The sequence below is a fragment of the Saccharopolyspora hirsuta genome (assembly GCF_008630535.1).
GTDB classification, from domain to species: Bacteria; Actinomycetota; Actinomycetes; order Mycobacteriales; family Pseudonocardiaceae; genus Saccharopolyspora; species Saccharopolyspora hirsuta.
Genome location: NZ_VWPH01000021.1, coordinates 55,614 through 102,558 on the forward strand (window position 1 = coordinate 55,614; position 46,945 = coordinate 102,558).

A 46,945-nucleotide genomic window follows, 5' to 3' on the forward strand; every position below is an offset into this window, starting at 1 on the left:
TCCACCGGTCGATCTCGCCGTGCCGCAGGTCGAGCTGTTCGACGAGCTGGTGGTGCCGCTCGGCGGGCAGCTCGTGCAGGACCTGCGCGGCGGTGCGGCACAGCCAGGCCGTCATGACGTTGGTGTAGGCGTTGTTGTCGATGCCGGGGTCCTCCCGCCCCGGGTAGGCGGTGTGGTATTCGTCCGGGCCGACGACGCCGCGGATGACGTAGCGGTCCCGGCTGCGGTCGTAGTGCGCGAGTGCGGCGAAGAACCGGGTGATCTCCAGCAGCATCTCGGCGCCGAACTCGTCGCGGAACTCGTCGTCGCCGGTGGCCCGGTGGTAGTGGTGGATGTTGTGGGCGATGGCGATGCCGACGTGGCGCTGCAGGTGGGTGTGGTCGGGCAGCCAGCGTCCGGAGCGCGGGTTGAGGTGCAGCTGCTGGCTCTCCTCCCGGCCGTTGCTGCCGCTCTGCCACGGGAACATCGCGCCGGGCAGGCCTGCTTCGGCGGCCGCGCGGCGTGCTCGGTCGAGCCTGCGGTAGCGGTACATCAGCAGTGCTCGGGCCAGCCGGGGGCGGCGCAGGGTGAGGGTGGGCAGCACGAACAGCTCGTCCCAGAACACGTGCCCGCGGTAGGCCTCGCCGTGCAGCCCGCGGGCGGGCACCCCGACGTCGAGATCGCTGCTGTTGGGCGAGACCGTCTGCAACAGGTGGAACAGGTGCAGCCGCACCGATCGTTGAGCTTCCTCGCTCATCGAAAGTCCGCAGTGGAACTCGCGATGCAGTCTGGCCCACGCCAGGGCGTGGGAGCGGCACAGCTCGTCGAAGCCGGGAGCGCAGCGGGCCTCGTCCACGACTTCGACCACCGGTTCGGACGTGGCCGGGTCGCGCGAGGTGCGCAGTGCGATGATCTTCTCGATCCGGGCTTCGGATCGTTGGTCGAGGTGGACGGTGATGTCGTGGGCGATTAGGTCGTTCTGCTGGATCAACGTGTGCGCGACGTCGACCGGCTCACCGTCCACGAACACCCTTGCGCGCGCGGCTTCGGCGATGCGAACGCGTGACTGGGACGTCCGCGTGTGCAACACCACGGTGTCCGGTGCGGGCTGGAAGGTGTGGTGGTCGGTGAGGTGCTGGGAGTCGAGGGCGTGGTAGCGGGCGACGCCGCTGTTGGTCACGCGCCCGTCGATGCCGCAGCGGAACGTGATCCGCCCGGACCAGTCCTCGGCGACCAGCGCGGTGTCCAGCCCGGCGAGGTGCGGTGCGGACATGTGCACGAACCTGCGCTGCACGACTCGGGTGGTGCGCCCCCCGTCGTCCCGGAAGCGCAGGCGGCGCACCAGGATTCCGCGTTCGAGGTCGAGCTCCTGCTCGTGGTCGAGCACCTCGACCCGCCGGAGGTCGAACCACGGGCCGTCGTCCACCCGGAAGGTCAGCAGCAGCCAGTTCGGCGCGTTGACCAGCGACTCGTCCTCCACCGCCCGCCCCGCTACCTGCGTGGTCAGCCGGTTGTAGCAGCCCGCGAGGTAGGTGCCGGGGTAGTGCACGTCGTCGGCCGTGGACTCCGGGGCCGCGCCGCGGGTGGCGAAGTAGCCGTTGCCCAGCGTGCACAGGGCTTCGCGGCGTCCCTCGTCGGCCGGGTCGAAGCCCTGGAAGCCGAACTGCCAGACGCTCATGGCACGGGTCGTCTCCTGGCCGGGGGCGCGATGCGGGTTAGCAGATCGATCAACGCGCGCGTGCCGTCGACGCTGCAGTGAGCCCAGGTCAGGCGGTCGCCGTGCTCGGCGCTGAGCACCACGATTCCGAGGCCGTCCTCGTGGACCTCGCGCAGCGCGTCCTCGTCGGTGTAGTCGTCGCCGGCGAACACCGGGACGAGCTCGGGGCCGGTGAGTCCAGCGCGCTCCAGCAGCCAGCGCACCGCCCGGCCCTTGTTCCAGTCGATGTCGGGCAGCAATTCGACCACCTTGCGGCCGTGCGCCATCCGCAGGCCGGGGAGCTCTGCATCGACCTGTCGGGCGGCGGAGACCACTCGACCGACCTCCTCCAGCCGGACGTTGCGGTAGTGCACGGCGAGCGCGAAGCGCTTGCGGTCGACCAGCGCCCCGGCCACCGGTTCCAGCTCGGCGGACAAGCGCTGCTCCGCGATGTCGAGAACGGGCAGAGCGGCCTTGCCCGTTTCCTGCGCGATCGGCTCGCCACCGGGACCGGCCATCTCGAACCCGTGGCTGCCCGCGCACCACACGCCCTCGACCCGCACCCGGCCGCGCACATCGCTGAGATCGCGGCCGCTGATCACGGCCACCGGACACCAGCGGGCGAGGTTCTGCAACGCCGTCCGGGTCCGCACCGACAGCGAGACCTTCGCCGGGTCCTTGCGGATCGGTGCGAGGGTGCCGTCGAAGTCCAGCAGCAGCACCGGACGACGACCCCGCAACCGCGAGCTGATCGCGTTCCAGTGCACGAGCCCGTCGGGGATCTCGGAGAGCCGCCGCTGCCCGGATGCCGCGATCGTCACCTCGTCCAAGCTGGACACCACCACGTCCGCCCCGGCGTCGGCCAGCCGACTCGGCAGGCCTGCCCGGTCGATGCCGAGAACCAGCGCGAACCCACCAGCGCGGGCCGCCGCCACACCCGCTTCGGCATCCTCCACCACCGCGGTCTGGGACGGTGGGATGCCCAGCCGCCGGGCGGCTTCGAGGAAGAGCGCGGGATCGGGTTTGCCGGGCAGCTCCAGCTCCGCCGCAACCACGCCGTCGACGCGGACGTCGAACAGCTGCTCGATGCCCGCGCGTTCGAGCACGCGGGCGCAGTTTCGGCTCGCGGAGATCACGGCCGTCTCGACGTGGTGCCGACGCAGCGACTCGACGAGTGAGACGGCATCGGCGAACACCTCCGCGCCGTGCTCGTCGAGAGCGCGCAGGAAGTGCTCGTCCTTGAGCTTGCCCAGTCCGTGGGCGGTCTCCCCACCGGCTTCGTCACCCACGTCGCCGCGGGGCAGCCCGATTCCGCGGGAGTGCAGGAAGTCCAGGACGCCGTCGACGCGAGACTTGCCGTCCACGTGGTGCCGGTAGTCGTCATCGGTGAACGGGCGGTGGTCCTCCGACGGGGTCGGGGAGCGCTCGGCCAGGTACTGGTCGAACAAGACCTTCCACGCCGCGGAGTGCAGACGTGCGGTGTTGGTCAGCACTCCGTCCATGTCGAACAGCACAGCGCGGTGGACGTGGGGATCGATGCTGGTTGCGACCATGGCGGCTCCACACGGGAATCGGCGTGCTCGCGGAGTACCCACATCGGCTCCCGAGTACTGCAGTGCGCCCCTCACCGGTAACCCCGGCCGCCGTGCTGGAAGAGCGGACGGGCCCTATCGTCGCTACAGAGGTGGAGCGCGCTTCTCCCGAACGGACTCGGGTGAGAGGAGCCGGTCCGGTGTCAACGGCAGGAAGCGGGGCGAACGAGCAGGCCGTGCGCGCGGTCCTGGCTGATGGCAGTGTCGTCACTGTTCGGTCCTTGGAGCCTGGGGACCTCGTTGAGCTCGAACACCTGCACGGCGCGCTGTCCGCCGAGGACCGCTACCTCCGGTTCTTCGGCGCCCCTTCGGACACCAGCATCAACAAGTTCCTGCGGGGACTGGTGGAGCCCAGCGGTGCGCACGTGGTGGCGCTGGGCGCGTTCGAGGGGACGCATCTGATCGGTGTCGGCCACTACGAACTCGTGCTCCCGGAGGTGGCCGAGGTGGCCTTCGTGGTCGAGCACGCCCGGCATGCGCGCGGGGTGGCCACGCTGTTGCTGGAGCATTTGGTCGCTGCGGCTCGCCAGCGCGGCGTCCGGACGTTCGTCGCTGAGGTCCTGGCGGAGAACTCGGCCATGCTCCAGGTGCTGCGGGACAGCGGCCTGCCGCACGAGGCGCACCTGGACGGCTCCAGCTACCAGGTGAAGGCCGCGCTGGACGCCGGTGAGCCGTATCAGGCGAAGGTCGGTGACCGCGAGCGGATCGCGGATGTCGCCAGCTTGCGGCGAGTGCTCAGCCCGGCCTCAGTGGCGGTCATCGGCGCCGCGCACCGGCCCTCATCGGTCGGGAACGCCGTGCTGCACAACATCGTTCACGGCGGGTACGGCGGAACAGTGCACGCTGTGAACCGCAGCGGAAGCGTGGTCCACGGTGTCTCCGCTGTGCGGTCGGTGGCCGATATCCCGGAACCTCCGGATCTCGCGGTGCTGTGCGTGCCAGCGGAGAGCGTTCCCGCCGTCGCCGAGGAATGCGGCCGCTGCGGTGTGCGCGCGCTGGTCGTGGTGACATCGGGGATCACCGGGCTGCCGGATGTCGCAAACGGACTGCTTGCCGCAGTGCGCCGCTGGGGAATGCGGCTGGTGGGGCCGAACTGCCTCGGGCTGGTCAACTCAGATCCGCAGGTCCGGTTGGACGCGACGTTCACCGCAGCCGGGATCCCGGCGGGTTCGGTGGGCGTGGTCACGCAGTCCGGCGGCGTGGGGATCGCCCTGCTGGAGCGCTTGGGCTCCGCCGGGCTGGGCGTGTCCACCCTGGTGTCCGCAGGGGACAAGTACGATGTGAGCGGCAATGACATGCTGCTGTGGTGGGAGCGCGACGAGCGCACCCGGATCGGTGTCCTCTACCTGGAATCCTTCGGCAATCCCCGCAAGTTCTCGTGGCTCGCGCGGCGGTTCGGCCGGTCCAAGCCCTTGGTGGTCCTGCGCAGCGGCAGCAGTCCGATCGCTCAGCGGGCCGTTCTTTCGCACACCGCGGCGACCGCGACACCCAGCAGTACCCGGGATGCCCTGCTGCGGCAGACCGGTGCGATCGGCGTCGACGATCTGGAAGAACTCGTCGCGGTGGTCGGCCTGCTGAGCTGGCAACCGCTGCCCGCAGGGCCGCGGGTGGCGGTGGTCAGCAACGCGGGCGGGTTGGGCGTCCTTGCCGCGGACGCCTGCGCGCGGGCCGGACTGAAGTTCGCGGAATTCCCGCAGGTGCAACGAGAACTCGCGGATCTGCTGCCGGGGCAGGCCAGCGCGCGCAACCCGGTGGACACCACGGCGACCCTCGACGCGGCCACCTTCGGCGCTGCGCTCGAGATCGTTCTGCGGGATCCGGCTGTGCACGCACTCGTCGTGCCCGTCTTGCGCACCGCGATCAGCGACCCCGGTGACGCGGTCGCCGGAGCCGTGACCCGAGCCCGTGCCGCCGGGTGCGACAAGCCCGTGCTGGTCGTGCGGCCAGGTCAGCAGGAATCGGTCCGGCCGCTGCTCGCCGGGACGTCGCAGGTCCCGGTCTTCGCTGATTCCGCGCTCGCAGCCAGAACACTGGCCGACGTCGTCGGATACGCGACCTGGCTGGCTCGGCCGAGCGGTGCGGTACCGGACCTCGGTGGTATCGACGTCGCGGCCGCGCGCGCCGCGGTGGTCGCGGCGCTCGACCGGTCGCCCGGCGGTCGGTGGTTGGAAGCCGAGGAGGTGCAGGGTCTGCTCACCTCGTTCGGTCTGTCGGTGGTGCCCACCACGCTGTGCCGCACCGAAGCCGAAGCTCTCGCCGCGTTCCGCGAACTGGGCGGCAGCGTTGCGCTCAAGGTGAGAGCGGACGGGGTTCTGCACAAAGCCCGGGCAGGTGGCGTGCTGCTCGGTGTGTCCACGGTCGCTCAGCTGCGGGCGGGGTGGGAGCGCTTGCGCGAGGGGTTCGGGGCCAGGTTCGGCGGGGTGGTGCTGCAGCCGATGGTGGAACCGGGGCGGGAATTCCTCGTCGGCGTGCTCAGCGAACCTTCGTTCGGGCCAGTGATCGTCTTCGGCATGGGAGGAACAGACACCGATCTGATCGCCGACCGCAGTCGTCGTCTGGTCCCGCTCACAACTCGCGATGCGCGCGAGATGCTCGATGAGCTGCGGGCTGCGCCCGGACTGTTCGGACCTGACGCCGACCGAGCGCTGGACACCGGCGCGGTGGTCGACGTGCTGCTGCGAACGGCACGGCTGGCCGAGCTGGTGCCCGAGGTCGTCGAAGCCGACCTCAACCCGGTCATCGTCACCGGTAGCGGGGTGCGAATCCCGGACGCGCGGATTCGCTTGGAACCGCGCGTGCTGGGTGATCCCTTCCTCCGCGAACTAGGAGGTTGAGCTGGTGACCATCGCCCCTACCCGGCTGGGGACGGATGTCCGACCGTCAGGAGAGCCTCTGGAACCGAGGCGAGGAGCGAGCACATGGGTGACAGGACTGACGAGACGCGGACGCATGCCTCCGATGTCGATGCGGCGACGTGGGAGGTCACCGGGCACTCGGTGACGATCGACGACTTCGCGCCGCGCTGCGACGCCGGTGCGGTCGAGCACGTGGTGACCGATGCCCCGCCGGAGGAGATGTACCGGGCGCTGCGGAATCTGGATCTGCTCGACATCCATTCGCGGATCGCGGATTTCGCCTGGCGGATCCGGGGGTTGCCCGAGCGGATCGAACGGCACGTCCCGCCGCGGGAACCGACCAGGCTCACCTTCGACGACCTGTGCACCAGCGGCGAGTTGGTGCTGCTGGGCGAGCAGCCGGGACGGGAGGTTGTCTTCGGCGCGGTGGGGCGGTTCTGGACGCCGGTCGTGCGCATGGAGGAGGTCTCGGCCGAGGAATTCGCGCAGTACGGCAAACCCGGCCGGGGAAAGATCGTGACCGCGTTCTCGGTGCGGCCCTACGGCCGCGGCGGCAGCCTGGCGACCTACGACGTCCGCACGACGCTCAACGATCCGATCACCCGCCGGATCTTCACCCTGTACTGGCGCACGGTGCGGCCGTTCGTCCGGGTCATCATGCGTGCCACCCTCCGCACCGCGGCGAGACGAGCGGGTCGGCCAGAAGCCGAGAGCGGATGACGGATTCCCTCGCGCCGCTCGGCTTCGCACCGTGCGTCGCGGGTACCCGGGGCAGCGGAGGCGGTGAACCGAGGGGGAGTGGCGCGATGTCACGAAGAACGATCCCGTCGCAGGCGACGATGCGCACGGCGCTCGCCCTGGCGTGCCGGGCCCCGTCGGTGCACAACAGCCAGCCGTGGAAGTGGAAGCTGGCCGAGCACTCGGCGCACCTGTACCTGGATCCGTCGCGGCTCCTGCCGACGATCGACCCGACCGGGCGGGAGATGGTGATCAGCTGTGGCGCGGCGCTCAACCACGCCCGCATCGCGTTCGCGGCCGAGGGCTGGCTGGCCCGGGTACACCGGTTGCCGAACCCGGCGCAGCCGGAGCACCTGGCCTCCATCGAGTTCTCCGAACTGGCCGGGGTCGACCCGCACGTGGAGACGCTGGCGGCTGCGGCGTCGGAGCGGCGCAGCGACCGGCGCCCGTTTCTGACCGACCCGGTTCCGCAGGAGGTCCTGGCACCGCTGCGGGAGGTGGCCCGGCTGGAGTCCTGCACGCTCACCTTCGCGGTGGGGGACCGGGAGCGGCGGGAGCTGGAGCTGGCGATCGAGCACGCCGGTTCGGTCCAGCGTCGGCAGCCCGAGTACCAGCAGGAACTCGCTGCTTGGGCGGGGCGGCACGCCTCCGCGGAGGGGATTCCGGCGCGCAGTCTGCCCGCCGAACACCTGCGTGGCATGCCCGAACGCGACTTCGCGCTGGTGGCGGAGGGGGAACTGCCGGTGCCGGTCCTGGACGACGGTGCTGTGCTGGCGGTGCTGTCGACTAGCGGCGACACCTTCGACGACTGGCTGACCACCGGCGAGGCGTTGAGCGCGGTGCTGCTCAGCGCAACTGAACAGCGCCTGGCGACGTGCACCTTGAGCCAGGTCGGCGAGGTCGCCGCCTCCCGCAACGAGGTCCGGGAGGCGATCCTCGGTGGGATCGGCTGGCCGCAGCTGGCCGTCCGCATCGGCTGGCCGGTGACCTACGAGTTCCCCGGACCGCTCACCCCCCGCCGCCCGCTGTCGGAAGTGGTCGAGCCGCTGTTCCCGCGGGACTGACGGATCAGAGCCGGGTTCGGGCCGCCTCCAGCAGGATCTTTCGTTCGGCCAGGTCCACGGCCTGGCGCACGGCGGGCACCGCGTCGGCGTTGACCGAGATGGACGTGATGCCCAGCCGGACCAGGTGCTCGGCGAACGCCGGGTCGTTGGACGGCGCCTGCCCGCACAGCGATGAGTTGATGCCGGCCCGGCGAGCTGCGCCGATGATGGTGCCGATGGCGTCGAGCACCGCTGGGTCGGACTCGTCGAACAGCGGTGCGCACACCTCGGAGTCGCGGTCGACGCCGAGGACGAGCTGGGTGAGGTCGTTGCTGCCGATGGAGACCCCGTCGATGCCCATGCGCGCGTACTCGGGCAACCAGTGCTGCACGGAGGGCACTTCGGCCATGACCCACCGGTGCAGCCCGGTGGAGCTCCCGAGCGGGCTGCGGTCGATCTCCTCCAGGCACTTCTGCAGTTCCCAGCGGGTCCGCACGAACGGGATCATCAGGTGCAGGTTGGCGCTCTGCTCCCGCACCCGAGCCAGGGCGGCGAGTTCCACCTGGAACAACGATGGATCGCGCACGTAGCGGTAGCAGCCGCGGTAGCCGATCATCGGGTTGTCCTCGGCCGGTTCGAACTCGTCCCCGCCGGTGAGGTGGCGGAACTCGTTGCTGCGGAAGTCCGCGGCGCGGTAGACGACCGGCCGGGGGAAGAACGCCTTCGCGATGGTGGTCAGCGCTTCCGCGATCGCTGCGGTCACCTCGGCTTCCCGCCCTGCAGCGAGCATGCGGCTGGGGTGTTCACCGCTGAGCGCCTCGGTGAGCAGGAATTCCGCGCGCAGCAGCCCCACGCCGTCGACGGGCAGCGCAGCTGCTCGTTCGGCCTGGTCGGGCATCGCGAGGTTGAGGTAGATGCGGGTGACCGGGGCAGGCGTGGACACTGCGGGGAGCGAAGCCACCTTGGTGAGTTGGCGTGGCGTGCTGACGGCGCCTTCTGCCACGGTGCCCTTCGCGCCGTCAACGGTGACCTGCATGCCGTCGTGGAGCGTCGTGGTGGCCGTGCGGGTGCCCACCACGCACGGCAGTCCCAGCTCCCGGGCGACGATCGCCGCGTGGCAGGTCATCCCGCCGCTGTCGGTGACGAGCGCGGCCGCCTTGCGGATGGCCGGCAGCCAGTCCGGTGCGGTCATGGGCGCGACCAGCACCTCGCCGTGCAGCAGTGCTCCGGCCTCGGTGGGGGACTGCATCACCCGGACCGCGCCCGACGCGGTTCCGTAGGACGCGCCGAGCCCCGATACGAGGATCGAGCCCGCCTCGGCGGGCGGGCGGTGGCGGAGAGTGGTGATCGGGCGCGACTGCACCAGCCACCACGTGCCGTCGGCGATCGCCCACTCCACGTCCTGCGGGCTCTGGTAGTGGTGCTCCACCCGGGCCAGCAGGCGGGTGAGATCGGTGATCTCACCGTCGCTGAGCACGCGTTGATCGCTTTCCTCCGGCGTCACCGCGACCCGGGCCTGCCGACCATCGGTCTCGCGTACGATCTTGAATTCCTTGCGGCCGACGTTGACGTGCTGCAGCCGGGCGTCGATCTTGCGGACCGTGTAGGTGTCGGGCTCCACGGCACCGCTGACGACGGATTCGCCGAGCCCGAACCCGGCCTCCACCAGCACCTCGTCGTCCGCCCCGCTCGCCGGGTTGGCGGTGAACGCCACGCCGGACCGGTCCGCGTCCACCATCCGCTGCACGATGACCGCCATCGCCGGGGCTTCGCGCACGCCCTGCGCGGAGCGGTAGACGATCGCGCGCGGGCTGAACAGCGACGCCCAGCAGTCGATCACCCTGGCGGCCAGCTCGTCGGAGCCGGAAACGTTGGTGAAGCTCTCGTTGACACCGGCGAACGACACCTCCGGAGCGTCCTCCGCGGTGGCCGACGACCGCACCGCTACCCGGCAGTCGCCATCGAGCTCGGTGTACGCCTCCAGCACCGCCGCGCGCACCGGTCCCGCCAAACCGGCTTGGTGCACCGAACGCTGCAGCCGAGCGCAGCACTCCCCGAGCGCGTCGGGTTCGTCGACGACATCGCACGCCTCGGCCAGCAACCGGTCGAGTTCCGGCTGCGCGCCGGCCTCCGACATGCAGGCCCGGTAGGCGTCGGCGGTCACGACGAATCCCGGCGGCACCGGGAATCCCGCGGAGGTGAGCTCACCCAGGTTCGCCCCCTTGCCCCCCACCACGGGCACGTCCGCCAGACCGAGCTCGGCGAGCCAGCGAATCCACGACATGCCCACCTCACAACTAACAGGGCCCCGCGGCATCACGGGTTCGTTCTTCGAACAGCGTTCAACTTCGCGTGGTGGGGGAGATGGTGGCCCGGACGAACAAGCTCCCCTTGCCGTCATCGAGCCAGCGCACCCGGTTTCCGCACATGCCAAGTCCACTTGGCCAGCCTCGCACTCGCGCGCAAGCCCGAACGAGAGCCGAAGGACTCCTAAAACCATGGCCCGGTGCTGTCGAGCGGAGCCCTCGATCGGGCAACTCAGGAATCCTGCTGGCCGGAACCGGCTGGCGCACGTCCGGCGGAGGTACCACCTCCTGCCGTGGCCGTGGATTCAGCGCCGATCGTGGGGCCGATGGTGGTAGTGGAGTTCGGTGGCGATCACGGCTGCTCGCGTTCGCCGCTCGCCCCCAGCTTGCCCAGCATACGGGAAACGTAGTTCTTGACGGTCTGTTCCGCCAGGAGCATCCGCACTCGTTCTGGAAAGAAACCCAGCTCCGGAGAACTCTGCAACTTTTCCACGGTCCATGCGGCGGCGATGTGAGACTCCGCTCTGCGCCTCCACTTCCGACCAGTCCGGTTGCCGAGCTCGAGGTTCGCGGCAGCCCCCGATGATCACCACGTGAGTTTGATGTTCCAGTTCGGCGGTTCGCGGCCGTATGTCACTGCCCGCCCTTCTGGATGTAGGAGCGAACGAACTCGTCGGCGTTGTCTTCGAGAACGTCATCGATTTCCTCCAGGAGGGATTCGGCGGCGCCGTCGAGCTCGTGGCGGCGGTTCGCACCTCGTGGAGTGGGGGTGGGTGGGTCTTCGTCGTGGTCGATGTGCTTGCGGTTCTTCTCCTGTCGCATTACGCCACCTCCTGCGGGCGGTGCCCCGTCCTCTGATTCAAAACGTCGAGAGGAGTGCGTTCACAAGGATTTGATGAAGCTGGAGACCCGGTACAGGGGCGTTCGGCCCTTCTCCAGTGATCCGGTGGGACCTTGGATGGAAGGTGGCGGTTGACCGCGCTCGGAAGCGAGTGACCGCGTTCTTGGCGCGAGCGGAGTTGCAATCTTGGTGGTGAGAACTGTGCGGTCACGTGCTGCCTCGGACGACATCCTCTAGTCCGACGGGATCTGGGCGGACATCGTGAGCGAAGGCGAGGCAGCCGGACGCGCCGTCGCAGGGCTGTTCGAAGCAAGGGGCTAGCCAACCGATCTGGGGCGAGCTGTGCGGGTCGAGGTCGGTCCTTCCGGGAGTCCTTCCGAAACCTCGACAGCGGCCTCGGGCGACGAGCACTGAACCGCGCCTGTGACTGCACGCGTGTGAGCCGAGTGGTGATCGTGCTGGGAGCGCCGCAGCCAGGTGAAACAGTCGCTGGCATTGCGCCATCTCGGACGGCTGCGCAGGACTGCTCTACCTGGGTACACAGCAGGTGGCGACAACCCGGTCGCACTGGCCCAGGTGGCACTGCTTGGTGGAACGGATGGAGTGGTCGTGTCATGACGCCGGAACAGGGTTTGCCGGTGCTGGTGGGGATGGACGGTTCAGAGCAGTCTTCGGTGGCCGCGCTGTGGGCGAGCGAGGAGGCCGATCTCCGGAACGCACCGCTCCGGCTGGTGGCGGTGGCTCAGCAGGGAGCGGATGAGGAGGTGTGGGAATTCCTGTCCGAGGCGGCGGACCGGTGCCGCGGCGAGCGCCCGCGTGCGGAGATCTTCGAGGAGATCAGGCACGGTCGCCCCATCGAGGAACTCATCTGGGTCTCCGGTGGTGCGCAGCTACTCGTGATCGGCTCGCGCGGTCGCGGGCGCGTCGCTGAAGCTGTGCTTGGGTCGGTGAGCACTGCCGTGGCGATGCACGCCCGGTGCCCGGTCGTGGTCGTGCGCGAAGCCCGCAGCAGCTTCACCCCCGGACCTGTGGTGGTGGGGGTGGACGGTTCCGAGCCGAGCCGGGCAGCCCTGCGCTTCGCCTTCGAGTCCGCTGCCGCGCGGCGGAAGGAACTGGTGGCGGTGCGGGTGTGGCGACCGATCTTCGCCGAGTACTCCTGGATGGACAGCCCGTCGGGGGCGTCCTGGTTCAGCTTGGACGACGCGCAGCGCGAACTGGCCGAGGAACTCGGGGAGTGGCGTGAGAAGTACCCGGGCGTCGAGGTCCGCGGTGATGTCCGCTTCGGGCATCCGGTGGAGGAACTGGTCTCCGCCGCGCTGCACAGCCAGCTGCTCGTGGTCGGTCACCGCGGTATCGGCGGGTTCGAGCGCCTGCTGCTTGGCTCGGTGGCCAACGGCGTGCTGCACCACGTCGACAGCCCGGTAGCGATCGTCCGAGGGGCCCACGCCGTGTGAGCCGAGGACCTGCTGGAGGTGCGGCATGCCGTTCGCTGATCGCAGGGACGCGGGGTGGCGGCTGACCGAGAGGCTGAGGCACCTGATGAGGACGTCGTGGAGTCCGTGCCGGTACTGACTCGGCTACTCGCATGGGCGCAGGAGCGATAGCCCTTTCCGGCCACGGATGTCGAGAATGTGGCAGCGGCTTCGTCCCAGAGGCACGAGCGGCCACGGGGGCCGCGCGACATTGGAGAGACTTATGACGGTCCAGCGGATGGACAATATCGGCGTGGTTGTCGACGATCTTCCGGCTGCTATCGCGTTCTTCCGAGAGCTCGGCCTAGAGCTCGAGGGTGAGGCATCGGTCGGCGGCTCAGAGGTGGACTGCCTCGTCGGACTCGACGGCGTCCGGTGCGATCTGGCCGTGGTGCGGACCCCGGATGGCCACGGACGACTCGAGCTGATGAAGTTCCACACCCCAGCGGCCACCACCGCTGAGCCGAACGCGCCGGTCAATGCCCTCGGTATTCGTCGCATCATGTTCGCCGTCGAGGACATCGAGGACGTCCTCGCGCGGCTGCGGTCCCATGGCGCCGAACTCATGGGCGAGCTGGTGCGGTACGAGGACAGCCACCGGCTCTGCTACATCCGCGGACCTGAGGGCATCATCGTTGCGCTGGCCGAGAATCTCGACTGAAGCGACGCGATTCCCTTACGTCCCCCGTGGTAGATCCCCGGCCAAAACCCTCCGCGCCGGAAAGGCGCGGGGCCATGGCCACCTGAATCGCCGCTGCGGGCCAGCACAGGGGGTTCACCGAGGGGGGAAGCGCAGCGGCGGCTTGAAGTGCACGGACCCGATCGGCTTCTCATCCTGTCTAGCAGCTCATCCATTTCGTGCCGTCGGCTCAGCCCGTGCCTTCTGCATCGCGCACAACGGCCACCGGGCATGTGGCGTGGTGCAGCACGCCTGCCGCCACCGAGCCCAGGAACAGGCCGTCGAAACCCCCGCTGCCTCGGTGGCCCACGACGAGCAGCCGCGCATCACGCGCGGAGTCGGTCAGGACCGACACCGGGTGGCCTCGCTGCACCACCTCACGGGTTGCGACCTGCGGATACTGTTCGCGCAGCGGGGCGGTCTGCTTCACCAGCGCCTGCTCTATCTCATGCTGCACGCGGTCCCGGTCACCTGGTGCGAGCGGCACTGCGAGCAGCCCCTCCTCGTGCCACACCTGCAGGATGACCAGCTCGGCGTGCAGCCGGGCGGCTGCGGCGTAGGCGAATCGCAGGGCCTGCTGACTGCACGGTGATTCGTCCACTCCGACGACCACCGGTCCCACGGTGGTCGGGATGTTCTTGCGCACGACGATCACCGGGCAGGCCGCGTGGGTGGCCACGCCGGTGCTCACTCCGCCCAGCAGGGCGTCGGCGAAGCCGCCGTGCCCGCGCGCGCCGAGGACGACCAGCTGTGCTCGCGCGCTGCGGCGCACCAGTTCCTCGACAGGATGGCCCGTGGCGACCTCTGCGGTGACCACGACCTCAGGGGTGTGCACCCGGCATTTCGCCGCGATCTTGCGTACCGCCTGCTCCGCGTGGTCGGCCCGCGCTGGGTCGTCGTTGACGATCAGGAGTTGCAGCCCGGCATTGCGCCGACTGGCCTCCGCAGCCGCCCAGTACGCCGCCTTCACCGACCCTTCCGACCCGTCCACGCCCGCCAGGACGGGTTGTTCCGGCACCACCATGACGCCTCCTCATCTGCACTCGCCGCGTACGACGGCCACCGGGCACGATGCGTGCTGGATCACGCCGGCGGCAACCGAACCCAGGAGTCCGGGGAACTCGCCCCTCCCGCGGTGGCCGACGACCAGCAGTCGCGCGTCGACGGACGCCGCCGCCAGCTCGGCCACCGGGTGTCCGCACTGGACGACTTCGCGGACCGGCACCTCCGGGTACTGCTCGGTCCACCCGGCCAGTTGCCGGACGAGGACTCGTTGCGCTTCCTCCCGCACCTCGGTCATCTCCAGGCTCAGCGCGGGCACGCTCGGGACATAGCCGACGTCCCGCCACACGTGCACCGCCACGAGCCCGGCCGCATGGCGTGCCGCGGCGTCGAAGGCGAATGCCAGCGCGGCGCGGCTGTGCCGCGAATTGTCCAGCCCGACGGCGACCGGGCCGGAGTCGCGGTGATCCCGGACGACGACCGGGCAGTGCGCGTGCATGGCGACCTTGGTGCTGACCGATCCGATCAGGATCGCGCTCAGCGAGCTGTGCCCCCGTGCGCCGACGACGAGCAGCTGTGCCTCGTTCGATCGTCGCACCAGGACGTCGGCCGGGTACCCGTGCACCACTTCCGGCGAGATCTCCAGACGCGGATGGCTGCTCACCAACCGGTCCACCACGGCCGACACCGTCTCCCATACCTCGTCGTCCCGCAGCGGGTCGCTGCTGGCCATCACGAGACGCAGCTCAGGTGCACGGAGCAGGTCGGCCTCACGGGCGGCCCACATCGCGGCACCGACCGAATGCGCGGAGCCGTCCACCCCCACGAACACCGGCAAATCCGCAGCCATGCTCACACCCCCGTACCCGGGTACCCCGGATGTGCACCGCGAACAAGGCCGGTCGGCCCTGGTGGCGGGAGTTCAGCGCGACGGAGAGTGGTCCCGGATCCTCGGCCAGGAGGTCGCGATGGTTACGTTGAGCATCATCAAGGCCGACACAGGTGGTTTCGTCGGCCATTCCGCCGTGCACCCGGACATGGTGAGCGCGGCCAAGGAAGCCCTGAACACCGCCGTCGCCGATCGACTCCTGGTGGACGGGGCGAGCGCCTGCTGCGGTGACGACCTGTCGTTGATCATGACCCACGAACACGGCCCGGACTCGGAGGCGGTGCACTCCTTCGCCTGGGACGTCTTCCGGCAGACCACCCGGATCGCCCAGCGGCTCGGTCTGTACGGAGCTGGTCAGGATCTGCTGTCGGACGCCTTCAGCGGGAACCTGCGCGGCATGGGCCCGGGATACGCCGAGCTGGAGTTCACCGAACGCCCGAGCGAGCCGGTGGTGTGCTTCCTGGCGGACAAGACCGAACCGGGAGCGTGGAACCTCCCGCTGTACAAGGCCTTCGCGGACCCGTTCAACACGGCCGGGCTGGTCATCGACTCGAAGATGCACGCCGGGTTCCGGTTCGAGGTCTACGACCTCTACGAGGAGAAGCGGATCTGGTTCGACTGCCCGCGCGAGCTCTACGAGATGCTCATGTTCATCGGCGCGCCCGCGCGGTACGTGATCCACTCGGTGGAGTCCAAGACGCTGCACGAGCAGGCGGTGGCGACCTCCACCCAGCGGTTGTCGCTGATCGCGGGCAAGTACGTGGGCAAGGACGACCCGGTGATGATCGTGCGCTGCCAGTCCGGGCTGCCCGCGCTCGGCGAAGTGCTGGAGCCGTTCTCCTTCGCCTACACCGCCGGCGGGTGCATGCGCGGTTCGCACCACGCGCCGATGATGCCGGTCAGCGTCCGCGATGCGCACCCCGCTCGCTTCGACGGGCCGCCGCGGGTGGTCGCGCTGGGTTTCCAGGTCCACGACGGCATGCTGATCGGACCGCGGGACCTCTTCGACGACCCCTCGTTCGACCGCGCCAGGGCGCAGACCAACGAAGTGATGGACTACCTGCGCCGCCACGGTCCGTTCGAACCGCACCGGTTGCCGCTGGAAGACCTGGAGTACACCACGATGGCAGAGCTGGAAGAGCGCTTGGCCGAACGGTGGCAGCCGATGCCCCAGGCCGCTGTCCCATCCCCTCGCTGACTCGACCGAAGCAGGTTCCGCGCCCTCTCACCACCTCGAAGCCACGAGGTGGTGAGAGGGCTTGCTGAGCGCGTCGAGGGCTGACCACCGCGGAGGCGAGACCGTGGTGATGGTCTCCCGCCCGCATCACAGGCCCCTTCCCCCTGCCTGACCGGGCAAAGCCACGGGCGCCACAGCTGCTGGAGGCAACGGCACTCTGTCCGAGCCGACGGGAGTCCGGTCAGAGCCACGTCTCGATCGCCAGGAGGTCTCGCATGGAGATGACCCCCACGACCTCGGGGCCCCGTTTGACGGGAAGGTGGCGAACGCCGGCGTCGAGCATCCGCCGCGCGACGTCCCGGGTGTCCTCCCCGACGGCGGCTGTTTCGAGTTGATGGGAGGCGAACGCCGTGGCCGTGGTCTGCCAGGGGTCGGCTTGTTCCGCGATCGCCCGGACGAGGTCGCGTTCGGAGATGATGCCGATGATCTCGTCGTCGTCGAGTACGGCGAGCGCGCCGACGCGTTCAGCGATCATCTTCCGCGCGACGTCGGCGAGCGCATCCGTCGCGTCGCAGGTGAGCGTTCCGGGGTGGAAGGCTTCCTCGACTTGCATGGCTTCACCCTCTCCGTCTCAGGGACGTTCGGCAGTCAGGTGGGCGGCCGGGGTTTGGTCACGGTGACCTGGCGGGTGCCCTCGGTGGCCAGTGCCACCGCCCGGGCGACCTCGCGCGCGTGCGGGTCGTCGACCGGATCGGTGATCATGACCGCGCCATCGCGCACCGAAACCGGCCACTGCTCGAATCCGCCGCACCGGCCGAGGTTGCGGAGGATGTCGCTGCGGATCACTGCGTCGTCACGAGCGAGCCCCCGAATCAGGTCACGCCTGGTGACGATGCCGACGACGATCCCGTTCTGCACGACGGGGACGGTGCGCAGGTCGTGCTTGAGCATCGTTTCGGCGATGTCGGTGCAGTCGGTGTCCGGCGCTGCGGCGCGCACCTTCTTGGTCATGATCTGGCTGACGAGGGTGGGCGGTGTGCCCGTCCGGACGTCGCGGACGCGGCTGCGGGGGTCGTGGGTGATCGTTTCTCTGATCAGGTCGGCCTCGGTCACGATGCCGATGAGCACGCCGTCATCGTCGACGACTGGTGCGGCCGTGAAACCGTGTTCGGCCAGCACCCCGCTGGCTGTCCTGATCGAGTCGAAACCGCGGACGCTGACGACCGGCCGTGACATGACGTCTCCGGCTTGCATCGTGCCCTCCCCTAGGAATCCGCCGCGACGGAGTTGGCCACGGTCGCCACTCTGCCCGGTACAGCCGCCGTTCGGGAGGGTCGATCGGCCTCGATGCACCTCCCGTATGGGAAATGCGTGGTGGCGGGGGCGCCTTGGCAACCCCACGTCCTTTCGCGACTCCGGGGCTCCTGGTGGAACACGCCGGGTGATCGTGGGAATCCGGGACTCGGTGAGCGAACCGGCTGCTGGATCGCGCCCAGCATGCCGATCTCCGTCCAAGCGCCGCAGGACCGAAGGGCTCGCCCGGAGCTGAGCACGTTGATCAAGCGCCGGGCTCGCCCGCGTTCGGTGGCGCCTCCGCGAGTGTGAAGTAGTTCTCCTCCTCCTGGGCGAAGTGCAGTCGGAGCACCGCGTACAGGCCGTAGAGGGTGGCGAGCAGGTCCGCCACCTGGTCGCCTTCGATGTGCCCTCGTGATTCCGCCAGCCGCAGGTGGGTGGCCGTTCGTCGGCCCAGCCGCTCGATCTCAGCGTGCGCCCGGCTCATCGTCGCGATCGCCTCGGAACTGCCCAGCGGGCCGATGAGAGCCGGGTAGAGCTGGCTGTCCTCGGCCTTCTCGTGGGGGACGAGCTGCTGATCGAGGAACTGCTGCGCCTGGCGCAGCGCGGCGAGCGAGTCCTTGGAACCGGGATCCAGCGAGATGAGGTCAGCGGTGTCGCGGATCAGGTGCAGGGTTTCCCGGAGCGCGCCCTGCGCAGCTGCGAAGCGGTGCAGCAGCGCTCCCGTGCCTTGCGGCACCGTGATCTGGTCGCGGCGACCAGCGCGCAGCGCGCGCAGGGCATTGGCGATCACGGCGATGTCGATGCCCTCCTGCAGCAGCGCTCCCGCTGCCGGCGGGAGCCAGCCGAAAGCGGCGATCATCATGGCGATGACCGACAGGCCCATGCCCGCAGCGGCGCTCTGCACTGCGATCCGCCGCGCACCCCGGGCGATGAGCATGGCGTCGGCGAGGCGGTCCAGCCGATCGGTGGTGAGCACGATGTCGGCGGCCTCGGACGATGCGGTCGAGCCGCGCGCGCCCATCGCGACGCCGACGGTGGCCGCGGCCAGAGCGGGTGCGTCGTTGACCCCGTCGCCGACCATGATCGTGGTCGATGCGTCGCTCTCGGCGCGGACGCGGGCCACCTTCCCGGCCGGGGTCTGCTCCGCGTGCACGCCGTCCAGCCCCAGCACGGCGGCCACTTCGCTGGCAGGTTCGGAACGGTCCCCGGTGAGCATGATCAGACGCCGCAATCCGGCGCTGCGCAACCGGCGTAGTGTGCGCGGCGCGTCCCGGCGCAGCGGATCCCGCAGCAGCACGGCACCGCACAACTCACCTTCGCGCGCTACCCAGGCGATTGCGGCGGCGTCGAGCATGGCCCGGTTCAACGCGGAGTTGACCCAGCTCGGTCGGTGCTCGGGCACCGCGAGCTTGCCCACTTCCACGCGCTCGCCGCCGACGACGCCGCTCATGCCGCGACCCGGCTGCTCCCATGCGTCGCTCGGGGGCGTCAGCGCCAAGCCTCCTCGGCGAGCGCGGGTGACGATGGCTTCCGCGAGGACGTGCTGGGACATCTGGTCCAGCGATGCGGCGAGTCGGAGTACTTCCTCGGCGTCACCTCCAGGTGCGGGGACGACGTCGAGGACCGTCGGGCGCCCTGCGGTCAGCGTCCCGGTCTTGTCCAGCACTGCGGTTTCAGCCCGCCCCAGGTTCTCCAGGGCCGCACCATCCCGGATGATCACGCCGATGCGGGATGCTCGGGACATACCGGATGCCACGGCCACCGGCACTGCGAGCAGCAGCGGGCACGGCGTGGCCACCACCAGCACGGCGACCGCACCCACCGCGCTGCCGGTGATCAGCCAGCCCCCTCCTGCCAGGAGCAGCGCCAGCGGGAGGAACCACGCCGCGTAGCGGTCGGCGAGCCGCACCACCGGAGCCCGTTCGGCACCGGCCTCCGCGGCCAGCCGCACGATTCCGGCGTACGTGCTCTCCGCTGCGGTCGCGCTCGCCCGGAGCTCGAAAGCAGCCCCGGCGTTGACGACTCCGCTGCGCACCGGCTCGCCTGCCGCCCGCTCGACGTGGGCGGGTTCGCCGGTCAGCACGGACTCGTCGACGACCGCGACGCCGCTGCGGACCACCCCGTCGACCGGCACCGACTCGCCCGGGGCGACCACCAGCACGTCGTCAGCGCGCACGTCCTCCACGGCCACGGTTTCCAGAGATCCGCTGGCCTGCCGGTGGGCGAAGCGCGGTGCGTGCTCCAGCAACGCGCGCAGGTCGTGGGTCGCTCTGCGTTGAGCCGCGGAGTCCAGTGCTTGGCCGGAGGAGAGCATGACCGCGATCAGCGCTCCGGCGAGGTACTCGTGCACCGCGAGGGTCCCGCCCAGCGACAGCACCGCGATGAGGTCCACTCCGGTGCGCCCGCGCCACAGGGCGAGCAGCATCCAGGTGAACGCAGGAAGGATCGCGACCACCGTCCCGGTGATCCACGCGGCATCGGCGATGTTCGCGGCGCCGGCCGCCCACGCGATCGCGCCGACGAGCAGTGCGCAGGTGGTCAGCGCGAGCAGCGCGGGCTCGAATCGAGGCCGGAGGCGGCGCGCGGCGCTGCGGCGGGTGGGCTCGGTGGAGCGCAGTTCGGTCATGAGCCGGCCAGTTCGCAGTGTCCGGGCGAGCTCGCCGGAAGGCTCGGCGGGAAGTCCACCGCGGAGACCACCATCAGCAGGCTGGCGCAGTCGTCCTCCGCGGTGCGGGTGCCGACGGTGTTGCCGAGGACTTCGACGAAGTTGCGGAAGCCCGGCGAGCCCGGTTCGGTCGCTTCGAGGATGGTCTCGTGGTCGCCCAGCGCGTCCGGATCAGCTCCGGGAACGGCCCTGTGCAGCAGCTCGCGCGCCGCGACCCGATCGAGTTCGGCGCCGGCCCGCTCGCAGTAGTCGTCCAGATTCGAGCCGACGTGCGGCGCACGCTGCGTGGTGATGGGCGCCCACCGCATCAGGTCTCCTTTCCCGGCCCCTCCTGACCAGGAAACACCGGGGGAATCCCGCTCACCAGGGGCCAACGGCACTCCGGCCTGGAAGACGCGTTAGCCAGCCGAGCGGCCGTGATCTGACGGATGCCGGGGGTGCCGACGCGGCCTCGAAGTACACCTCCCGCGCCTGGGGCGGGAACACGCCGGGGAGAGGTGACCACGAGGCTGCGGCCGTAGGAAGGTGCCCGGCGTGATGAGGCTGTTCATGTCGCCAGTCGCGCGGGGGAGTCGCGGTGTGGCGTGCGCCGCCGAGCACCTGACGGAGCGGGGACGGGCACGGTGGTGACCATGGCCCCTAGCGGGGGTGTCGAAGGACGGGTGACGGTCTACCTCGGGGCCGCCGCACTGGGAGGGGGATCGGAGTTCGGCATGAGCAACGCGAACGAACTCGCCAGCACACCGGTTGTCGCGGTGCGCCCGGAGCTGGACGCGATGGAAGCCCTGCAGGAGATGCATCGCCGCGGCGTGCACCACCTCGCCGTGGTCGCCGCTGATGATGTGCTGGGTTTGGTGAGCGCATCGGACCTGTTGTTCGGCATCGCTGCTGAGCGTCCGGGGGAACCCGTGTCCGTGGTGTCGTTGTGCCGGGCGTCGGCGCCGCGCGTGGATGCCGAGGACGACCGTTCCGTGGCCGCGCGGCGCATGATCGAGGCAGGTACTGATGCACTCCTGGTGATGCGGGGCGGGCAGGTATGCGGGGTGCTCACCGCTGTGGATCTCGTGCGGGACATCGCGCAGCTGGGGCACGGCAATCCATCAAGCCGTGCGGAGGGCGGACGCTGGTTCCCCTGAACCTGCCGATGGGCGCGGAGATGACCACGGGCGGAGCCGGGCGTGGTGCGCGGCGCCGAGCAACGACCGCAACATCGGCTCCAGGACAGGGAGCGAGGCCGATGAACAACGACACCGGCAGGCGGATCCGGTCATCTGAGATCACCACCCCGGAGGTCGCCGCGCGGTCCGTCCCGGTCGACGATCTCGCCTTCGAACCGGACTTCGACGCCGGGGAGCAGGCGGGGGCCGACGTCGCTCCGGCGAGGACGTACGACGCCCTGCAGACCCGCGGCGCGCCGGAGTGGCCGTAGTGGCACATTCGCACCACGTCCGGCCCGGCGGTGCAGGCCTTGCGCCAGCGGCGGTGGATCCGCGCGAGTCGACGACGCGGTTGCTCCGGGACTTGCGGACCGCGGTGGAGGGCCTCACCGCGCGGGAGGCGCAGCGGCGGTTCGAGGTCCACGGGCCGAACGCGCTGCCCCATCATGCCGCGCGGCAATGGCCGGCGGCGTTGCTGCGGCAGTGCGCGCATCCGCTGGCGCTGTTGCTGTGGGTCGCAGCGGCGCTGGCCTGGATCGCCGGTACTCACGAACTGGCGTGGGCGATCGTGGCGGTCATCGTGCTCAACGCGGCGCTGGCGTTCTGGCAGGAGGAGCAGGCCGAGCAGGCGGTGGAGGCGCTCGGTGAGTACTTGCCGCAGCACAGCCGGGTGCGGCGGGACGGGCTGGTCCAATCGGTGCTGGCCGCCGAGCTGGTTCCGGGTGACGTGCTGCTGCTCGGTGAGGGTGACCGGGTGCCGGCTGATGCCAGACTGCTCAGCGGTGCGCTGGAGGTCGATGCCTCCGCGCTGACCGGTGAATCCAGCCCGGTGCAACGTGCGGCGGATTTTCCCGACGTGGCACGACGAGCGGTGGATTCGCCCGTGCTGGTCTTCAGCGGCACGGTGTGCACCGCGGGGGTGGCGGAGGCCGTCGTGTACGCGACCGGTCGGCACACGGAGCTCGGTCGCATCGCCGCGCTGTCGGCGCGCGTGCGGCTGGCGCAGAGCCCCCTGGAACGGCAGGTGCGGCGCGTCGCGTGGTTGATCGCGGCGGTGGCCACTGGGGTCGCCGCGGCGTTCCTGCCGCTGGGGGTGTTCGCCGGTTTGACGTGGGCTCAGGCGTTCCTGTTCGCCATCGGGCTGCTGGTGGCCAACGTCCCGGAGGGCCTGCTGCCGACGATCACGCTCGCGCTGGCGGCCGGTGTGCGGGGCATGGCACAGCGCGGAGCACTGGTCAAACGGCTGTCCGCAGTGGAAACGCTGGGCTCGACTGCGGTGATCTGCACCGACAAGACCGGAACCCTGACCCGCAACGTCATGCGCGTCGTGGAGGCGCGGGACGGTCGCGGTGCCGAAGCCGCTCCCCGCGAGGAGTTCGCCACCGCGCTGGCCCGGTGCACCACGGCTGACGAGCGCACCGGCGCGGGCGACCCGATGGAGCTGGCCCTGCTGGCGTTCGCCCGGTCCTGCGGCGTCGCGCTCCACACCGGGCAGCGGGATGCGCAGCGGGCCCGGTTGTTCCGGTTCGACCCGCACCTGAAGCGGATGACGACCGTGGACCGGGTGGGGTCCGGGCTGGTCGTGCACGTCAAAGGAGCCCCGGAGGAAGTGTTGGCCCGGTGCAGCACGATCTTGCCCGCCACCGGGGGTGCGCAGCCCGTGACGGCTCAGGCGCACGCCCGGGCCGTCGAAGTGGTGGGCGAGATGGCCGACCGCGGGCTGAGGGTGCTCGCCGTTGCCCGGCGCGACGTCGCCGAGGAACCTCCGGACCGCGGTGCGGCCGAATCCGGCCTGTGCTTGCTCGGGCTGGTCGGGCTGATCGACCCGCCTCGACCGGAGGTGGCCGCTGCGGTGGCAGCCTGCCACTCGGCCGGGGTCCGGGTGCACGTCGTCACCGGTGACAACGGCCGTACGGCGGCGGCGATCGCGCACCAGGTCGGCATCGGTGCGCACCGCGTGGTCGAGGGCCCGGAGCTGGACGCGCTGCCCGAAGCCGAGCTGGACGAACTGCTGACCAGCGGTCAGGAGATCGTGTTCAGCCGGGCAGCGCCGGAGAGCAAGCTGCGCATCGCCGATGCGCTGCACCACTGCGGCCGCGTGGTCGCCATGACCGGTGACGGCGTCAACGACGCCCCAGCGCTGCGCCGGGCCGACCTCGGTGTGGCGATGGGGGCCAGCGGGACGGACGTGGCCCGCGAGGCGGCCACCGTCGTGCTCACCGACGACAACTTCGCCACCATCGTCAGCGGGATCGAAGAAGGCCGCCGGGTCTACGACAACGTGCGCAAGTTCATCCTCTACATCTTCGCCCACGCCGTGCCCGAGGTCCTGCCGTTCCTGCTCTTCGCCCTGTCCGGCGGCGCGGTCCCGCTGCCCCTGACGGTGCTGCAGATCCTGGCGATCGACCTGGGCACCGAGACGCTGCCCGCCCTGGCGCTGGGGCGGGAACGCGCTGAGCCCGGTCTGATGAACCGCTCACCTCGGCGACGCGCCGAGAGCGTGGTCAGCAGGCGTCTGCTGCTGCGAGCGTGGGGGATCATGGGCGTGGTCTCCGGCGTGCTCGTGCTGCTCGGGTTCTTCGCGGTGCTGCTGGCCGCCGGGTGGCGACCGGGTGCGGACGTGGTCGGCGACCCGGTGCTGCACGAGGCGTACCGGCAGGCCACCACGGTGACCTTCCTCGGCATCGTCTTCTGCCAGATCGGCACCGCCATGGCGTCCCGAACCCAGCGCGCCGCACTCCGCGACGTCGGGGTGACCAGCAACAAGCTGCTGCTCGGGGGGTATGCGTTCGAGTTGGGCTTCGCGGCCGCGATCGTTTACGCACCCGCGTTGCAGGCGGTCTTCGGCACCGCGCCACCGCCTGCCTGGGCGCTCGCGCTGATGGTGCCCTTCCCCGTGCTGGTGTGGGCGGCCGACGAGCTCTACCGCGCTCGGGGTCGGAGGAGGTCCGCGCGAGCCGACCGCAGTCACCCTCTCGGCGGAACACGGGCCTTCGGTGACGAAATGCCCTGATTGCATCCCGTCGGATCACCGAGCCTGGAAGCGAACAGCCCTCGGGAGAACGTGATGTGCGTTGGTTGGCTGTCGGCCGAAGCTCGTTGGTTCGGCCAGGCGTTGGGGCGGAAGCCGAATCCGTTGCGGCGCTGCCGGGATCGTCTCACCGCCGTCCTGATCCTCGGTCTGGTGGTCGCGGCGGTGACCGCCGTGCCGCTGGGGGCGCTCGCGTGGGGCAGGGCTGCCTACGAATCGGACGTGCTGGCGGAGGCCGGCACCGCGAGGCACCCGGTGGAGGCCGTCGTGATCGCCGAGCCCCGCAGGGAGGTCGTGGGGGTCAATCCCGATTTCCTGGTGACCCGGTACCGGGCCGAAGCGAGGTGGACCGGTGCCGATGGGGCCCCACGGGTCCAGATGATCGATGTGGAAACAGGCGCCGCGGTAGGCAGCGCGATCGCGGTGTGGGTCGACGACGCCGAGCGCCTCGCAGCGGCACCGCGGAGCGAAGGACAGCTGCGGGCGTCGGCTGCCGGGGCCACCGCCGGGGCGTTGTTCACCGGTGAGGCGCTGTGCGCCGCGCTGATCGCCTGCGTTCGAGCTGCCGCTGGGGCGCGTGCTGGCAGAGCGTGGGGCCGGGAGTGGGAGGTCGTCGGGCCACAGTGGACTCAGCAGGAGCACTGAACTGCTGCGGCGCAGGCCACGACGGGAATGTGAGCGGACATCATGACCAGTCGACAACCGCTTGTGGTCGGGGTGGACGGCTCGGCTGCCAGCGCACGGGCGTTGCGCTGGGCGTTGGTGGAGGGACGTCGGCGCGGCGTTCCGGTGTTCGCGCTCGAGGTGTGGGAATCGCACGCGGTCACGGCCGGACCCGGACCGCTGCTGATGTATCCGAACCTGGCGCCGCACCACGTGCGCGAGCAGCACTGGCAGAACCTGACCCGCCTCGTGCACGAGTGCATGGGTGCGGCGTCGAGCCCGGAGGTCCACGCCGAGCTCGTCGAGGGCGACGCCGCTGCCGTCCTCGCGGACCGGTCGGCCCACGCCGCGATGCTGGTGCTGGGAGATCGCGGGCGTGGCCGGGTGGCGGATGCGGTGCTGGGCAGCACGGCATTGCGCTGCATCCACCGGGCGCGCTGCCCGGTGCTGGTCGTGCCTGCCGGTGTGGAACCCGAGGCCGAGTCCGGCGGTGCGCACGCCATCGATCCGGTGTTGGGCTGAGGGGCGACGATCCGCGGCTGGTCGGGAAGACATCGGATGACGGAGGAGGCGGTTGTCGTGGCGCGAGCGAGCCGCAAGGCGGTCGTCGTGGGGTTCGACCTGTCGGATTCGTCGCAGCGGGCGGTCCGGTGGGCGGCGCGGGAGGCCTCCAGCCGGCACCGGCCGTTGATGCTCGTGCACGTGCTCGCCTGGCCGTTCCAGGCGGGCACCCCGATCATGGTGCCGGGTGAAGGAGACCTGCGGGAGCCGATCCGGCAGGTCCTGGAGCAGGAGCTCGCCGTGCTGGTCGCCAGGTGCCGTGAGATCGATGCGGCGCTCGAAGTGCGCAGCGACATGCCGTTCGGGGATCCGGCCGAGGTGCTCGGGGAGCTGGCGGCCGACGCCGAGATGCTGGTCCTCGGCGGGCCACGACCGGAGACGGAGTTCGTGGTGCTGGGTGCGACCTCGGCGGAGTTGCTGACGCGGCGCACCGGCGCCCCGGTCGTCGTGGTCCGCGGTGGTCGGGAGGACCCGGGCACGGCGCCGGTCGTCGTCGGCGTCGACGGTTCCGCGTCCAGCACGCTCGCCCTCGGCTTCGCCTACGAGTTCGCCGCACGCCACGGCAGCGAGCTCGTGGCCGTGCACGCCTGGAGCGATCTGTCGCTGGACCCGTTCGCACGCGTGCAGCAGTGGGAGTTGCCCTGGCACGAGGTGCGCGGTGACGCCGAGGAGGTGCTCGCCGAGGCGCTGGCCGGGTGGGGCGAGCAGTACCCGGACGTGGCGGTGCGGCGTGCGGTGACCCCGGAGCGGCCGGTTCGAGCGCTGTTCCGCGAAGCGGAGCTGGCGGGTCTGCTGGTCGTGGGCAGTCATGGTCGGGGGCGAATCCGGCGGGCTCTGCTCGGTTCGGTCAGCCACGCCGTGGTGAACCGCGCCCCCTGCCCCGTCGCGGTCCTGCGGGCCTGACGCCGTGCTGCAGGGGCCGATCTGCTTTGTTGGCCGACTCGCGGTGCGGCAACCCTATCCGCAACGGGTCCGGACTCGCGGGCCGGTTGAGCTCGGAGGAGGAGCGATGCTTCGACGCCACGAACGGCGCCTTCTCGACGAGATCGAGCGGGAGCTTTGCGCATCGGACCCGGAGTTCGCGCAGAAGATGACGCAGGTGCGTCCGTTCACGAGGGTTCGGGCGTGGATGACACTTCGCAGAGCGCTGGGGATCGGAGCGGTGTTCCTCGCGGTCCTGTGCCTGATGTTCAACGAGGGAGCGGAGTTCTTCATCTCCAGCGCGCTCGCCGGAGCACTGTTCGCAAGCGAGGGTTGGAAGATCCAGACCGAATGACGACGTGCGGTGGTGCGCGGAACCCCTCGCGACGACCTGGCCTGGCCTCGATGGCCGCCTCCGTCCAGGTAGGACTCGTCGAGCATTCCTCGTTCCGCTTCGGCTGCTGCGCATCAGCGCGATCGATGTCGCCGTGAACCGGGCGCCGTCGGTGCAGCTTCGCGAACGTCCGCCGCGCAGGACGGGCGGCGAAGGCGATGAGCTGATCGCGGTCATGGCCCGGGACTGATGCGGACGGCGGTGACCTTGTACTCCGGGCAGCCGGTGGCGGCGTCGGTGTGGGGCGAGGTGAGGTCGTTGATGGCGGCGTCCGGGAAGTGGAAGGCCGCGAACACCTGGCCGGGCGCCACGTCCCGGGTGAGGCGTGCGGTCAGGGTGGCCCGCCCCCACCGGCTGGTGACCGTCACGTTCGCTCCGTCCACCACGCGCAGGTGCGCGGCATCGGCGGGGTGGAGTTCGAGCGTTTCGGCGGGCAGCAGCTCGGTGTTCGGCGTGCGGCGGGTCATGGACCCGGTGTTGTAGTGCACGAGTCGCCGACCGGTGATCAGGAGGTGCGGGAATTCGCCGTCGGGTTGTTCCCCGGGCGGCAGGTACGGGCGGGCGGCCAGCGCCGCGCGGCCGTCCGGGGTGGCGAAACCGTCGAGGTGGAGCACCGCCTCGCCCGGCCGATCGGGTGCCCGGCAGGGCCAGTGCAGGGGGCCTTCGGCGTCGAGCCGCTGGTGCGAGACACCGGCGAAGACCGGGGTCAGGGAGGCGCATTCGGCGAGCGCCGCGGAGGGGGTGCGGCAGCCGAGGTCGATGCCCATGGCGTTGGCGATGCGGTGCAGGATGTCGAAGTCGCTGGTCGCGCTCCCCGGTGGTGCGACGGCGGGGCGCACTCGTTGGAAGCGGCGGTCGAAGTTGACGAAGGTGCCGTCCTTCTCCAGGAACGAGGCGGCGGGGAGGACGACGTCGGCGTGCTCGGCGGTTCGGGACGGGAACACGTCGTGGCAGACCACCAGGTCGCAGGACCGCAGGGCGGCGCGGACGTGGGTGGCGTTGGGGTCGCTCTGCACGATGTCCTCGCCGATGACGTGGATCGCCCGCACCTCGCCTGCGATGGCCGCGTCGAACATCTGCGGTATCCGCAGACCCGGCCGCTCCGGCACCGCGCGGCCCCAGAGAGCCGCGAACCTGTTGCGGACCGCGGGGTCGGTGACGGGCTGGTACCCGGGCAGGACGTCCGGGAGCGCTCCCATGTCGGAGGCTCCTTGGACGTTGTTCTGCCCGCGCAGCGGCAAGATCCCGCAACAGCCCGGGGTTCCGACTGCGCCGCGGAGGATCGCCAGGTTGGCCAGGGTGCGCACGCCGTCGGTGCCGTGGGCGTGTTCGGTGATGCCCAGGCCGTAGACGATGACGGGATGGTGCGCTCTCCCGAACAGCCGCGCGGCGCTGATCAGGTCCGCAGCCCGCACTGCGGCGATCTCGGCGGCGACGTCCGGCGGGTAGTCCTGCACCAGTGCCGCGAGCTCGGCGAAACCCGTGGTGCGCTGGTCCAGGAAGTCGTGGTCGAGGAGGTCCTCGTCGATCAGCAGGTGGGCGAGTCCGTTGAAGACCGCGACGTTGGAGCCGGGGCTGGCTTGCAGGTGGACGTCGGCGAGTGCGGCGAGTTCGGTCCGCCGGGGATCCACGACGACCAGGCGCGCGCCGGATAGGACGCGTTGTTTGATGCGGGCTCCGACGACGGGGTGGGCTTCGGTGGGGTTGGCGCCGGCGAGCAGGATGCAGTCGGTGCGGTCGAGGTCGTCGAGCGGGTTGGTGCCGCCGGCCAGGCCGAAGGAGGCGGTGAGCCCGGCCGCCGACGGTGCGTGGCACAGGCGGGAGCAGTTGTCGATGTTGTTGGTGCCGATGGCGGTGCGGACGAACTTCTGCGCCAGGTAGTTCTCCTCGTTGGTCGCCCGCGCGGAGGAGATCACGGCGATGGCGTCCGGGCCGTGCTGCTGCCTGGTCGAGGACAACCGGTCGGCGATCGTGGCGATGGCGTCGTCCCAGGTGGTTTCGACGAGGTGGCCGTCGCGGCGGACCAGCGGGGTCGTGAGGCGGTCGTCCGCGCGGTGGAACGCGTGCGCGAAGCGGCCCTTGATGCAGGCGTGGCCGCGGTTGACCGGGGCACCGCGCGCCGGGGTGATCGCGGCGATCTCGCCGTCGCGGACGTGGACGTCGAGGGTGCAGCCGACGCCGCAATAGCCGCAGGTGGTCGCGGTCGTCGCGGTGGTGGGGCGGGGATCGAGCAGGCCGGGCTCGGACAGGGCGCCGGTGGGGCAGCTGTCCACGCACCCGCCGCAACCGACGCAGGGCGAGGACACCCACGGTCCGCCGTCGCCGGCGGTGACGACCGCGTCGAAGCCGCGGCCGGTGAGATCGAGGGCGAAGGTGCCTTGGACCTCGGCGCACATGGCCACGCACCGGCCGCAGGCGATGCACAGGTCGCGGTCGAGCTTGACGTAGGGGTGGGAGTGGTCGACACCCCGGTCGTGCGTGGCGCCGGAGAAGCTGCTGCCGGTGATGCCGAAGTGGGTGCAGGCCCGGACGAGCTCGCTGCGCTCGGGCGGGACGTCCAGAGCTCGGGCGGGAAGTTCGGAGACGATCAGCTCCACCGCGCCCTTGGCGGCCTGCCTGGCGGCGGGATCGTCGAGGTTGACGCGCACGCCTTCGGTGGCGGACGCGGTGCAGGCGGCCACGACGCGCCCGTCCGCCCGCACCAGGCAGGTCCGGCAGGACCCGCGCGGCGACAGCCGCTCGTCGTGGCAGAGCGCGGGCAGTTCGCGGTTGGCGGCGTGCACGGCGTCGAGCAAGCTGGCGCCTTCCGGAACGTCCACAGCGGACTCTCCGATGAACACGCGCATCAGGCATCTCCCGAGGTGAGCTCGTCCCGGTAGACGCGCAGCAGGCTGCGCACCGCTGCGGGCACGCCCCGGCCGAAGGCGCACAGGCTTCCGGTGGACATCACGTCCAGCAACTTCTCGTGCTGCGCGAGGATCTGTTCAGAGCTGGTGGGGAATCTCGCGGCCAGCTCCCGGCCGCGGCGTGTCCCGACGCGGCACGGGGTGCACGCGCCGCAGCTCTCGGCCGCGGCGAAGCTCCACACGTGCCGGAGCAGCTCCCGCGCGGTGATCTGGTCGTCGATGGCGACGAGACTGCCGTGCCCGAGCGCCACACCGGCCTCGGCGAGCGCGGTGGCGAGCAGTGGGACGTCCAGGTCGTCGGGGGAGAGGAAGCCCCCGAGGGGACCGCCGACCTGCAGGGCTCGCAGTCGGTAGCCGGGCTTGAGGCCGCCGCCCAGGGTCTCGACGATGTAGCGCAGCGGGACGCCGAACTCGACCTCGTACACACCGGGGTGCCGGAATCGCTGGCTCAGGCAGACGAGCTTGGTGCCGGTTTCGATCCGGTTGCCGAGCTCGGCGTAGCTGGTGCCGCCGTGGCGTAGCACCCACGGCACCGCGGCGAGGGTTTCGACGTTGTTCACCGCAGTGGGGTGGCCGATCAGGCCGGACTCGGTCGGGTAAGGCGGCCGTGGCCGGACACTGCCGCGCAGCCCCTGCAGGGCGTGCAGCAGAGCGGTCTCCTCTCCCGCGACGTAGGAACCGGCGCCCTGCACGACGTCGACGTCGAAGTCGAATGACGAGCCGTGCACACCGCGCCCCAGGTGTCCTGCGGCGCGTGCGGCTTCGACCGCGGCCTGCATCCGTGCGAGGGCGACCGGGTACTCGGAACGCACGAACACCACACCCCGGCTTGCGCCCGTCGCGAAGCCTGCAAGCGCCAGTCCTTCGAGGACGCGATCGGGATCGCTCTCCATCAGCAGCCGGTCGCAGAACGAACCAGGGTCGCCCTCGTCGCCGTTGGCCACCACGAACCTCGGTGACCGCCCGTTGGCGGCGGCCTGCCACTTGTCGACCACCGGGAACTCAGCGCCGCCTCGACCCCGCAGCCCCGCCAACGCCACTTCGGCGCGAACCGCGGCGGGAGATCCATCGGTCACCACGCGCGGCCACACCTGCCAGGAGCGCTCCGCCTCCGTCAGCCCGGCGAGCACCACGGCGTCGCGGCTGGCCACGTGGTAGGGGACCGCCGGTGCCGCCGCCGGATGCTCGGCGGACAACAACCGCTCGCCGAGATCAGGACCGGTGATCGGGGTGTGCCCGTCCAGCGCGGTCGGGGAGGCGTAGCAGTAACCGAGGCAGTACGCCCCGGCCAGCGACACCGAGCCGTCCGCGCTGATGCGCCCGGGCGCGACGCCCAGCGCCGCCTCCGCGAGCGGCGCGGTGTGATCCCCCGCCGAGACGAAGCACGAGGTTCCCACGCAGATCCGCACGTGCCGGGTGCCGTGCGCCCCGGCGAAGTCCGCGTAGAACCCGGCAGCACCGGTCACCGCCGCCACCGGGCACCGGAACTCCTCGGCGATGGTGCGCAGATCCTCCCGGTCGACCCGGCCGCTGTGCGCCACGGCGTCGTGCAGCCGTTGGAGCAGCCCGGTTTCGCCGCGCCCGAAACGCCGCTCCCATTCGACGAACGCATCTCGTCCCATACCTCATCCCTCACCGTTGAGCAGGTGATCAGCCGGGGACCACCGCCACCGGGCAGGGCGCGTGGTGCAGCACGCCCCGGGCGACCGAGCCCACCAGCAAACCGGTGAAGCCGCCGACCCCGCGGTGGCCGACCACGAGCAGCTGCGCCTGGTCCGCGGCCTCCCTCAGCGCCTGCACCGGCGGAACGTTCGACACGACTCGGCGCACCAAGACGTCCGGGAAGTCCCCGGCGCAGGCAGACACCTGATCGGCGAGGCTCTGCTCGGCGGCTTCGACGAGTTCGTCGCGGTCTGGATGGTCGTAGGGGCCGGGGATGAAGTAGGCGTTCGGCAGCGCCTGCACCGCGATCAGCTCGCTGCGGCGCCGCGCAGCGGCGCCGAAGGCGAAGCGCAACGCCGCTCGGCTCCCGGTCGAGCTGTCGATCCCGACGACGACGGGTCCGGATGTCGGCGTGGAAGTGCCCGGCACGACGACCACCGGGGAGGCCGCGTGGGTGGCCACCGCAGCGCTGGTGGAACCCAGCAGCGTCTCCTTGAACGCGCCCTGCCCGCGAGACCCCACCACGACCAGGAGCGCGGAGGCCGACCGGTGCACCAGCTCCTCCGCGGGGTGCCCCAGGCTGACCTCGTCGGTGATCTCCAGCCCGGGCACGGCCTGCCGGCAGCTGCTGCTGATGTCGTGCACCACCGCCTTGGCGTGCGGCTCGCGGGCGGGGTCGTTGTTGACCAGGACCAGGTGCAACGGGGCTGACAGCAGGACGGCTTCGCCGGCCGCCCACAACGCCGCTCGCAAGGACGGTTCGGAGCCGTCCACCCCGACCACGACCGACTGCTTCGCCCGTGCCATCCGCGCCCCCACCAAGCTGGTACGACACACCACGCTGCCAACCGCGGTCGCAGTGCTGATAGGGCCGATGGGCCCTACCGCCGCCGTCCGGGCGGTGTCCTGCTCACGAGTGCGGGAACTCGCGTGAGAGGAGCCGGTCTGGTGTCGAGGGACAGCGGTGCGCAGCACTGCCCTGACGTGCGCGTGGTGTTGGCCCTGGGTGCGTTCTACCAGGTCAAGCTCGCGCTGGACGGCGGGGAGCCGTACTACGCCAAGGTCAGCGACCGCGAGCGGGTCGCCGACGTCGCCAGCCTGCGACGGGTGCTCTGCCCCTCCTCGGTAGCCGTGATCGGTGCGAGCCGCCGAGCTGCGTCCGTCGGTAACGCGGTGCTGCGCAACATCCTCGACGGCGGCTACACCGGGGTGGTCTACGCGGTCAACCGGCATGGCGGGAACATCCGCGGACTGACGGCTTTCAGGTCGGTGACCGACCTCCCGGAACCGCCGGAGCTGGCGGTGCTGTGCGTGCCCGCCGAGCACATCGCGGAGGTGGCGGAGGACTGCGGGCACCGCGGTGTGCGAGCGCTGGTCGTGGTGACTGCGGGGATAACCGGTCAACCAGCGATCGCTGAGGGACTCGTCACCGCGGTGCGGCGCTGGGGAATGCGGTTGCTGGGCCCCAACTGCCTCGGCGTCGTCAACTCCGACCCGGCTGTGCGGCTCGACGCGACCTTCAGCGCTGCGGGAATCCCGGAAGACGGGGTGGGGATCGCCACGCAGTCCGGCGGTGTGGGCATCGCGCTGCTGGAGCGGCTGGACGCCCTGGGCCTCGGGGTGTCCACCTTGGTGTCCACGGGGGACAAGTTCGACGTGAGCGGCAACGACATGCTGCTGTGGTGGGAACGCGACGACCGGACCCGCGCAGGGGGGCTGTACTTGGAATCCTTCGGGAATCCGCGGAAGTTCTCCTGGCTGGCAAGGCGTTTCAGCTGTCGCAAGCCGTTGATCGTGCTGCGCAGCGGAGCCAGTCCCATCGCTCAGCAAGCCGCCCGTTCGCACACCGCCGCGGCCGTGACCCCGAGCAGCACCCGAGACGCGTTGCTGAGGCAGACTGGCGCGATCGGCGTCGACGACCTGGAAGAGCTCCTGGCCGTTCTCGGTTTGCTCAGCTGGCAGCGCCTCCCGGCCGGACGACGTGTTGCCGTGGTCAGCAACGCCGGTGGCCTCGGCGTGCTCGCGGCGGACGCTTGCGCCCAAGCAGGACTGGAGTTCTCGGTGCTGCAGCGGGCAGCACCCGAACTCGCCGCGCTGTTGCCGGACCAGGCCAGCCTGCGCAATCCGGTCGACACCACCGCCGCGATCGACGCCGCCACGTTCGGCCGCAGCGTGGAGATCGTGCTGCGTGACCCGGCTGCGGACGCGGTGGTCGTCCCGGTGCTGCAGACCGCGGTCAGCGACCCGGCTGCGGCCGTCGCCGACACCGTCGCCCGCGCACGAGCGGACGGCTGCGACAAGCCGGTGCTCGCAGTGCGCGCGGGACAGCCGGAGACGTTGACCTCGCTCGCCGCCGGGCATGCCCGAGTACCGGTGTTCTCCGATCCCACGCTCGCCGCGCGAGCCCTGGCCGCCGTTGCCGCGTACGCCAGCTGGTTGGCGCGCCCACGAGGCGCGGTCCCGAATCTCGCGCACATCGATGCGGTTGCTGCGCGCGATCTGGTGGCGACCGCGTTGGAGCAGATGCCCGAGGGCGGTTGGGCGGGCCCTGAAACCGTGCAGGCGCTCATCTCGTCCTTCGGCCTGTCCGCAGTGCCGTCGAGGGTGTGCACCACGGAGGACGCGGCTCTCGCGGCGTTCCGCGAGCTGGGTGGCAGTGTCGTGCTGAAGGTCTGGGCGGAGGGACTGCTCCACAAGGCCAGATCTGGCGGAGTCGTGCTCGCGGTGGCCACGGTGGCCGACCTCCGCGCGGGCTGGACCCGCCTGCGGGCGCGCTTCGGCACCGCGTTTCGCGGGGTCGTCATGCAGCCCATGGTCGAGCCGGGACGGGAGTTCCTGGTCGGGGTGCTCAACGAGCCCGCGTTCGGCCCGATGGTCGTCGTCGGCCTCGGCGGCACAGACACCGACCTGTTCGCCGACCGCAGCCGACGACTCGTGCCGCTGACGACCCGCGATGCCACCGAGATGCTCCACGAGCTGCGCGCCGCACCCCAACTGTTCGGCCCCCAGGCCGACGAACCGCTGAGCACCGACGCCGTGGTCGACGTGCTGCTGCGGACCGCGCGGATGGCCGAACTGCTGCCCGAGATCGCCGAGGTCGACCTGAACCCGGTAATCGTCGCGGAGCGGGGAGCGCACATCCCCGACGCGCGCATCCGCCTGGAACCGCGCGAACCCGACGACCCGCTGATCCGCAAGCTGCGGCTGTGACCGGTCGGGGCGCCACCAGCGAGGAGAGCCATGAACGAGGACAATCCGCAGATCCTGGTCGGAGTTGACGGATCGACCGGGTCCAGGGCGGCGCTGCGGTGGGCCCTGCGCTACGCCGAACTCAGCGGCGGTCGTGTCGTCGCACTGATCGCCTGCGCGATTCCGGCGCTGATCGACGTGGCCCTGATGCTGGAGGACGACGTCGTCGCCAATGCGAAGCGGGAACTGGAGAAGGCAGTGGAGGAAACCCGCGCACTGCTGGGCACCCGGGTTCCGGTGGAACGACTGGTGGTGCGTGATCACGCCGCCCGGGCGCTGCTGGACGAGGCGCGGGCGCGGGAGGTGGAACTGCTCGTGGTGGGACACCGCGGACACGGCGGGTTCGTCGAAGCGCTGCTGGGTTCGGTGAGCCAGCACTGCGTCCACCACGCTCCGTGTCCGGTCGTCGTCGTCCGCCGCTCCTCCTGATGCCAGCACCGGGAGGTCGCTGGCCCCGACCGTCGCGTTCCGCCTTGCCCGGCCCCTAAACTCGCACGGCGCGAGCTATGCCGCGCCGTCGGTCTTGCTGACCGCCGTGCTCCGGATCGGGGCGTGCCGTTCGCGGTGCCACCGCGACGCGAACCCGTGCTGGGCCAGGGCGGGGAGCCGTTCGGCCCTGATGGGACCCAGGCAGCGCACCCCATGGTGAGAGGCGACGCACGCAGGTCGGGGTGTGCGAACCATGAGCGGTCGCGTGGTTGATCGAGGCGCGGGGCGAGCGGAACCGCCGAGGTCCGTGAACCGCGCGTTCCGCGCGGGTGGAGGTGCGATGCGGCAGCGGATGCGCCTAATCGTGCAGTGGGTGGTGGTGCTGGTCGGGCTGAACGTGCTGATGTGGCAACTGCCCGCGCTGGTGGGCGAGGCGGATCGAGTGGGGGCCAGCCTGGCCGAGGTGAGCTGGGGCTGGGTCGGCATGGCCGTCCTGTTCGGCTCCGGTGCTCTGGTTCTCTACGGGGAACTGCACCGGCGTCTGCTGGTCGCGGGCGGCGCCCGTGTTCCGGGGCGGTCGGTCCAGGCGATCAACTTCGCGGAGAACGCACTGTCGACCACGCTGCCCGCCGTGGGTAACGCGGCCGGGTTCGTCTACGCCGCGCACCACCTGCGCAAGCGGCAGGTCGATGTTGGCCTGGCCGTGTGGTCGCTGGTGCTGGCCGGGGCGGTCGCCACGGTCGCGCTGATCGCGCTGGGCCTGCTCGCGGTAGGGGTGGCCGGACAGATTCCCGTGCTCGTGGCCGTACCGCTGGCCACCGGGGTGGTCCTGGGAGCCTGGGGATGTTGGCGCGTGGCGAGCCGTCCGCAGGTGCTGCGCCGTTGCGCGTCGGGATTGATCGGGCTGGGGCGGCACCTGCCGGCCTCCTGCCGCGTGCGGGCGGCGGACCCCGAGGCGCTGGCGCAGCGCGTGTCGGACCGGATCGGGCTGCTCCGCCCCAGTGTGATCCAGTGGATGCTCATCACCGGATGCGCAGGTCTGAGCTGGGTGCTGGATTTCCTGAGCCTGTTCGCCAGCGTCACCGCCGTCGGGCATCTGGTGCCCTGGTCGGCCCTCGTGGTGGGCTTCCTCGTCGTGCAGGCCAGCATCGCGCTGCAGATCTTCCCGGGCGGCGTCGGCCTGGCTGAAGGCGGATTGCTGGGAGTGCTGGTCGCCTACGGGGTGCCGGTCGCCCCGGCCGTGGCCGGGGTGCTGGTCTACCGCCTGATCAACTGGCTCGGTCTGGCAGCGATGGGGTGGGTCGTCTACGCCGTCCAGATCCACCTGACCTCGCACCACCAGCACCGGCGTGCACCGGAATGCCCGGGCTGCGGCCCTGCGACGACGAGATGACCGCTGCGACACCCGCGATCGGTCGCGCGCCCCGCAGGGCGGTGCCCCAGGCCCCGGGGGCGAGCGGGGTAGCCAGCTCAAGAATGATCTTCTGGCCACCGCTCACCAGGACCGGCGCAGATCCTCGACGGACACCGGTGGCGATGAGCTGCTGCACGTTGCGCATGTGACCAGCTGGTGACCATCAGCCCTAGCCGAGGCCGCGGCCGGTGCGGAACCGTCGGCACTGGCCGATGCGGTGCGCAGCAGGGAGCGGCGATGGGCAGTCCCCGGGTGAATCCGGTCGTGGTCGGGATCGACGGGTCTTCGTCGGCCCTCGACGCAGCGCGCTGGGCGGCAGCCGAGGCGGCCCGCCGCAGGACGTGGCTGAAGATCGTCTTCGCCGATGTCTTCGCATTGGTGTACCTGCCGGAGCTGCCGACGATTCCGCTGCCGGAGACCTACAGCAACGCGATGGCGCGGCAAGCCCGGATTTGGCTGGACCGAGCCGAGCAGGAGGCGCGGTCCGCGGCGACGGACGTCGAAGTGCGGACCACGTGCCGCACCGGGAGCGCAGCACCGGTGCTCATCGATGAGTCCCGGCGAGCGCAGCTGGTGGTCGTGGGGAGCCGCGGGCTCGGCGGGTACACGGGCCTGATCGTGGGGTCGGTCGCGGTCGCCCTGTGCGCGCACGGTCATTGCCCGGTCGCGGTCGTGCGACAACCGCCGACCGAGGTGGACCCGGCTGCTCCGGTGGTCGTCGGTGTGGACGGCCGGGGCGATCAGGATCCGGTGCTGAGAACCGCCTTCGACGCCGCAGCAGTGCGTCGCGCGATGCTGATCGCGGTGCACGCGTGGCACGAGGTGGGATCTCAACGTGCTTGGAAGGGCTTCCGCGCGCAGGACCAGGCGGACGCGGTGCAAGCCGAGGAGGAGCGCTTCCTCGCCGAGACGATGGCGGGGTGGGCCGACAAGTACCAGGACGTCGCAGTACGGCACGTCGTGGTGCACGACCAACCGGCCCGAGCGCTGCTCGACCACGCCAACCGGGCGCAACTCGTCGTGGTGGGCTCCCGCGGCCGAGGAGGCTTCGCGGGGCTGCTGCTGGGCTCGACCAGCCAGCAGCTGGTGCACCACGCGCCGTGTCCGGTGCTCGTGGTGCGGTGACCTCCGGACCTTCAGCGGGAGCGGGCAATGCACCACGGGGACCGCGGTCGCGGCGCTGGACGCAACCCGTTGCGGCGGCACCTGCGGAAGCGGTGCTCCTTCCGGGAGGAGAATTCGTTGCGGGACGAGGAGAAGACGCGATGTACGAGGAGACGAGGGAGACCGGAAGGACAGCAGCGGACAGCACCGGCACCTCGATGCCGCGGGAGGTCACCGGTCGGGCCGTGATGCTCGACGACTTCGCCGCCGAGCAGGCGACGTAGCCGGGTGGGGACGACGACAGCCATGTCCGGACTGCGCACCGACCTCTACGAGATCAGGATGGCGACCAGCTACTTGCGCCGGGACATGACCGCACCCGCGACGTTCAGCCTGTTCGCCCGGAAGCTGCCGCGCGATCGGGGTTTCCTGGTCGCCGCCGGACTTGCCGACTGCCTGGAGTTCCTCCAGGAGCTGTACTTCGACACCGACGAGCTGGCCTACCTCGCCGACGTGGTCGGACTCGATGACGACGACCTGAAGGCGCTGGGGGAGCTGAGGTTCACCGGTGAGGTGCGGGCGGTACCCGAGGGGCGCGTGGTTTTCGCCGGTGAGCCGCTCCTCGAGGTCACCGCGCCGATCGCGCAGGCACAGCTGGTGGAAACGGCGCTGCTGAACTTCGTGACGTTCCAGACGTCGGTGGCGACCAAGGCGGCCCGGTGCCGGATGGCAGCACCGCGTGCGGATCTCATCGACTTCGCTGCCCGCCGCACGCACGGGCTGGAGGCTGCAAGGGCGGTCGCGCGAGCTTCCGCCATCGCCGGGTTCGCAGGAACGAGCTACGTGGCCGCAGCACGGGAGTTCGGCCTCGCGGCTTCCGGAACGATGGCGCACTCCTACGTCGAGGCCTTCCCCGACGAACGAGCGGCCTTCACCGCCTTCGCCGACGACTTCCCCGGCATCGCTGTGTTCCTCGTGGACACCTACGAGACCCTCCGGGGCGTGCGCACGGCCATCGAGGTCGCCGCGGGGTGCTCCGAGGAACTCGTCGGGATTCGGCTCGACTCCGGCGACTTGGCGGAACTGGCGATTCAGTCCCGTCACCTGCTCGACGAGTCCGGATTCCCGGCCGCGAGGATCATGGCCAGCGGTGGGCTGGACGAACACCAGTTGGTGGACCTCTCGGCCGCTCCGATCGACGTCTTCGGCATCGGGACCCGCATGGGGGTGTCAGCCGACGCCCCGTCCCTGGACAGCGCGTACAAGCTCGTCGAGTACGACCAGCGCCCCGTGATGAAGCTCTCGCCGGGCAAGCTGACCGCTCCCGGCGCCAAGCAGGTCCACCGCGGCGACCCGGGTGAGCCGGACGTTCTCGGTCTGCGGGACGATGTGGTCCCGCCTGAGCGGGAACCGCTGCTGGAGGTGGTGATGCGCGACGGCGCGATCCTCGGCGATCTGGAACCCGTCGCGGTGGCACGGCAGCGGTTCGAAAGAGATCTGCGGTGGCTTCCCGACGAGGCGCGTCGGCTCACCGACCCGACTCCCGTCGGGGTGACGTGGAGCCCGAAACTGCAGCGGCTCACCGACGATCTGCGGCACTCCCTGGCGGCCAGGCTGGGATGGGAGGACATCTCGAAGCCTTAGCTGCGAGCGCTGCTTCCCTCACTGCGACGGCAGCGGATCCGGTTCGGCCGTCCTGCTCTCGATGTGCGATCTCGGGGCTGCGCGGGTAGACCCTGGTCGACGCAGGTTCCGGCAGTGGGGGAACGATGGGTGCGAAGCCGCGGATCGTCGTCGGTGTGGATGGCTCGCCCGGGTCCCGGGCCGCTCTGCGGTGGGCGTTGGACTATGCCGAACACTGCGGCGGCACCGTCACCGCGCTGATCGCTTGGGTACCGCTGACGTTCGTCGAGGCCGTTCCCGCGCCGCCGGTGATCTCGGACGAGGACTCGGCGAAACGCGCCGAACAGCAGCTCCTGCGGACCGTTGAGGACACCGCGGCGGCCCAGCCGACATCGGTGCCCGTTCACCACGAGGTGGTCCGCGGCCCGGCGGCGCGGTCGCTGCTGGACCACGCCGAGCACGCCGACCTCCTAGTGGTGGGAAGCCGCGGCCACGGCGGGTTCGCGGGCACCCTGTTGGGTTCGGTGAGCCAGCACTGCGTGACACACGCGCACTGCCCGGTCGTCGTCGTCCGCCCCGGCGGCGGATGACCGGCCCGCTGCGGGCGAACGAGCCTCGCGTCCCGCTGCGGCAGGTGACCTTGTCCGCGATGCGTCAGCATGCGGCGGCTGCCGAACCCGGGCGAACCAGATCACCTGGCCTCGATCGAATTCACCAGGCTGGACGAGATCGATGAGCACGTGGTGGCGCTCGCCGCCGCGGCATCGAGAGCCACAGCGATCGACGGCCGTTCCTACCCGATCCGGTGCGGCAGGAGGTTCTCGTGCCGTTGCGCGAGGTCGCGCGTCTGGAGGGGTGCACGCTCACCTTCGCACTGGACGATAGGACGCGCCGGGAGCGGAAACTGGCGATCGAACATGCGGGATCGGAGGAACGTCAACGGCCCGAGTACTGGCAGGAGCTGGCCGTCTGGGCGGGGAGGCACATGTCGGCGGACGGGGTGTCGGTGCGCAGCATTCCGGCGGAATACCTGCGCGGCGTGCTCGAGCGCGACTTCGCCTTGGTCGTGGTGGGAGAGCTGCACGTGCCGATCTCGGATGATGGTGTGGTTCTGGCGGACCGCGGCGACACCTACGACGATCGGGTGGCCGCCGCGGTGAGCACGAAGCCGGCGTTGATCACTCCGGTGGCGACCAGGGCGATGGCGATCGCGAGCATCGGGATGCAGCAGGCGATCACCATCCAGTGGTGCCGTGGGCAACTGTGGAGCTGGTACCAATCGGTGGATCAGTTTAGGGCGTTGGAGGTAGCGCTGTCCGGCGCGCCTGGCTGACCTGCGGGGCCTTTTCGAGGGCTGCCAAGGCTGATTCGATGGCCAATATGATCAACGACTGGCCTTGCTTGGCATTCGGACCCCACGGTCGGGGAGGGTCGTTCAGCTGCCCTGGCTTGGAAGAAACGTGGTCGTTATCTGGACGGCGGTTAATCGGTTGGAGGGCCGCATGTGCGGGGGCTGAGGGTGGGCGGGCTGCCTCGGGCGGCTGTACGCCTCACCGCCTCAGTTGTGAGAGGGGTTAGAAGGTCAAATCCCTTCGTGGGTACTCCTTTTGGATTGACCCATATGGGTAGACTGGTTCAATTGTCGTCTCGCTTAGTTGAGTAGTTAACTCACAGGTTTAACAGTACTTCCTGAATGGGGCACGGGCGATCTCTCTGCTTGCTGAACGTTATTGTGAGAGATCGTCTCCTATTTGATGTTGTCGGGATGTGTTTCTAGTCTTCGGCGTGATCAGTGTGATTGGGAGGAGTGTCATGAGTGAGCATGTGATCAAGATCGAAGAACTGATCCAAATGTTGATGAGTGGACGTGTCGATGTCTTGGAGTGTCAACGTGCTTTCCAGCGAGAACCGCGGTGGGTTGCAAAATTGATCAGTTCGGCGATCGAGGACTGTCCTTGGGGGGCGGTGCTGATCTGGGTTCCTGCGGATGAGAACAGGCCTCACGGTGGTCGGTACCAAAAGGGAAGTGATCCGGACCGCTTCATCATCGATGGGAATCAGCGGTTGACGGCGCTAACGGCTGCGCTGGGCAAGCGGCCTCCGTGGATTCCAGCCGACGAGTGGCTGTCCATGGAGGGGCCTGCTCTTGCCGTCAGTGTTGGGGTCACCCGTCAGGGTGAGATGCGGATGAGACCGACAGCATACAGTACTGTTCAAGGGGACATCCCACTCGGAGACTTGCTATCGGGAACGCCGATCGAGGACCTTCTAGACCAAGCCGGGCTTGATCAGCGGAAGGGCCTAGTGCAGAAGTTGGCGGACACCGCGAACAAGATCAAGAACTTCGAGATTCATGTCGAGTGGGTCAGGGGTACAGAGGAGCATGCCGAGCAGTGCTTTCTGCGGCGCAACGAGAAGAGTCAGCAGATGGCTCTGAAGTCAGAACAGTTCCAGATCTCGCTCCTGACGTGCCGTTTCCGGCCCTTGCAGCGGGACTTCATCGGCCCGTTGCTGCGGCAATCGGCTGCTCTCAACATGGGTAAGCTCGTCAACCTCAGAGCTGTCAATAGGGTAATTCAGCACCTCCTTCCGCCTGAACTGCGAGGAGGTCGCGGGATTAATGCTGAACCGTCGCATGTTGAGCATCTCGCGCACGTCGTCGTCGATAGCATCACAGCAGCTTTGGAATATCTCGAACGAATCGGGGTAGTCCATCAAGACCTATTCCCATTTCCATCTATGTTGGATGTTATGGCTGGTTTGATCGCTCGATACCCAGCCGAAGCCATGGCGGAGGATTTTCTCGGACAATGGTTGACACACATGGTCGCCGGAGAGGTTTTCGGTGGCGCTCGCACTATCCGCCAAGAACTGAAGGAGCTCGAAAACACCTCGAACTACCAGCAAGCCAAGGTAGCGCTGTCCAAGTTTGCGCCGCTCGGACGTCCATCTCCCTTCACTCCTGAAAGGGTCGTCGCGATGGAGAACGGCCGCTTTGGCAGCACTGGGTGCCTACTGGCGTTGGCTGCAGCGGCCAAAACATCAGGTTCCGTTGTTGACCTGGCCGACAGCGGGGTTACATTCCCCCACCGGTCGATGACCCTTCGTCAGCTGGTCATCGACCCCATCAAAGGGTACGCGCCTCACTACGCCTTCATGACGGACGAGACGGCGAACGCGATCCAACGGTGTCGCGGTTGGACGCGCCAGGCGTACGAGTTGCTGCGCCCGCCGAACCACGTGCTCGAGGCACACCAGCTACCAGAACCGCCACCGGGCCTTGACGAGCGCGACGCACGTGACTTCCTCGACGAGAATCGTCGCCCGAAGCTGGCGGCAGTGATCGACGCTTACCTTCGTACGATGGCACCTCTTCCTGGCAGAGAAGAGACCGAGCAGGGTGACCTGTTCAAGCCGGGAGGTAACTGGTGATGTCACGGCTGTGGCTGAACCGTAACGGCACAAACATCGCAGGCCGCTTGAAATCCTGGTTGACCAGGAAACCCGGGTCGCCGGCATGCATCAGTCTCGTCGCGGGCTATGTGAGCGTGCGGGGGCTGATGTTGATCGAGTCTGACGTACGCCGTGCTCTCGACCGGGGCACTGAAGTGCGGCTTCTGTTGGCTGTGACTCAGGACGAGGCGATTTGGATCAGGCTTCCTGATCCTTTCACTGATGTTGCTGACGTTCTCCGCCGGAGGCTCGCACGCGACGTTGAGTACCTGAGAACGGAGCTCTCGGGTATCCCCATGGTTCGCGAAGCGCAGGTCAGGTTGCTGGGATTGGCGCACCTTCTTCGTAGACAGGGTTTCTCGTGCCGCCGGCACGAATCCGCGTTCGTCCACAGCAAGGTTTTTGTGCAGCACGGTTCAGGCCTCAACCCCGCCGCCGTGATCGGATCGGCCAATTTGACACTCGGCGGCCTCATGCGGAATGAGGAGTGCGGTATTCAAACGACCGGAGCTGAAGCTCAGCAGGCGGTTGAGTACGCCACGGCGTTGTGGAACGAAGCCGTCCCGTTCGATCTCGCGGGCCTCCTTGAGGAGCAGTTCGCAAACTACCCCCACGAGCTGGTATTCCTGCGAATCTTGTTCGAAGTGTTCGGCGGAGACGTCAACGCTGAGGACAAGTTGTCGCTGGCGCCCTGGCAACGTGACGGGGTCGCCCGTGCCCTGGTGATCGCGCAGGAGTACGGGGGAGCGCTAATTGCCGACGATGTCGGAGTCGGCAAGACCTTTGAGGCAGCGGAGATCATCCGCCGCGGGATCTACGAGCGAGGCGAACGCGTTGTGGTCATCTGCCCCGCAAACCTCGTGCCTATGTGGGAGCGACGGCTCGCTGGCTGGAACCTCCCTGCCGACGTCGTTAGCTATCACAGCCTGTCGCGGGCGGTACAGGATGCGATGCAAGCTGGAAGCGCGCTTCCCTACCAACTGGTCGTGCTCGACGAGGCGCACTGGCTGCGTAACCCCACCACTTGGCGAGACGCCCTCCGAGAGGCTCTCGCATCGGCCGACAATCCACCACGGGTGTTCGGGTTGACCGCGACGCCCATCCAGAACCGCGGGCAGGACTTGGTTGAGATTGTGATGTTGCTTCTTCCGAAACTATCGGTCCAAGAACGACGTGCGCTCGCGGAGCGATGTCGTAGAGCTGACAGGCTTAAGCCCGAACAGCTGCACACCTTGCATCGACAACTCGAGAGCATGCTCGTACGCCGGACCCGGCCCTTCATCAAAGAGAACTACCCAAAGGGAATGGGCGACGCCTCTTTGGCCTTCCCCGAACAGGTTCCGAAGGAAGTTCGCTATAGGCTGCCGTCACGCCTGCGGACCCTCATCAGGGATGTCCTCGCCGCGCTCGACGTCGAGAACGCTGATCTCCCCCAAGCTGCTCTGACCGACTATCACGACCTGGCGCCGAACGAGACGCCGCCGCCCGCATTGACCATGGCGGCGTACCATCTCCAGGACTACAAGCTCAACGGTGGAGGCGGAAGCGAGGTCTCTAGCTTTGACTGGACGAGACTGATCAAATGCATGCTCTGCAAGCGACTTGAGTCATCGGTCGCCGCATTGGCGTCGACCCTTGAAGCGATGCGCTCACGCTGTGCCAAGGTTCTGCAGGACCTCGACTCGGGACTCGTGTACCTGCCCGCCCCCCACCACACAGACCGCGAGCAGCAACAGGATTGGTGGGGCGGGATGCTCGATGGCCAGAACCTGGTCGGGCCCGAGACTGACGAAACGGTCGCACGGCAACCGCGGACCAAACTGGTTGCTCATTCGGCGAGCCTTTTTGCCGTCTCTCAAATTCGCGAGGATGTTGGTCGTGACATCGCCACGCTCACGGCACTTAGGGACAGTGCCAACGACTTGATCTCGGTAGACCCGAAGGTACCGGTCCTCGTTGACCAGATTGCGCGGATCGCCGCCCACCCTGACGGGCCGAAGGTGGTGATCTTCACTGGATCAAGAGTCACAGGTGAACACATCACCAACGAGATCATGCGCCATGTCGCTAGCGATCCACGACTGGCCTTGTATCGCAATCGGATCGCGAGTCTAGCTCGGCTCGACCGCCCGACCGAACGGCAGATCCGCGAGATCACGGCAGATTTTGCGCCTCAAGCAGCTGACATTGCGCCAGGAGCCTTCACATGCCGCGCGCCGCGTAACCGCTACGACCTTCTCATCTGCACCGACATGCTCGCCGAAGGTATCAATCTTCAGCAGACCGCATTCGTTATTCACTTCGATCTTCCATGGAATCCCATGATGATCGGTCAACGCGCAGGTCGTGCAGATCGTCTCGGTTCGCCCTACGAGCAAATTTCATGCTTGTCGGTATTTCCTGACCGTGGCCTCGATGCGCAACTGCACCTGCTTAACCGTCTCTACGGAAAAATCAACCTGGCCGCAGCAGCAGTGGGCGTACCAACGCCGATCATCCCAGGGGCCGCCGTCCAGGTACGAGACTTTACGACGACAGTTCGGCCGCAGGAGTCCACTGCAGACACTTTCCCTGCCTTCGACAGCGATGTGTACCGGGCTGCGCTCGGAACGGCAATGAGAACGCCGGGACTAGGTGATGCCATCCGCAACTTCCCACGCAAGGCTGGCGGAGTGGTGGGAAACGGCGAAGTGTACGGGTTCGTTTTCTGCTTTCGCATCAACATGGAACCGCGGAACAAGGCGGCACTTTGCACGATCTTCACGAACGGCGCGTCGCTCGTAGACCAGTCAAGTTGCCTGCACGAGGCTAGGGTGGAAGATCTAAGGTCGTGGCTTAAGGATGCTGCCAGTGATCACGCTAACATGGTCAAACCCGCGGGGGCACTTCCCGGTGAGGTTCTCCAACGTCTTTGGCCGGCACTTGAGCAAGCGCGAAAGCGAGTTGCCGTACTGCATAAAATTGCAGACAGCGAGTCAGATGACCAAATCACAGTGATCACTTGGCTCGCGCTTGCGAAGCCTATCCGGCAGGGATGAGCCCGCGCTCTGGCAAGATCGATTGGGTAGGTGAGTCGAACTCATATGCGAGGATGATGGTAGTTTGCCGACGTGACTCCGCCGCCTTCACCCCGGCGCCGGACGGGGCACTGCCCTACCGAGTCGATCAGATCGGCACGACGATTGCCGTCCTTCCCGCCACCTGCAAAGGCGGGCGACACCTCGTCGTCCCAGGAGTCAGCAGAGCTATCTCACCGAGGACGAGGTCCGCATGCACTGCCCGGCCTGCGCAGCGACGCCCGGCGTCGACGCGAGCTGGCGGTTGACCAGCAGTCACGCGGGCCCCGACCGTGCCGAACTGGAACACCGGCCGTACGGCGACCTCATCCACCGCGTGCGGGCGGCGACCGGCGCAAGGTAGGCGGGCGTGTCGTGATCAACAGCCCGTTCAGGCGCTGGGAGGGTGATGACATCCACGGACGTAGGCCGGTCCTCACGTCGGTGTGGGGCAACCTGACGCACCGCGGCACGTTATGGTGACCGGGCTGGACCTCACAGGCGTGGTACCCGGACGGCTTCACGGCCGCTTCCCCAGCGTGGAGGACGACTGGTACGGGATCGTCAACTAGGAGATCGGCTACGCCGACGGCCGCCGCGACAAGCTCCACTTGGTCGACCAGTTCGCCGTTCACCCGCGCTGCGCGAACGCCGGTAGCTCGCGAGCCAGGCGTACCCGGCACGTAAAATTCAGGCTGCGGGCTCGAACTGTTTGTGTTCCTCGGTCTCGCTGGAAGCGGGCTGCTGGCTTGCCGCGTTTTGGCATCTGACCCGAGCGACTACGCCGGGCAATCAGACTGCCCTGCGCGCGGCCCTGATGGCCGTCTGCGGGGAGCACCGTGGGGAGCAAATGGGGAGCAGCGCTGTGCGTTGAACTGCTGTGAACCGAACTCAACTGGATTGAATGGCTCCGCGCTGACCTGCGAATTCGTGTTTTCGCAGGTCAGCGCGGGGTGGTGGACATAGTTCACACCGAAGAGGTCACTGGTTCGATCCCAGTATCGCCCACAGTGTGTTGTTGCTGGTCATTGGCCTGTTCGTGAAGATCACGAACAGGCCTTTGATCGTTTCGGGGAGCATCTGGGGAGCAGG

General features: G+C 69.3%; 36 protein-coding genes (1 of these 36 running past the window's edge). 23 read left to right on the forward strand and 13 right to left on the reverse strand.

Features of this window, described 5'->3' with window-relative positions:
• Both F1721_RS33090 and otsB read right to left on the reverse strand, forming a co-directional pair.
• Window positions 1–1,657 carry the 5' portion of a glycoside hydrolase family 65 protein gene (locus tag F1721_RS33090; protein ID WP_150070788.1) on the reverse strand. The gene continues 767 nt to the left of window position 1, outside the view, so only the first 1,657 of its 2,424 coding nucleotides appear in the window; the start codon lies at window positions 1,655–1,657; its stop codon lies off the left edge, out of view.
• A complete protein-coding gene (gene otsB / locus F1721_RS33095; protein WP_211840729.1) occupies window positions 1,654–3,177 on the reverse strand; it encodes a trehalose-phosphatase in 1,524 nt (507 codons plus the stop codon). Before otsB ends, F1721_RS33090 begins: the two co-directional genes overlap by 4 nt.
• Between otsB and F1721_RS33100 the strand changes: the two genes are divergently transcribed.
• From F1721_RS33100 to F1721_RS33110, 3 genes are all read left to right on the forward strand, one after another.
• Window positions 3,150–6,101 carry a bifunctional acetate--CoA ligase family protein/GNAT family N-acetyltransferase gene (locus F1721_RS33100; RefSeq protein WP_246155487.1) on the forward strand — a complete coding sequence of 984 codons (2,952 nt, stop codon included), beginning with the start codon at window positions 3,150–3,152 and terminating at the stop codon, window positions 6,099–6,101. The two genes, otsB and F1721_RS33100, sit on opposite strands and share 28 nt — an antisense overlap.
• Before the next feature lie 84 nt (window positions 6,102–6,185).
• Window positions 6,186–6,842 carry a hypothetical protein gene (locus F1721_RS33105; protein ID WP_246155490.1) on the forward strand — a complete coding sequence of 219 codons (657 nt, stop codon included), beginning with the start codon at window positions 6,186–6,188 and terminating at the stop codon, window positions 6,840–6,842.
• A gap of 86 nt (window positions 6,843–6,928) precedes the next feature.
• On the forward strand, window positions 6,929–7,924 hold the full coding sequence (locus F1721_RS33110; RefSeq protein ID WP_211840730.1) for an Acg family FMN-binding oxidoreductase: 996 nt from the start codon (window positions 6,929–6,931) through the stop codon (window positions 7,922–7,924).
• A gap of 4 nt (window positions 7,925–7,928) precedes the next feature.
• Here F1721_RS33110 and ppsA read toward each other — a convergent pair whose 3' ends face one another.
• Window positions 7,929–10,187: a phosphoenolpyruvate synthase gene (gene ppsA, locus F1721_RS33115; RefSeq protein ID WP_150070790.1), complete on the reverse strand. Its 2,259-nt coding sequence runs from the start codon at window positions 10,185–10,187 to the stop codon at window positions 7,929–7,931.
• 655 nt (window positions 10,188–10,842) lie between these two features.
• Window positions 10,843–11,031, reverse strand: coding sequence for a ubiquitin-like protein Pup (locus tag F1721_RS33125; protein ID WP_150070791.1), 189 nt, complete (start codon window positions 11,029–11,031; stop codon window positions 10,843–10,845).
• A gap of 633 nt (window positions 11,032–11,664) precedes the next feature.
• Between F1721_RS33125 and F1721_RS33130 the strand changes: the two genes are divergently transcribed.
• On the forward strand, window positions 11,665–12,504 hold the full coding sequence (locus F1721_RS33130) for a universal stress protein (RefSeq protein ID WP_150070792.1): 840 nt from the start codon (window positions 11,665–11,667) through the stop codon (window positions 12,502–12,504).
• Between the two features lie 241 nt (window positions 12,505–12,745).
• Complete coding sequence (locus F1721_RS33135; RefSeq protein WP_150070793.1) at window positions 12,746–13,183, forward strand: VOC family protein; 438 nt, start codon at window positions 12,746–12,748, stop codon at window positions 13,181–13,183.
• A 208-nt stretch (window positions 13,184–13,391) separates the two neighbouring features.
• On the opposite strand, the gene F1721_RS33140 is transcribed toward F1721_RS33135, so the two are convergent.
• Together F1721_RS33140 and F1721_RS33145 are read right to left on the reverse strand one after the other, a co-directional pair.
• Window positions 13,392–14,225 carry a universal stress protein gene (locus F1721_RS33140; protein ID WP_211840731.1) on the reverse strand — a complete coding sequence of 278 codons (834 nt, stop codon included), beginning with the start codon at window positions 14,223–14,225 and terminating at the stop codon, window positions 13,392–13,394.
• A gap of 9 nt (window positions 14,226–14,234) precedes the next feature.
• The gene (locus tag F1721_RS33145) at window positions 14,235–15,053 is read right to left on the reverse strand and encodes a universal stress protein (protein ID WP_150070794.1); all 819 of its coding nucleotides are present in this window, start codon (window positions 15,051–15,053) and stop codon (window positions 14,235–14,237) included.
• 118 nt (window positions 15,054–15,171) lie between these two features.
• Here F1721_RS33145 and fbp point away from each other — a divergent pair, with 118 nt between their 5' ends.
• Window positions 15,172–16,290, forward strand: coding sequence for a fructose-1,6-bisphosphate aldolase/phosphatase (fbp, locus tag F1721_RS33150; protein ID WP_150070795.1), 1,119 nt, complete (start codon window positions 15,172–15,174; stop codon window positions 16,288–16,290).
• Between the two features lie 220 nt (window positions 16,291–16,510).
• Here fbp and F1721_RS33155 read toward each other — a convergent pair whose 3' ends face one another.
• The 4 genes from F1721_RS33155 to F1721_RS33170 all read right to left on the reverse strand — a co-directional run bounded on the left by F1721_RS33155 (window position 16,511) and on the right by F1721_RS33170 (window position 20,538).
• Window positions 16,511–16,882, reverse strand: coding sequence for a CBS domain-containing protein (locus tag F1721_RS33155; RefSeq protein ID WP_150070796.1), 372 nt, complete (start codon window positions 16,880–16,882; stop codon window positions 16,511–16,513).
• A gap of 35 nt (window positions 16,883–16,917) precedes the next feature.
• Window positions 16,918–17,505 carry a CBS domain-containing protein gene (locus F1721_RS33160; RefSeq protein ID WP_150070797.1) on the reverse strand — a complete coding sequence of 196 codons (588 nt, stop codon included), beginning with the start codon at window positions 17,503–17,505 and terminating at the stop codon, window positions 16,918–16,920.
• A 322-nt stretch (window positions 17,506–17,827) separates the two neighbouring features.
• On the reverse strand, window positions 17,828–20,191 hold the full coding sequence (locus F1721_RS33165; RefSeq protein WP_150070798.1) for a heavy metal translocating P-type ATPase: 2,364 nt from the start codon (window positions 20,189–20,191) through the stop codon (window positions 17,828–17,830).
• Entirely contained in the window at window positions 20,188–20,538 is a 351-nt protein-coding gene (locus F1721_RS33170) for a hypothetical protein (protein ID WP_150070799.1), read from the reverse strand. The genes F1721_RS33165 and F1721_RS33170 overlap by 4 nt, the downstream gene beginning before the upstream one ends.
• 405 nt (window positions 20,539–20,943) lie before the next feature.
• Here F1721_RS33170 and F1721_RS33175 point away from each other — a divergent pair, with 405 nt between their 5' ends.
• From F1721_RS33175 to F1721_RS33205, 7 genes are all read left to right on the forward strand, one after another.
• Window positions 20,944–21,366, forward strand: a complete 423-nt coding sequence (locus F1721_RS33175; RefSeq protein ID WP_150070800.1) for a CBS domain-containing protein — start codon at window positions 20,944–20,946, stop codon at window positions 21,364–21,366.
• A gap of 101 nt (window positions 21,367–21,467) precedes the next feature.
• A complete protein-coding gene (locus F1721_RS33180; protein ID WP_150070801.1) occupies window positions 21,468–21,659 on the forward strand; it encodes a hypothetical protein in 192 nt (63 codons plus the stop codon).
• Window positions 21,659–24,400: a cation-translocating P-type ATPase gene (locus tag F1721_RS33185; protein WP_150070802.1), complete on the forward strand. Its 2,742-nt coding sequence runs from the start codon at window positions 21,659–21,661 to the stop codon at window positions 24,398–24,400. The genes F1721_RS33180 and F1721_RS33185 overlap by 1 nt, the downstream gene beginning before the upstream one ends.
• A 54-nt stretch (window positions 24,401–24,454) precedes the next feature.
• The gene (locus tag F1721_RS33190) at window positions 24,455–25,063 is read left to right on the forward strand and encodes an Rv1733c family protein (protein ID WP_150070803.1); all 609 of its coding nucleotides are present in this window, start codon (window positions 24,455–24,457) and stop codon (window positions 25,061–25,063) included.
• Window positions 25,064–25,105: 42 nt separating this feature from the next.
• Complete coding sequence (locus F1721_RS33195) at window positions 25,106–25,603, forward strand: universal stress protein (protein WP_150070804.1); 498 nt, start codon at window positions 25,106–25,108, stop codon at window positions 25,601–25,603.
• A gap of 57 nt (window positions 25,604–25,660) precedes the next feature.
• Entirely contained in the window at window positions 25,661–26,545 is an 885-nt protein-coding gene (locus F1721_RS33200; RefSeq protein ID WP_246155493.1) for a universal stress protein, read from the forward strand.
• Window positions 26,546–26,651: 106 nt separating this feature from the next.
• Window positions 26,652–26,918 carry a DUF3040 domain-containing protein gene (locus tag F1721_RS33205; protein WP_150070806.1) on the forward strand — a complete coding sequence of 89 codons (267 nt, stop codon included), beginning with the start codon at window positions 26,652–26,654 and terminating at the stop codon, window positions 26,916–26,918.
• A 212-nt stretch (window positions 26,919–27,130) separates the two neighbouring features.
• Here F1721_RS33205 and fdhF read toward each other — a convergent pair whose 3' ends face one another.
• Genes fdhF through F1721_RS33220 form a run of 3 tightly spaced genes read right to left on the reverse strand, consistent with a single transcriptional unit; the run spans window position 27,131 to window position 32,332 of the window.
• Window positions 27,131–29,803 (reverse strand): formate dehydrogenase subunit alpha, encoded by a 2,673-nt coding sequence (gene fdhF, locus F1721_RS33210; RefSeq protein WP_150070807.1) that lies wholly within the window; start codon window positions 29,801–29,803, stop codon window positions 27,131–27,133.
• Complete coding sequence (locus tag F1721_RS33215; protein WP_150070808.1) at window positions 29,803–31,485, reverse strand: NADH-ubiquinone oxidoreductase-F iron-sulfur binding region domain-containing protein; 1,683 nt, start codon at window positions 31,483–31,485, stop codon at window positions 29,803–29,805. The genes fdhF and F1721_RS33215 overlap by 1 nt, the downstream gene beginning before the upstream one ends.
• Window positions 31,486–31,513: 28 nt before the next feature.
• Window positions 31,514–32,332, reverse strand: a complete 819-nt coding sequence (locus F1721_RS33220) for a universal stress protein (protein WP_150070809.1) — start codon at window positions 32,330–32,332, stop codon at window positions 31,514–31,516.
• A gap of 141 nt (window positions 32,333–32,473) precedes the next feature.
• Here F1721_RS33220 and F1721_RS33225 point away from each other — a divergent pair, with 141 nt between their 5' ends.
• The 10 genes from F1721_RS33225 (at window position 32,474) to F1721_RS33265 (ending at window position 45,835) form a co-directional block, all read left to right on the forward strand.
• A complete protein-coding gene (locus F1721_RS33225; protein WP_246155496.1) occupies window positions 32,474–34,735 on the forward strand; it encodes an acetate--CoA ligase family protein in 2,262 nt (753 codons plus the stop codon).
• A 30-nt stretch (window positions 34,736–34,765) separates the two neighbouring features.
• Window positions 34,766–35,203, forward strand: coding sequence for a universal stress protein (locus F1721_RS33230; protein WP_150070811.1), 438 nt, complete (start codon window positions 34,766–34,768; stop codon window positions 35,201–35,203).
• A gap of 373 nt (window positions 35,204–35,576) precedes the next feature.
• Complete coding sequence (locus F1721_RS33235; RefSeq protein WP_170301695.1) at window positions 35,577–36,596, forward strand: lysylphosphatidylglycerol synthase transmembrane domain-containing protein; 1,020 nt, start codon at window positions 35,577–35,579, stop codon at window positions 36,594–36,596.
• Window positions 36,597–36,854: 258 nt separating this feature from the next.
• Window positions 36,855–37,742, forward strand: coding sequence for a universal stress protein (locus tag F1721_RS33240; RefSeq protein WP_150070813.1), 888 nt, complete (start codon window positions 36,855–36,857; stop codon window positions 37,740–37,742).
• A gap of 140 nt (window positions 37,743–37,882) precedes the next feature.
• On the forward strand, window positions 37,883–38,005 hold the full coding sequence (locus F1721_RS35485) for a hypothetical protein (RefSeq protein WP_281288842.1): 123 nt from the start codon (window positions 37,883–37,885) through the stop codon (window positions 38,003–38,005).
• A gap of 22 nt (window positions 38,006–38,027) precedes the next feature.
• On the forward strand, window positions 38,028–39,365 hold the full coding sequence (locus F1721_RS33245; RefSeq protein ID WP_150070814.1) for a nicotinate phosphoribosyltransferase: 1,338 nt from the start codon (window positions 38,028–38,030) through the stop codon (window positions 39,363–39,365).
• A 125-nt stretch (window positions 39,366–39,490) separates the two neighbouring features.
• Window positions 39,491–39,934: a universal stress protein gene (locus tag F1721_RS33250; RefSeq protein WP_150070815.1), complete on the forward strand. Its 444-nt coding sequence runs from the start codon at window positions 39,491–39,493 to the stop codon at window positions 39,932–39,934.
• Window positions 39,935–40,167: 233 nt separating this feature from the next.
• Window positions 40,168–40,677 carry a hypothetical protein gene (locus F1721_RS33255; protein WP_150070816.1) on the forward strand — a complete coding sequence of 170 codons (510 nt, stop codon included), beginning with the start codon at window positions 40,168–40,170 and terminating at the stop codon, window positions 40,675–40,677.
• A gap of 479 nt (window positions 40,678–41,156) precedes the next feature.
• The gene (locus tag F1721_RS33260; RefSeq protein WP_150070817.1) at window positions 41,157–42,776 is read left to right on the forward strand and encodes a DUF262 domain-containing protein; all 1,620 of its coding nucleotides are present in this window, start codon (window positions 41,157–41,159) and stop codon (window positions 42,774–42,776) included.
• A complete protein-coding gene (locus F1721_RS33265; RefSeq protein ID WP_170301696.1) occupies window positions 42,776–45,835 on the forward strand; it encodes an SNF2-related protein in 3,060 nt (1,019 codons plus the stop codon). Before F1721_RS33260 ends, F1721_RS33265 begins: the two co-directional genes overlap by 1 nt.
• Window positions 45,836–46,945 lie beyond the last annotated feature (1,110 nt).

Excerpts from the sequence above, each read along its gene's own strand:
- otsB (WP_211840729.1), bottom strand. The coding sequence starts at position 3,177 with ATGGACGGAGTGCTGACCAACACCGCACGTCTGCACTCCGCGGCGTGG.
- F1721_RS33105 (WP_246155490.1), top strand. The coding sequence starts at position 6,186 with ATGGGTGACAGGACTGACGAGACGCGGACGCATGCCTCCGATGTCGAT.
- F1721_RS33110 (WP_211840730.1), top strand. The coding sequence starts at position 6,929 with ATGTCACGAAGAACGATCCCGTCGCAGGCGACGATGCGCACGGCGCTC.
- ppsA (WP_150070790.1), bottom strand. The coding sequence starts at position 10,187 with ATGTCGTGGATTCGCTGGCTCGCCGAGCTCGGTCTGGCGGACGTGCCC.
- F1721_RS33125 (WP_150070791.1), bottom strand. The coding sequence starts at position 11,031 with ATGCGACAGGAGAAGAACCGCAAGCACATCGACCACGACGAAGACCCA.
- F1721_RS33130 (WP_150070792.1), top strand. The coding sequence starts at position 11,665 with ATGACGCCGGAACAGGGTTTGCCGGTGCTGGTGGGGATGGACGGTTCA.
- F1721_RS33135 (WP_150070793.1), top strand. The coding sequence starts at position 12,746 with ATGACGGTCCAGCGGATGGACAATATCGGCGTGGTTGTCGACGATCTT.
- F1721_RS33140 (WP_211840731.1), bottom strand. The coding sequence starts at position 14,225 with ATGGTGGTGCCGGAACAACCCGTCCTGGCGGGCGTGGACGGGTCGGAA.
- F1721_RS33145 (WP_150070794.1), bottom strand. The coding sequence starts at position 15,053 with ATGGCTGCGGATTTGCCGGTGTTCGTGGGGGTGGACGGCTCCGCGCAT.
- fbp (WP_150070795.1), top strand. The coding sequence starts at position 15,172 with ATGGTTACGTTGAGCATCATCAAGGCCGACACAGGTGGTTTCGTCGGC.
- F1721_RS33155 (WP_150070796.1), bottom strand. The coding sequence starts at position 16,882 with ATGCAAGTCGAGGAAGCCTTCCACCCCGGAACGCTCACCTGCGACGCG.
- F1721_RS33160 (WP_150070797.1), bottom strand. The coding sequence starts at position 17,505 with ATGTCACGGCCGGTCGTCAGCGTCCGCGGTTTCGACTCGATCAGGACA.
- F1721_RS33165 (WP_150070798.1), bottom strand. The coding sequence starts at position 20,191 with ATGACCGAACTGCGCTCCACCGAGCCCACCCGCCGCAGCGCCGCGCGC.
- F1721_RS33170 (WP_150070799.1), bottom strand. The coding sequence starts at position 20,538 with ATGCGGTGGGCGCCCATCACCACGCAGCGTGCGCCGCACGTCGGCTCG.
- F1721_RS33175 (WP_150070800.1), top strand. The coding sequence starts at position 20,944 with ATGAGCAACGCGAACGAACTCGCCAGCACACCGGTTGTCGCGGTGCGC.
- F1721_RS33180 (WP_150070801.1), top strand. The coding sequence starts at position 21,468 with ATGAACAACGACACCGGCAGGCGGATCCGGTCATCTGAGATCACCACC.
- F1721_RS33190 (WP_150070803.1), top strand. The coding sequence starts at position 24,455 with ATGTGCGTTGGTTGGCTGTCGGCCGAAGCTCGTTGGTTCGGCCAGGCG.
- F1721_RS33195 (WP_150070804.1), top strand. The coding sequence starts at position 25,106 with ATGACCAGTCGACAACCGCTTGTGGTCGGGGTGGACGGCTCGGCTGCC.
- F1721_RS33205 (WP_150070806.1), top strand. The coding sequence starts at position 26,652 with ATGCTTCGACGCCACGAACGGCGCCTTCTCGACGAGATCGAGCGGGAG.
- fdhF (WP_150070807.1), bottom strand. The coding sequence starts at position 29,803 with ATGCGCGTGTTCATCGGAGAGTCCGCTGTGGACGTTCCGGAAGGCGCC.
- F1721_RS33215 (WP_150070808.1), bottom strand. The coding sequence starts at position 31,485 with ATGGGACGAGATGCGTTCGTCGAATGGGAGCGGCGTTTCGGGCGCGGC.
- F1721_RS33220 (WP_150070809.1), bottom strand. The coding sequence starts at position 32,332 with ATGGCACGGGCGAAGCAGTCGGTCGTGGTCGGGGTGGACGGCTCCGAA.
- F1721_RS33230 (WP_150070811.1), top strand. The coding sequence starts at position 34,766 with ATGAACGAGGACAATCCGCAGATCCTGGTCGGAGTTGACGGATCGACC.
- F1721_RS33240 (WP_150070813.1), top strand. The coding sequence starts at position 36,855 with ATGGGCAGTCCCCGGGTGAATCCGGTCGTGGTCGGGATCGACGGGTCT.
- F1721_RS35485 (WP_281288842.1), top strand. The coding sequence starts at position 37,883 with ATGTACGAGGAGACGAGGGAGACCGGAAGGACAGCAGCGGACAGCACC.
- F1721_RS33245 (WP_150070814.1), top strand. The coding sequence starts at position 38,028 with ATGTCCGGACTGCGCACCGACCTCTACGAGATCAGGATGGCGACCAGC.
- F1721_RS33250 (WP_150070815.1), top strand. The coding sequence starts at position 39,491 with ATGGGTGCGAAGCCGCGGATCGTCGTCGGTGTGGATGGCTCGCCCGGG.
- F1721_RS33260 (WP_150070817.1), top strand. The coding sequence starts at position 41,157 with ATGAGTGAGCATGTGATCAAGATCGAAGAACTGATCCAAATGTTGATG.
- F1721_RS33265 (WP_170301696.1), top strand. The coding sequence starts at position 42,776 with ATGTCACGGCTGTGGCTGAACCGTAACGGCACAAACATCGCAGGCCGC.